This window comes from Mycobacterium sp. IS-2888, from assembly GCF_001954215.1.
GTDB lineage: Bacteria > Actinomycetota > Actinomycetes > Mycobacteriales > Mycobacteriaceae > Mycobacterium.
Map to the genome: position 1 here is coordinate 55,840 of NZ_MBET01000101.1, position 57,671 is coordinate 113,510.

Annotated in this window: 49 protein-coding genes and 1 pseudogene (2 of these 50 only partly in view); 28 read left to right on the forward strand and 22 right to left on the reverse strand. The window is 65.1% G+C overall.

The window, feature by feature from the left end; all coding sequences use genetic code 11:
• The 6 genes from A5745_RS20635 to A5745_RS20660 all read right to left on the reverse strand — a co-directional run.
• Positions 1–1,257, reverse strand: partial view of a hypothetical protein gene (locus A5745_RS20635; RefSeq protein WP_076059036.1) — the 5' portion only. Its footprint begins 90 nt before the window's first position; the window shows 1,257 of its 1,347 coding nt (coding positions 1–1,257); the start codon lies at positions 1,255–1,257; the stop codon falls past the left edge of the window.
• 64 nt (positions 1,258–1,321) lie between these two features.
• A complete protein-coding gene (locus A5745_RS20640) occupies positions 1,322–1,771 on the reverse strand; it encodes a hypothetical protein (RefSeq protein ID WP_076059035.1) in 450 nt (149 codons plus the stop codon).
• Between the two features lie 10 nt (positions 1,772–1,781).
• Positions 1,782–2,447, reverse strand: a complete 666-nt coding sequence (locus A5745_RS20645) for a hypothetical protein (RefSeq protein ID WP_139329714.1) — start codon at positions 2,445–2,447, stop codon at positions 1,782–1,784.
• Positions 2,448–2,798: 351 nt separating this feature from the next.
• Positions 2,799–3,407, reverse strand: coding sequence for a TetR family transcriptional regulator (locus A5745_RS20650; protein WP_076059031.1), 609 nt, complete (start codon positions 3,405–3,407; stop codon positions 2,799–2,801).
• A 63-nt stretch (positions 3,408–3,470) separates the two neighbouring features.
• Positions 3,471–4,217 (reverse strand): alpha/beta fold hydrolase, encoded by a 747-nt coding sequence (locus A5745_RS20655; RefSeq protein ID WP_076118535.1) that lies wholly within the window; start codon positions 4,215–4,217, stop codon positions 3,471–3,473.
• A gap of 11 nt (positions 4,218–4,228) precedes the next feature.
• A complete protein-coding gene (locus A5745_RS20660) occupies positions 4,229–4,861 on the reverse strand; it encodes a TetR/AcrR family transcriptional regulator (protein ID WP_240562970.1) in 633 nt (210 codons plus the stop codon).
• Positions 4,862–4,929: 68 nt separating this feature from the next.
• On the opposite strand from A5745_RS20660, the gene A5745_RS20665 reads away from it, so the two are divergent.
• The 7 genes from A5745_RS20665 (at position 4,930) to A5745_RS20695 (ending at position 11,451) form a co-directional block, all read left to right on the forward strand.
• Positions 4,930–6,357, forward strand: a complete 1,428-nt coding sequence (locus A5745_RS20665; protein WP_076059028.1) for an aldehyde dehydrogenase family protein — start codon at positions 4,930–4,932, stop codon at positions 6,355–6,357.
• Positions 6,358–6,374: 17 nt separating this feature from the next.
• Positions 6,375–6,764, forward strand: a complete 390-nt coding sequence (locus tag A5745_RS20670; RefSeq protein ID WP_076118537.1) for a carboxymuconolactone decarboxylase family protein — start codon at positions 6,375–6,377, stop codon at positions 6,762–6,764.
• Positions 6,761–7,666: an NAD(P)-dependent oxidoreductase gene (locus A5745_RS20675; protein WP_076118539.1), complete on the forward strand. Its 906-nt coding sequence runs from the start codon at positions 6,761–6,763 to the stop codon at positions 7,664–7,666. The genes A5745_RS20670 and A5745_RS20675 overlap by 4 nt, the downstream gene beginning before the upstream one ends.
• A 233-nt stretch (positions 7,667–7,899) precedes the next feature.
• Complete coding sequence (locus A5745_RS20680) at positions 7,900–8,991, forward strand: amidohydrolase family protein (RefSeq protein ID WP_076118541.1); 1,092 nt, start codon at positions 7,900–7,902, stop codon at positions 8,989–8,991.
• 32 nt (positions 8,992–9,023) lie between these two features.
• Positions 9,024–10,169, forward strand: coding sequence for an amidohydrolase family protein (locus A5745_RS20685; RefSeq protein ID WP_076118543.1), 1,146 nt, complete (start codon positions 9,024–9,026; stop codon positions 10,167–10,169).
• 1 nt (position 10,170) lies between these two features.
• Entirely contained in the window at positions 10,171–10,569 is a 399-nt protein-coding gene (locus tag A5745_RS20690) for a Rieske 2Fe-2S domain-containing protein (protein WP_076059019.1), read from the forward strand.
• A 15-nt stretch (positions 10,570–10,584) separates the two neighbouring features.
• Positions 10,585–11,451: an alpha/beta fold hydrolase gene (locus tag A5745_RS20695; protein ID WP_076118545.1), complete on the forward strand. Its 867-nt coding sequence runs from the start codon at positions 10,585–10,587 to the stop codon at positions 11,449–11,451.
• Positions 11,452–11,456: 5 nt separating this feature from the next.
• Here A5745_RS20695 and A5745_RS20700 read toward each other — a convergent pair whose 3' ends face one another.
• Positions 11,457–11,930, reverse strand: a complete 474-nt coding sequence (locus tag A5745_RS20700) for a hypothetical protein (protein ID WP_076118547.1) — start codon at positions 11,928–11,930, stop codon at positions 11,457–11,459.
• A 36-nt stretch (positions 11,931–11,966) separates the two neighbouring features.
• On the opposite strand from A5745_RS20700, the gene A5745_RS20705 reads away from it, so the two are divergent.
• The 9 genes from A5745_RS20705 to A5745_RS20750 all read left to right on the forward strand — a co-directional run bounded on the left by A5745_RS20705 (position 11,967) and on the right by A5745_RS20750 (position 31,789).
• The gene (locus A5745_RS20705; protein WP_076118549.1) at positions 11,967–13,268 is read left to right on the forward strand and encodes an NADH-ubiquinone oxidoreductase-F iron-sulfur binding region domain-containing protein; all 1,302 of its coding nucleotides are present in this window, start codon (positions 11,967–11,969) and stop codon (positions 13,266–13,268) included.
• Positions 13,265–13,564: a ferredoxin gene (locus tag A5745_RS20710; protein WP_076118551.1), complete on the forward strand. Its 300-nt coding sequence runs from the start codon at positions 13,265–13,267 to the stop codon at positions 13,562–13,564. The genes A5745_RS20705 and A5745_RS20710 overlap by 4 nt, the downstream gene beginning before the upstream one ends.
• Before the next feature lie 623 nt (positions 13,565–14,187).
• Positions 14,188–26,553 (forward strand): BTAD domain-containing putative transcriptional regulator, encoded by a 12,366-nt coding sequence (locus tag A5745_RS20720; RefSeq protein WP_254848631.1) that lies wholly within the window; start codon positions 14,188–14,190, stop codon positions 26,551–26,553.
• Positions 26,554–26,609: 56 nt separating this feature from the next.
• Complete coding sequence (locus A5745_RS20725; protein WP_170874431.1) at positions 26,610–28,298, forward strand: OB-fold domain-containing protein; 1,689 nt, start codon at positions 26,610–26,612, stop codon at positions 28,296–28,298.
• Complete coding sequence (locus tag A5745_RS20730; RefSeq protein ID WP_076059006.1) at positions 28,295–29,230, forward strand: alpha/beta hydrolase; 936 nt, start codon at positions 28,295–28,297, stop codon at positions 29,228–29,230. Before A5745_RS20725 ends, A5745_RS20730 begins: the two co-directional genes overlap by 4 nt.
• Positions 29,227–30,042, forward strand: coding sequence for an NAD(P)-dependent oxidoreductase (locus tag A5745_RS20735; RefSeq protein ID WP_076118556.1), 816 nt, complete (start codon positions 29,227–29,229; stop codon positions 30,040–30,042). Before A5745_RS20730 ends, A5745_RS20735 begins: the two co-directional genes overlap by 4 nt.
• A gap of 69 nt (positions 30,043–30,111) precedes the next feature.
• Positions 30,112–30,375 carry a hypothetical protein gene (locus A5745_RS20740; RefSeq protein WP_076059002.1) on the forward strand — a complete coding sequence of 88 codons (264 nt, stop codon included), beginning with the start codon at positions 30,112–30,114 and terminating at the stop codon, positions 30,373–30,375.
• On the forward strand, positions 30,372–31,577 hold the full coding sequence (locus tag A5745_RS20745; protein WP_076118560.1) for a cytochrome P450: 1,206 nt from the start codon (positions 30,372–30,374) through the stop codon (positions 31,575–31,577). Before A5745_RS20740 ends, A5745_RS20745 begins: the two co-directional genes overlap by 4 nt.
• An 11-nt stretch (positions 31,578–31,588) precedes the next feature.
• Positions 31,589–31,789 (forward strand): ferredoxin, encoded by a 201-nt coding sequence (locus A5745_RS20750; RefSeq protein WP_076118562.1) that lies wholly within the window; start codon positions 31,589–31,591, stop codon positions 31,787–31,789.
• On the opposite strand, the gene A5745_RS20755 is transcribed toward A5745_RS20750, so the two are convergent.
• The 9 genes from A5745_RS20755 to A5745_RS20795 form a co-directional block, all read right to left on the reverse strand.
• Positions 31,786–32,082, reverse strand: coding sequence for a DUF1330 domain-containing protein (locus A5745_RS20755; RefSeq protein WP_076058997.1), 297 nt, complete (start codon positions 32,080–32,082; stop codon positions 31,786–31,788). The genes A5745_RS20750 and A5745_RS20755 overlap by 4 nt on opposite strands.
• 25 nt (positions 32,083–32,107) lie before the next feature.
• Positions 32,108–32,296, reverse strand: a complete 189-nt coding sequence (locus A5745_RS20760; protein ID WP_076058995.1) for a ferredoxin — start codon at positions 32,294–32,296, stop codon at positions 32,108–32,110.
• The gene (locus A5745_RS20765; RefSeq protein WP_076059149.1) at positions 32,293–33,546 is read right to left on the reverse strand and encodes a cytochrome P450; all 1,254 of its coding nucleotides are present in this window, start codon (positions 33,544–33,546) and stop codon (positions 32,293–32,295) included. Before A5745_RS20765 ends, A5745_RS20760 begins: the two co-directional genes overlap by 4 nt.
• A 137-nt stretch (positions 33,547–33,683) precedes the next feature.
• Complete coding sequence (locus tag A5745_RS20770; protein WP_076058993.1) at positions 33,684–34,190, reverse strand: hypothetical protein; 507 nt, start codon at positions 34,188–34,190, stop codon at positions 33,684–33,686.
• Positions 34,187–34,792 (reverse strand): TetR/AcrR family transcriptional regulator, encoded by a 606-nt coding sequence (locus tag A5745_RS20775; RefSeq protein WP_076058992.1) that lies wholly within the window; start codon positions 34,790–34,792, stop codon positions 34,187–34,189. The genes A5745_RS20770 and A5745_RS20775 overlap by 4 nt, the downstream gene beginning before the upstream one ends.
• Before the next feature lie 126 nt (positions 34,793–34,918).
• The gene (locus A5745_RS20780; RefSeq protein WP_076118650.1) at positions 34,919–36,073 is read right to left on the reverse strand and encodes a thiolase family protein; all 1,155 of its coding nucleotides are present in this window, start codon (positions 36,071–36,073) and stop codon (positions 34,919–34,921) included.
• Positions 36,066–36,881, reverse strand: a complete 816-nt coding sequence (locus A5745_RS20785) for an enoyl-CoA hydratase/isomerase family protein (protein WP_076118564.1) — start codon at positions 36,879–36,881, stop codon at positions 36,066–36,068. Before A5745_RS20785 ends, A5745_RS20780 begins: the two co-directional genes overlap by 8 nt.
• Before the next feature lie 16 nt (positions 36,882–36,897).
• The gene (locus A5745_RS20790) at positions 36,898–38,064 is read right to left on the reverse strand and encodes an acyl-CoA dehydrogenase family protein (RefSeq protein WP_076118566.1); all 1,167 of its coding nucleotides are present in this window, start codon (positions 38,062–38,064) and stop codon (positions 36,898–36,900) included.
• A gap of 70 nt (positions 38,065–38,134) precedes the next feature.
• Complete coding sequence (locus A5745_RS20795; RefSeq protein ID WP_076118568.1) at positions 38,135–39,433, reverse strand: amidohydrolase family protein; 1,299 nt, start codon at positions 39,431–39,433, stop codon at positions 38,135–38,137.
• Between the two features lie 424 nt (positions 39,434–39,857).
• Here A5745_RS20795 and A5745_RS20800 point away from each other — a divergent pair, with 424 nt between their 5' ends.
• From A5745_RS20800 to A5745_RS20835, 8 genes are all read left to right on the forward strand, one after another.
• Positions 39,858–40,391, forward strand: a complete 534-nt coding sequence (locus A5745_RS20800) for a carboxymuconolactone decarboxylase family protein (protein WP_076058985.1) — start codon at positions 39,858–39,860, stop codon at positions 40,389–40,391.
• Between the two features lie 4 nt (positions 40,392–40,395).
• Positions 40,396–41,673, forward strand: a complete 1,278-nt coding sequence (locus A5745_RS20805) for an aromatic ring-hydroxylating dioxygenase subunit alpha (protein ID WP_076058983.1) — start codon at positions 40,396–40,398, stop codon at positions 41,671–41,673.
• Positions 41,657–41,980 (forward strand): hypothetical protein, encoded by a 324-nt coding sequence (locus tag A5745_RS20810; protein WP_076058982.1) that lies wholly within the window; start codon positions 41,657–41,659, stop codon positions 41,978–41,980. Before A5745_RS20805 ends, A5745_RS20810 begins: the two co-directional genes overlap by 17 nt.
• A gap of 3 nt (positions 41,981–41,983) precedes the next feature.
• On the forward strand, positions 41,984–43,210 hold the full coding sequence (locus A5745_RS20815) for an amidohydrolase family protein (RefSeq protein ID WP_076118570.1): 1,227 nt from the start codon (positions 41,984–41,986) through the stop codon (positions 43,208–43,210).
• The gene (locus A5745_RS20820) at positions 43,182–43,613 is read left to right on the forward strand and encodes a nuclear transport factor 2 family protein (protein WP_076118572.1); all 432 of its coding nucleotides are present in this window, start codon (positions 43,182–43,184) and stop codon (positions 43,611–43,613) included. The genes A5745_RS20815 and A5745_RS20820 overlap by 29 nt, the downstream gene beginning before the upstream one ends.
• Positions 43,610–44,713, forward strand: coding sequence for an acyl-CoA dehydrogenase family protein (locus A5745_RS20825; RefSeq protein ID WP_076118574.1), 1,104 nt, complete (start codon positions 43,610–43,612; stop codon positions 44,711–44,713). The genes A5745_RS20820 and A5745_RS20825 overlap by 4 nt, the downstream gene beginning before the upstream one ends.
• A gap of 25 nt (positions 44,714–44,738) precedes the next feature.
• Entirely contained in the window at positions 44,739–45,518 is a 780-nt protein-coding gene (locus A5745_RS20830; protein ID WP_076118652.1) for an acyl-CoA dehydrogenase family protein, read from the forward strand.
• A 103-nt stretch (positions 45,519–45,621) separates the two neighbouring features.
• Positions 45,622–45,891: a DUF4190 domain-containing protein gene (locus tag A5745_RS20835; RefSeq protein ID WP_076118576.1), complete on the forward strand. Its 270-nt coding sequence runs from the start codon at positions 45,622–45,624 to the stop codon at positions 45,889–45,891.
• 9 nt (positions 45,892–45,900) lie between these two features.
• On the opposite strand, the gene A5745_RS20840 is transcribed toward A5745_RS20835, so the two are convergent.
• Positions 45,901–47,076: an acyl-CoA dehydrogenase family protein gene (locus A5745_RS20840; RefSeq protein ID WP_076058974.1), complete on the reverse strand. Its 1,176-nt coding sequence runs from the start codon at positions 47,074–47,076 to the stop codon at positions 45,901–45,903.
• Positions 47,077–47,295: 219 nt separating this feature from the next.
• Between A5745_RS20840 and A5745_RS20845 the strand changes: the two genes are divergently transcribed.
• The 4 genes from A5745_RS20845 to A5745_RS20860 all read left to right on the forward strand — a co-directional run bounded on the left by A5745_RS20845 (position 47,296) and on the right by A5745_RS20860 (position 51,081).
• Positions 47,296–47,946 carry a TetR/AcrR family transcriptional regulator gene (locus A5745_RS20845; RefSeq protein ID WP_076058972.1) on the forward strand — a complete coding sequence of 217 codons (651 nt, stop codon included), beginning with the start codon at positions 47,296–47,298 and terminating at the stop codon, positions 47,944–47,946.
• Positions 47,947–48,167: 221 nt separating this feature from the next.
• A complete protein-coding gene (locus A5745_RS20850) occupies positions 48,168–49,370 on the forward strand; it encodes a cytochrome P450 (RefSeq protein WP_076118578.1) in 1,203 nt (400 codons plus the stop codon).
• Positions 49,371–49,393: 23 nt separating this feature from the next.
• Positions 49,394–50,233, forward strand: coding sequence for a mycofactocin-coupled SDR family oxidoreductase (locus A5745_RS20855; protein WP_076058969.1), 840 nt, complete (start codon positions 49,394–49,396; stop codon positions 50,231–50,233).
• Positions 50,234–50,244: 11 nt separating this feature from the next.
• Positions 50,245–51,081, forward strand: a complete 837-nt coding sequence (locus tag A5745_RS20860) for an SDR family NAD(P)-dependent oxidoreductase (RefSeq protein WP_076118581.1) — start codon at positions 50,245–50,247, stop codon at positions 51,079–51,081.
• Here the strand turns inward: A5745_RS20860 and A5745_RS20865 are convergent.
• From A5745_RS20865 to A5745_RS20885, 5 genes and pseudogenes are all read right to left on the reverse strand, one after another.
• A pseudogene (locus tag A5745_RS20865) lies at positions 51,078–53,500 on the reverse strand (CaiB/BaiF CoA transferase family protein). The gene A5745_RS20860 and the pseudogene A5745_RS20865 sit on opposite strands and share 4 nt — an antisense overlap.
• A complete protein-coding gene (locus A5745_RS20870; protein WP_076118583.1) occupies positions 53,501–54,619 on the reverse strand; it encodes a Xaa-Pro peptidase family protein in 1,119 nt (372 codons plus the stop codon).
• The gene (locus tag A5745_RS20875) at positions 54,609–55,778 is read right to left on the reverse strand and encodes a Xaa-Pro peptidase family protein (protein ID WP_083663010.1); all 1,170 of its coding nucleotides are present in this window, start codon (positions 55,776–55,778) and stop codon (positions 54,609–54,611) included. The genes A5745_RS20870 and A5745_RS20875 overlap by 11 nt, the downstream gene beginning before the upstream one ends.
• 38 nt (positions 55,779–55,816) lie before the next feature.
• Entirely contained in the window at positions 55,817–56,878 is a 1,062-nt protein-coding gene (locus tag A5745_RS20880) for an amidohydrolase family protein (RefSeq protein ID WP_170874432.1), read from the reverse strand.
• A gap of 141 nt (positions 56,879–57,019) precedes the next feature.
• On the reverse strand, positions 57,020–57,671 hold the 3' portion of the coding sequence (locus tag A5745_RS20885) for a cytochrome P450 (protein ID WP_076058962.1). Its footprint extends 593 nt past the window's final position; the window shows 652 of its 1,245 coding nt (coding positions 594–1,245); its start codon lies off the right edge, out of view; the stop codon is at positions 57,020–57,022.

Consider the following 57,671-nt stretch of genomic DNA (forward strand, 5'->3'; position numbering starts at 1 on the left):
GCCCACGGTCGGGCCCTGGTGACCGCACGGGCATCTCGCGAGGCTGACGCTGACCCGGTCCCCGCTGATCACTCCGCCCCAGCGGCCGTCGATCGACGCATCGAAAAAGGCTGCCCGGGCCTCGATCTCACCGTTACCTGGATCCAGCAATTTCTCTCCGGTGGTGTCCAACGGCAGCAGCATCACCCAGGGCGATATGTGGTATCGCTCGGCATGGCAGAGTGGGAACGTCGCGTTGATCTCTCGCATGCTGTACGCGTGGTACAGCCGCTCCTCGGCGACGTTGAATGTCCCCAGCACGTATTCGCGGTAATTCTCGGGTAGCGCAGCGCCTTTGAGACCCCCGGCGACCATCATCGCGTTGTTGGGATGGAAATCGTCGCCTCCGTGGCCGTTGGCGCGGATGCCCTCCGCGATCTGATACAGGGTGGCGAACATACCCGTCGCCAACAGGGGCAGGTCGCGGGCCTCGATCACCGCATCGATGGCCTTTTTCGCTGAGGTATCCATATCGCTCGCCCGCTGCGCGGCGATGCGTTCGAACTCGGCGATCTCGTTGGGGCGGGCGGTGCCATCGGCCAGCTTGCGCCGCAAGGTGATCATGTCCACCATCGACCCGACGGTGATCGGCTCGCCGTCCCCGAACTGGTAGGGCGGGTATCGCGACGAGAAGCAGTCGACCATGGCCTGCCGGATCGCGTCCTCGCGGGGGGCGGCGAATTGCGGCCCCAAGCCGAGGAATTTGCGATCCTCGCCGCGGGTGAGGCCGGTTGCCCACAACAGCGCCTCGGTGTTGATCCGCGCCGAGAGTTCGATGTCGCCCTCGGTGCAGGACAGCATGGCCGGCTTCCCGGTGGTGCCGCTGGAACACGATAGATAGTGGCCGACGGTCTCCAGCCGCTTGATCCAGTCGTCGAGCGTCTGCGCCCCGTCGGTGTCGAGGCCCTCCACGCCACGCGCCGACACCGTGGCCAGCCACTTGCCCATCCGGTCCCAGCGCCGCTCGTTGAGCCATCCTTCCGCGTAGGTCTTGTAGGTGGTGTGGGCGAAGAGCAGGGGCACCAGGTCGGCGGGCTCTTTGATTTCTTTCACCCCGCCCGATTCCGCGCGGTTGGCCAAGAGCGGAATGCTCGCGGCCTGACTCTGCAGCCGCTCGTCGGCCGCTGCCAGCTGCAGAGGCAACAAATCGGCGGGAGGGATGTCGAAGCAATCGTTGGACCCGACCAACTCCACCAGCCGTTCAGTTGCAGACGCCATCCGTGACTCCTCGTCGAACCGGGATTAAGTACACACAATTGTATATTATTGTCCGACGTTCGGGTCAGGGATGTGGGGCCGCAGCGCTGCGCTCTGCTTGCTGCCGGGCAATGCGCTGGTCGTGGATTCTGACCAGCTCACGGAACCCGAGCCGTGGGTATTGCGGTACGGGTTGGATTCCCCATGTGTCCTTCGCCGTGGTGATGCCTGCGCCCTCCGGCGCGCCATGGAGCGGTGGGCCGGGGAACGGGTAGGGGTACTGGCATTCCAGCGACTCGTTGTTGTACCGCACCTTCATCAGCTCACTGCAGATGTCGCGGAAGCTCAGGGTCGGATAGCCGTACCAGACGGCCAAAAATGGCAGGGTGAAGGCGCCCTCGATGACGAGCCCGACCAGACAAACCATGATGCCGCGCCTCAGCCACTTGTGCAGGCGCGCATACTCTTTGGTGGTGCCCATGGGCAAGTCCTCGGTCGCGGCGACATCCGGCGACTCGCTCTCCGGTGTGATCATTGGATTCTCCTTAGTCCGAAAAGATTTCGCGATTGACGGTGTGCAGATACGGAATCGCGAGGAACGGGGTGATGTACATGATGTCGTAGATCCACCAGCCCAAGACCGGGAAAACCACTCCGGCATAACGAACATCGGCATACACGGTCATGTTCATCACGTAGCCGATCCAGATCACCACCCCGAACCAACACGTCACCAGCAGCCACTGGTGGCCCCATCGCTTCATCTGCAGGAAAGCGATGGCCGCCGCGATGCGCATTGGAAACACGGTCAGGATGAGGGCGACTTCCCAACCCTTCTCCCCCGGCGCGCTGGCCCCACCGATCCAAAGCTGGTTGTAGTGCCAGAAGTACCCGGCGTCAAAAGCGTTGCCCCATCCCGTATATAGGACCCGGTAGACGAGCGTGTGGTTGGCGACCATATCGAGGATCCAGCCCTGCAGGTTGAGGCCCGCATCCAGGATGACCAGGTAGCCGATCAACGTGACCATGATCGGGCGCACCGACAGGCCCGATTTCAGCGCCCGCCGAAGCAACGCCAACCCGTACAGGAACAAGGGCAGGCCGAAGATGCCCGGCACGTTGGCTCCCATCAGCAACGTCCCGGCTATCAGCCACTTGTCGGCGCGGCGTTGCGCCGAGCGACTCTGCTCCAGGTGGTCATCCAGTGACATCGATGGGACGGCTGCAGTGACCGTGTCTTGGCTTCTGCCGGAAAGGCGGTTGGCCAGTGGTGAATTCACGTTTCCTCCTACCAGTTCCGGGTCGCCCACATCGACAGTTGGATGCCGAACATGAGCAACAGATAGCCGTAGATGAAGATCTGAAAGACGATCAGTGCCCGCTTTCGCTGCCGTTCCCTCTCGTTCACAGGTGGTCACCCTTTCCCTAGAAGGTGCCGATGCCGCGCATCACGTAGTACCAAAAACCAACCAGCGCAGCGGCTGCGCCCCATCCGAAGGCGAGGCATACCAATTCCTGCCACACGGTCGAACCTCCAATCGTTGGATTGACGCCCGGTCGGGTTACCTGGCCTCGAGACCGCGTCGCGTGCTGGCGACGAACTCGTCGAGAACACGACCACGGGCGGGCTTGGAGTCGTGGTTGGTAACGAGTAGCGCGTAGCACCCCAGCAAGAAGAAGAGCGCGCTGTTTTCGGGGTCGGCGTCCGGATGGGCCGCACCGTGCTGCTGCGCCCGCCTGATCTCTTGAGCGACGAGTGCGACCAGTGGATGGTCCGTCGGTTTGCCGAATCCGGGCGGGCGAGTCTGGGAAAAATGCAGAGCCAGAACATCTCTGAATAGGCGTGTGCCCAGTCGGGATTCCGCCGCCACCACCAGGCGTACCACCTCCGACAGGGTCGACCACAGGTCGGGCTCGGCCGCGACGAAGCGGCCCAGGTCGCCGGCGAGCCGCGTGACGAGGTTGCGCTCGACCTCCTCGAGCACGTGCTCTTTGGTCGGGAAATGGAAGTAGAACGTCCCGCGGGCGATGCCCGCCGCGGAGATGATCGCGCCGATATCGGCGTCCGCTACGCCCGCCCGTTTGAACTCGGCCAGCGCGGCGTCGTAGACGCGCTGGCGCGTCTCGAGTCGCTGCGCTTGCCGTCCGCGTGGCTTCGCATCGGTAGTCATTGCTTGCAATCGTGAACTCATCACTGACAAATGTCAATGACAAATTTCAGCGAAAGCCCTGTCCTAGTTGTCGGCGTGCGCTCGGCAGCGTCGCGCCAAGATGGTGGCCAAGCGCGCGGGGTCGGAGAACATCACGTCGTGGCAGCTGTCGAGGCAAATCATGGTGTCGACGCCGCCGAGCGATTTGATCGCGTACAGCTGCTGACGTACCGACAGCGCTCGATCATCCAGCGTCATGATCCACGTCCGCGGAACGTCGGCGGGCAGGTCGCTGCGATCGGCTGGCTCGAAAATCACGTTCGGCGATTCCATGCACAGTCGCGACAGCGTTAGCCTCCGCTGCTCACGCGTCATGCCATTGCAGAATGCGTAACGCGCCAGAGCGGGAGGCATTGGGAACGACCTTCTTTCGATCCAGCGGGCCGAGCGCGCCACCGGAGCAAGTGGCCCGCGCAGAGTGTCCACGATCGACTTGCCCTGCGGTGGGACGAACGCCGCCAGCAGGACCATCTCGCGCACCCGCGCTGCCCCGAGCTTGGCGACGATGCCCGGGACGGTGAGCCCCGCCATCGAATGCCCAACGACCACAACCTCGCCCAACCCGGCGTCCTCGATGTCGGCTACGGCGGAGTTCACCCAGTCGCTGACGGTGACGGTCGCCAAATTCGCCGGCTTGCCGGCGCGGCCGGGCAGATCAACCGCGAGGACCCGCAATTCGGGTGCCTGCCTGGCCAATTCGGCAACGGTCAGATCCCAGCAGTCGGCGGCGTGCGCGCCACCGTGCACCAGCACAAGACCGGGCCACGCCATTGCGGGAGACCTCAGTCGCGGGGCTGGACGCCGCGCAGGAACAAATCGACCGCGTGCTGCAAGTGCCGCTCCTCCTCGTCGGCGCTGCGGTAGATACCGCAGTCCGCCAGTCGCGCGGGTAGATGCTCGATCATCGCAATGAAGTGGCCCGCGGTTAGCTCCAGGTCGTCAACCGTGATGCTTCCGTTCTCCTGGTGGCGTCGCAGCAGATCCATGACCTGCCGGTGGCGTGGCGACCAGGTCATCGAGTGCGCACTGACCGCGAACTCGGGAAACCGCGCCGACTCGCTCATGGCAATGCGTGTCAGACGCACGATGTCCGGGTCGATGGCGCGGGCGAGTCCGGCCCGGCCGAGTGCGATCAGGGAGGCGCGCAGGTCGCGTTCGTCGATGTCGTTGTCCGCTTCGCGCTCGGTCCTGCGCGTCAGCGCCCAGGGAATGACGTCGACGAAGACCGCGCGTTTGTCGGGATAGCGAGCATAGAGAGTGCGCCGCGTGATGCCGGCCGCTCTGGCGATCGCTTCCATGGTGGCCCCGTCGTAGCCATACTTGACGAACGTCGCCACGGCGGCCTTGCGCAACTTCTGGTGTAGCTTCTTGGCCTCGGCCTGAGTCGGCCGTCCGCGCCGAGTCGTTGTCACCACGACGCAAAGTATATATACAGTGTCGTATAAATAATCGTTGGCGCGACGCACGACAGTCAGGGGTCACCGTGACCATCACACAGTCGTTCATCGATGGCGAATCGGTGGCCTCGGCGGACCTGTACGACAACATCGACCCGGCTACCGGCCGATCGCTGGGACCGGTGGCGCGCGGCGGCACAGACGAAGTCGATCGCGCGGTGACAGCGGCGCGTCCGGCCCTGCAGTCTTGGCGGGGCGTTTCACCGGCGGAACGCGCGACCCTGCTGACGCGGGTCGCCGATCTCATCGACCATGATCACGAGCGGTTGGCCCGGATCGAAAGCGAGGACACCGGAAAGCCGTTGAGCCAGGCGCGCGCGGACGCGACGGTCGCCGCTCGGTACTTCCGTTTCTACGGGCACGCGATCGACAGCTACTACGGCCAAACCATCCCGCTGTCAATGGATCTGCACGCGTATACCCGACGCGAACCTTTCGGAGTCACCGGTCACATCGTCGCCTGGAACTACCCGATGCAACTGCTGGCCCGCGCCGTGGCTCCGGCGATTGCGGTGGGCAATTGCGCGGTGGTCAAACCGGCGGATGAAACACCGCGCACCGCAGTGGAATTGGCCCGGCTCGCGGTTCAGGCCGGCCTACCGCATGGCGTCTTCAACGTGGTGACGGGAATCGGCGCCGAAGCCGGCGCCGCCCTGACCGCACACCCCGAGGTCGACCATCTGGGCTTTGTCGGATCGACCCAGATCGGCTCGGTGGTCGCCCATGCGGCCGCCGACCGGGTGGTGCCGACGACCCTGGAACTGGGCGGGAAATCGCCGCAAATAGTTTTCCCCGACGCGCATCTGGACCGCGCCGCCGAGTCGATCGTCAAGGCGATCCTGCAGAACGCCGGTCAAACCTGCTCGGCCGGCTCGCGGCTACTGGCCCATGATTCGATTCACGACAACTTGGTGGACACGGTCTGCCGGCTCATGGAGTCGGCGACGATTGGCCCCGGCATCGACGACCGCGATCTCGGACCGCTGATCTCGCACAAGCAGCAGCAACGGGTGCAATCGATGGTCGGCGGCGACATCAAGGGCGAAATCCGTTGCGGCGGAGGCCCGCCGGAGGACGCACGGCTTGCCGATGGTGCATATTTCGCTCCGACCGTGATCGCCGACGTCGATCCCGCCTCGCCGATCGCGCAGGAGGAGATCTTTGGTCCGGTGCTCACCGTCAACAGATTCTTCGACGAGGACGAGGCAATCAGCCTGGCCAACGGCACGCAATATGGGTTGATCGCCGCGGTGTGGACCACCGACCTGTCCCGCGCCCACCGGCTCGCCGCCGAGATCCAGGCGGGACAGGTCTACGTCAACACCTACGGCGCCGGCGGCGGCGTGGAGCTGCCGTTCGGGGGCTTCAAGAAGTCAGGGTACGGCCGCGAGAAGGGTTACCAAGCGCTCGACACCTTTACGACCACCAAGACGGTCGTCGTGCGGCTGGAATGAGGTAAAGGAGAACACCATTGGATCCCGACACCTACCGGCGCGGGCTGCAGATTCGCTCCGCAGTACTGGGCGAGGAGTATGTCAATCAGGCATTGGCCAACGCCGATGACTTCACCAAACCCCTGCAGGATCTCATCACCGAATACTGCTGGGGTGCGGTGTGGGGCCGTGAACAGCTGCCCCGCAAGACCCGCAGCATGCTCAACTTGGCGATGATCTCGGTGCTCAACCGGCCCAACGAATTGCGAACCCACGTCGAGGCGGCGCTCACCAACGGCGTCAGTCGGGAAGAGATCCGCGAGATCTTTCTGCAGGTCGCGATCTATGCCGGCATGCCGGCCGCCGTCGACAGCTTTCGTATCGCCCGCGAAGCATTCGCCGAAATCGACAAGACCTCGGACCGATGACGCAGCTCGGGTTCATCGGGCTGGGCAACATGGGTTTTCCCATGGCTCGTCGGCTGCTCCAGGAGCATCACGACGTCGTCGCCTTCGACACTCGCGGCGACGCGCTCGAGCGCGTTGTCGCGCTCGGGGCCCACGCCGCGTCGTCGGTCAAAGAGGTCGCCGACCGGACCGAGACCGTGATGGCCAGCCTTCCCACGCCCGCCGCGTCACTCGAAGTCGCGACGGGCGCGCAAGGAGTGATTGAGGGCGCGCGGGTCAGGCGCTATGTCGACCTGTCAACCGTCGGGAGCCAGACGGCCGTGCGAATCCATGATCGTCTGGCCGCACGGAACATCGTTGCGATCGACAGCCCCGTCAGCGGCGGGGTCGGCGGAGCCGCAAAGGGAGCGCTCGCCGTCATGGTGTCCGGCCCACGCAACGAATTCGACGTCATACGAACGGCACTCGAGGCCATCGGCCGGCCGTTCTACATCGGCGACAAACCGGGCTCGGCGCAGACGATGAAGCTCGTCAACAACATCCTGGCCGCCAACGTCTTGGCCGCGACGTCCGAAGTCGTGGTGATGGGCGTCAAGGCCGGTCTCGACCCCAGCGTGATGATCGAGGTGCTCAACGCGGGTTCGGGTGCGACCAGCGCAAGTCGCGACAAGTTCCCCCGCGCCATCCTGCCGCGAACATTCGATTACGGCTTCGCCACCGGGCTGATGCTCAAGGATGTGCGCCTGTATCTCGACGAAGCCAAGGCGCTTGGGGTGCCCGCCGACGTTGCCGAAACGATCGGCCGGCTCTGGGAAACGACCGCGCGAGATCAGGGTCCCGATTCCGATTTCACGACGGTGATCAAACCGCTGGAGAAGGCCGCGGACGTCACCGTCGGCCGGGCCGACGCGGCGCCGGACTAAGCCGTCCCGGCAACTTCGGCGGCGCGCGCGGCGCTCGACGACGGCTGGGAGAATGGTATTATCCTGGCTGAAGAACGATACTTGCCCACCTGGTGGAAAAACAGCCCACTACCAGCGGCGATGTTTAACCGAAACGCTTACCGGAAATGCATTGATCGACGGCCGATCAGAATGTTAGGTTATCTATCATATGACTGATCTCCACTCGCTTTGGCTACCGGAGGGCGGCTTCCGTGATCGAGCACGCTGACGGAACCCGCATGCCGGTGATCGACGCCAGCGTGCACATCTTCTTTGCGTCGAACAAGGACCTGCGCTCGTTCCTGCGTGAGCCGTTCAAGAGCCGTGGTTTTCCCGACTACGAGATGGACTGGTACGGGTCACCGGGCGGCGAGTACGCACCGAACACCGAGGGGCCGGATCGGCAGTACCCAGGGTCGGACCCGGAATTCGTTGCCCACGAACTGTTTTCGAAGCGCGGCGTCGACGTGGCCGTCCTCCATCCGATGGGTCGCGGCATCATGCCCGACCGGCATTTGGGGAGTGCACTGCATGCCGCCCACAACGAGATGATGGTCTCGCGCTGGCTCGAGCACAGCGGGTTCGGTGACCGCTTCCGCGGCACCATCCGCGTCAACCCCGACGACATAGCCGGCGCGGTGCGTGAGATCGAGAAATGGCGCGAGCACCCGCGCGTGGTCCAGATCGGCGTCCCGCTGCAGTCCCGCGAGCTCTACGGCAAGCCCCAGTTCTGGCCCCTGTGGGAGGCGGCCGCCGACGCGAACCTTCCGGTCGCGGTGCATATCGAATCGGGGGAGGGCATCGGGTTTCCGCCGACGCCGTCCGGACACACGCTGACCTATGAGCAGTACGTCAGTTTCATGGCGCTCAACTACGTGTATCACCTGATGAACATGATCGCCGAGGGCGTGTTCGAGCGCTTTACAAGCCTCAAGTTCGTCTGGGCCGACGGCGCCGCGGACTTCCTGACACCCTTCATCTGGCGCATGGACACCTTCGGCCGGCCACACCTGGAACAGACGCCGTGGGCGCCGCGGATTCCCAGCGACTACCTCCCGGGCCACGTGTACTTCGTCCAGGGCGCCCTCGACGGTCCCGGCGACGCCGAGTTCGCCGGTGAATGGTTCGGCTTCACCGGCAAGGAAGACATGGTGATGTTCGGATCCAGTTATCCGCACTGGCAGTGCGGTGACGTCACGAAGCTGCCCAAAGCACTGTCCGCCGAACAGCGCGAGAAGGTGTGTTGGCGCAACGCGGCCAACCTGTACGGGATCGACGTTTCCGTCGACTTAGCAGCGGGCTAGTCGCAGAATAGAGAAAGACCGAGGAGTTCGAAATGACGTTGACCCATACGCAGGAACGTGTTCCCGCCGCCGAGCGCATAGCCGTCCGGTGCGTCGACTCGGACGTCCACCCGGTGCCCAAACGGGGCGAGATCACCCAGTACATACCCGAGCCCTGGCGCAGCAAGGTTTTCCTGGACCATCGGGTGGGCGAGCTGATCTACTACGACGCTCCCGACTACGCGCACAGCTTCGCGATGCGCACCGACACCTTTCCGCCCGATGGCGAGTTCCCCGGCAGCGATCCGGACATGGCCTTCCGCCAGCTGATTATGGAAGCGGGTTCGGACATCGCGATCCTCGAGCCCGGCGGCCGCACGCCGCGGCTTGCCGAGGCGCATCAGGCGTATTCGACCGCACTCAATCACTGGCAAGCGAATCACTGGCTGGACAGCCACAACAACTGGCATGAGCGCTGGCGCGGTTCGATCTGCGCGGCGATCGAGGATCCCGAGGGCGCGGCACGCGAGATCGAGACGTGGGCCGGGCACCCGTACATGGCGCAGATCCTGATCAAGGCCGAGCCGCGGCCGTCATGGGGTCACCCGAAGTACAACCCGATCTGGGAGGCCGCCACCAAGCACGACATCACCGTGAGTTGTCACCTGTCGCGCAGCAACTACGAGATGCTGCCGACCCCGCCGGTGGGTTTCCCCAGCTACAACCACGACTTCATGGTGACCTACTCGCTCTTGGCCGCGAACCAGGTGATGAGCCTGGTCTTCGACGGCGTCTTCGATCGGTTCCCGACGCTGCGGATCGTGTTCGTCGAGCACGCGTTCACCTGGATCCTGCCGCTGATGTGGCGCATGGACGCCATCTACGAAGCCCGCAAGTCGCGCGTCGACATCAAGCGCAAGCCGTCCGAGTACGTCAAAGAGCACATCAAATTCACCACCCAGCCGCTGGACTACCCGGAAGACAAGACCGAGTTGACCCGCGCGATGGAGTGGATGGAGTGCGACAAGATCCTGCTGTACTCCTCGGACTACCCGCACTGGACGTTCGACGACCCCCGCTGGCTGGTCAAGCACCTTCCCAAGGCAGCGCGGGATGCGGTGATGTATAAGAACGGCATCGCGACCTATCACTTGCCGGAGACGGTGCCGGTCCTCGAGGGCCAAGTCCGGGTGCTCTGAGTTGGCGGAAGAAACCAAGCGGCCCGAGCCCCGCCTCGCCCAGGGCCGCGAGCATGTTGTCGCGACAGTAGACGAGATCCCGCCGGGTACCCACAAGCTGGTGCCGATCGGGCGCCACGGCGTGGGCGTCTACAACGTCAACGGAACGTTCTATGCGATCGCGAACTACTGCCCACACCAGGGCGGACCGCTGTGCTCGGGGCGTCCGCGTGGTCGCACCATCGTCGACGAGACCGCTCCCGGTGACGCGGTCATGGTGCGAGACCTGGAATACATCTATTGCCCTTGGCACCAATGGGGTTTCGAGCTGGCGACCGGCACGACGGCGGTCAAGCCGGAGTGGAGCATCCGCACCTACCCGGTGCGTGTCGTCGGCAACGACGTTCTGGTGATGGCGTAACTACAGGAGAGTCGCGTGGCATCTATCGAGGTGAACGGTGGGAACGTCGTCTACGAAATCCTCGGTGACTCAGGCGATCTCATCGCCCTGACGCCGGGCGGGCGGTTCAGCAAGGAAATCCCGGGTCTGCGTCCGCTGGCCGAAGCGCTGGTCGCGGGTGGCTACCGCGTATTGCTGTGGGACCGGCCCAATTGCGGAGCCTCCGACGTGCAGTTCTACGGGCAAAGCGAGTCGCACATGCGCGCCGAAACCCTGCGCGGCCTGCTGGGTCAGCTCGGTGTCGAACGATGCATCATCGCCGGCGGCTCCGGTGGGGCAAGGGATTCCATGCTTACGACGATGCTCTACCCGGAGATGGTGGAGAAGCTGGTGGTGTGGAACATCGTCGGCGGTATCTACGGCACATTCGTGCTGGGGTCCTTCTACATCATCCCCAGCATTCTGGCCGCGCGGGGAACCGGAATGGACGGTGTGATCAAGGTTTCCGAGTGGCGGGACCGCATCGAAGAGAACCCGGCAAACAAGCAGCGATTTCTCGATTTCGACAAGGACGAGTTCCTCAAGGTGATGCTGCGCTGGCTCAACGCGTTCGTGTCCAAGCCGGGCCAGACCATCCCGGGCGTCGAGGACGAGATGTTCGAACGAATCCAGGTGCCCACCTTGATTATTCGCGGCGGCGAGAACGACTGGGATCATCCCAAACGGACGTCGCTGGAAGTCAGCTGCCTGATCAAGGGCTCCAAACTGATCGATCCGCCCTGGCCGGAGGATGCCTGGGAGCGTGCCTCCGAAGAACGCGCGGCCGGCAAGGTTTCGCACTTCAACATGTTCGACACCTGGGTGCAGGCCGCGCCCGCAATCCTCGAATTCCTGGGCAGCTGATGCGTTTACTCCGTGCGAATGTGGACCTCACAGTTGAGCGACGCCTCGAGCGCCGTGTGGATCCGGCTCTCCGGGATGCGCTCGAGGTCGGCCTCGCGCAGCGTCACATAGACGATGTCGAAGCCGTCATCGCCTGGGACGCGCGCGATTTCGCCGGTGAGTCCGAACCCAGCCAGCACACCGCGGGCATCGTCGTCGGTTCCCCTGCTGACGAAGGTGACCACGCCGAGCGTCGGAGCGGTGCTGAACGCCTTGGCGCACAGGCCCATTGCGGCCTGCTGTGCCGCGTCGACGTCGTCGGCCGCAATGAGCAGCTCGACCTCACGGCGGTTGGCCGGCATAGCCGCGAGATTGTTTTCGACCACCCCGGCGCCGATCTCGTCACCGAGCCCGAGGAGGTCGTTCATGCCGTCTTCTAATTGCGCAGGCGTGAGCACACTTCCCGGGTCGACGTTCACGCGCACCACCGCAGTCCGCATGTGCGCAAGCCTAACTAAGACGACGGCGGGCCTGCAGTGAACACCGCCCAATCCACCAACATCACCACCGCCAGCGCACCTGGATGCCAACCCCGGTTACTGGGCGAACAACCCCGTCGCGAAGACCTCGCGTCGTATCAACGCCTCGGCGGTTACCACCCGCTTGCCGACGCGGAGCAATTGCTGGCCGAGGTCGAGTCCAGTGGGCTGGTGGGCCGCGGCGGCGCGGCTTTCCCGCTGGCGGTGAAGTTGCGCACCGTGCGCGACAACGGGCGCCTGGCCGGTGGCACGGTCGTCGTCGCCAATGGCGAAGAGGGAGAACCGGCTTCGGTCAAGGACCGATGGCTGCTGCGCAACCGCCCGCACCTGGCTCTGGACGGATTGCGACTGGCCGCGGCGATCGTCGCCGCGGACCGCACATATATGTACGTATCCGACCCGGAGTCGGCGCACAGTGTCCAAGCTGCGCTGGGCGAGGTCGAGCCGAACGCGTTCGGCGGCGTCACCGTCGACTTGATCACGGTGCAGCCCGGCTACGTGGCCGGCGAGGAGACCGCGGCGGTTCGGATGATCAACGGCGGCCCGGCCAAGCCGACGGACAAGCCTCCGCGACCATTCGAAGCGGGTGTGGGCGGGCGGCCCACGCTGGTGAGCAATGTCGAGACCCTGGCCAATCTGCCTTACCTGCAGCGCCACGGCTCGGCGGCGTTCCGTTCGCAGGGCACGCCGCTGTCCTCGGGTACCTTCCTGGCCACCATCACCGGCGCCGGCCGACCCCCTGCCCTCTACGAACTGCCCCACGGCATACCGTTCACCGAACTGCTTGCGCTGCACGGTGTTTCGCCCGACCAGGTGCGGGGGGCGCTGTTGGGCGGCTATTTTTCGGGTTTCCTCAACCGCGACGTGCTGGAGACGACGCTCGATCACGAGACGATGCGACGCTTCGGCAGCGGCTTGGGCTGCGGCGCGATCACGGTGATCACTGACGACTGTCCGGTTGCTGTTGCGGCGTCGGTCCTGGCCTACTTCGACCGCGAAAACGCCGACCAATGCGGGTCGTGCTTCAACGGGACGGCCGCGATGGCCGCCGCGGCCGGGGCGTTGCGCGACGGCGCCGCGACGGCCGAAGACGTCGATCGATTGCGCCGCTGGTCGGTGGTGCTGCGCGGACGCGGCGCCTGCGCCACGTTGGACGCCGCCACCAACGTTGCCGCCACGCTGCTCAAGCAGTTCCCGGACGACGTTGCACGCCATCTCGACGGGAGCTGCACGGACTGCCGCGACCACCCGTTCCGCTTCGACCGGCCGTATGAGGCGGAAGCTGCGAGGCAGGCATGAAAATTCGTTTGGACCGCACCGTCTGCGACGGCTTCGGCATCTGCGCCAAGCACGCGCCGGGCTACTTCTCGTTGGACGACTGGGGCTACGCGTCGCTCATCGGCGATGGCACCGTGGCCGAGTCGGACCGCGACGCCGTCAAGCGCGCACTGTTGGACTGCCCGGTGCACGCCATCACCGAGATCGGCGACCGCACGCCCACCGTCCCCCATCCATTTCACAGCGAGTCGGACGAGGATCCCGCCCCGCACGTCAAAACCGAATCGAACGAAGCCCAATGGGGTTTCACGCGGTGATCTTGCCGGCGTGTAGTCGGGGCTGAACAACTTTCGCCACACACATAACGGGCCGTCGGGGAACCATAGGTTTGCCCGCCTCTCAGCGACAACCCCGCGGCTACGCCTATCCCTTCCGCGAAGGGGAAGTGACGGGCGCCCAGCCGAGGCATAGGCTGAAGCGAGCCAAGGTCGGGGATGTTGCCCTGGGAGGCCCACCATGAAGTGGTTCGGTCGTCTGGCCGCCGTTGTCGCGGTCGTGTTCGTATCAATGGCGGGGTCGGTCGCGCGGCCGGGGGTCAGCTCGGCGGAATGCGGCCCCAACATGTCGTGGAATCCCACGACAAACGAATGCAAGGCGCCACCGCCCGTGCCCGACTGGTACAGACCTCCGCCGCCCTACGCGCCAGCGTATGCGCCGCCGGACGTACCGCCGCCTCCGCCAACGCCGGCATGGGCGAAAACGGACCCGGTTTGGAGTAACGGCTTCCACCGTTGGGGCATTGTCGTAGGCGGAGTCTGGGTGCCGCTCTAGGCCGCTTTGCCACAGTTAGCTAGCCAGCGGCGCGCGGCGTCTTTACTCGATCTTGACCATGCATTGAATCGCCCCACCGACCATGGGCAATGTGAGTACGCTTCCATGGGTGGAACTGGGGGTTTTGGGACCTCTCCAGGTCCGGCACGACGGAGCGCCCGTCGTTATCCCGGGCGCCAAACCTCGTGCCATCCTCACGATGCTCGGGTTGCACAGCGCTTCCGTTGTCTCGGCCGACACCCTCGTCGAGCTGCTCTGGGGCGAGGATCCGCCTCGCACCGCGGCCAAGGCCCTACAGACGCACATCTCCTCGCTCCGTCGCACCCTGGGCGACGGCTTCATCTTGACCCAGGGCGCGGGGTGGATCCTCGCCGAGAGCGAGGTTGACGTCTCGCGCTACAAAGCGGCCGCCCGACTAGGGCGCGATGCCGCTGCCGCCGGCGACATCAGCCAAGCGGCGGCCCACTTCGAGGAGGCGCTCGCTCTCTGGCGCGGCATCCCCGAACTGCCCGATGGCAGGCGCGGAACGTCCGAGAAGACGCGGTGGATCGAGGGCCACGCGGCGCTCGTGGAGGATCGAGCCGACGCGCTGCTCGCGACGGGGCGCGCCGCGGAGATCGTCGGCGAACTCGAGGCCGCGGTTGCCGATGCGCCCCTGCGCGAGAGGCGTTGGGGCCAACTGATGCTCGCCCTGTACCGGGCAGGTAGGCAAGGCGAAGCCCTGGGCGCCTATCAGCGGGCTCGGGCCCTGCTCGCCGACGAACTGGGGGTCGATCCGGGGCCGGACTTGCGCCGACTCGAAGCCGCGATCGTCGCGCAGGACACTTCGCTGGAAATCCCCGCGGCACAACAACCTTCGGTGATAACGCGCGCCGTGACGTTCCTGCTGACCGACATCGAGGGGTCGACGGCGGCCTGGGAGGCGGAGGCCGACGCGATGGCCGTCGCGCTGGCAAGGCACGACGAACTCGTCGAACAGGTGGTCACGTCGCGCGGAGGCCGGCTGATCAAGACGCGCGGCGAGGGCGATGCGACCTTCTCCGTCTTCGAGCGGCCGTCAGCCGCAGCCTCGGCCGCAATCGAGCTGCAAGAAGCGATCGTGCAGGAGCCGTGGGTTTTGCGGGAGCCGATGCGAATCCGCGTGGCGTTGCACACCGGGGAGGCCGAGCTTCGCGACGGCGACTACTTCGGTAGGGCAGTCAACCGCGCGGCGCGGCTGCGTTCGCTGGCCGTGGGTGGCCAGATCCTGTGCTCGGGTGCGACCGCCGAACTCGTCATCGACTCACTGGCCGATGACGTTGTGCTCGCCGATCTCGGGATGCGCGAGCTACGCAACCTCGCTCGTCCGGAGCACGTCTTCGAGCTTCGGCTGGAAACCGCTGAGAATCAACGTTCGTCGGTCCCCACCAATGTGCCCGTCAAGCGCCCAAGCCTGCCCGCAGTGCTCGCCGGCCCGGGGCCGTTCGTCGGACGCGGACGCGAATTGGAGCGACTTTTTACCGCCTGGCAGGCCGCGCTTGCCGGTGGCACGAACGCGGTACTGATCGCCGGCGAACCCGGCGTCGGTAAGACGCGTCTGGCCGGCGAATGGTCGCGCCAGGCCTATGACCAAGGCGCCCTGGTGATTTACGGCCGGTGCGACGAGGACCTGGGTGCGCCGTACCAGCCGTTCGCCGAGGCGCTGCGTTCCCTGGTGCCATGCCTCGGCAGCGGTGGACTTCGGGGGCTGCGCGGGGTGGAGGCATTGCTCGCACTGGTTCCCGGTCTGTCCGATGTCCTGCCCGACCTGGCCATGCCCACCCGCGCGGATCCGGACACCGAGCGCTACGCACTTTTCGACGCCGTGGTGGGCCTGCTGGGAATTGCGTCGGCCGGCGCGCCGATCATCCTGATCCTCGATGACCTTCATTGGGCAGCCAAGCCCACCTTGCTCCTGCTACGCCATCTCCTGCGTTTCGGCGAGCACGCCCGCGTGCAGATCGTCGGCACGTATCGCAGCACCGACCTCGACCGTTCCCATCCCCTGGCGGCGATGCTCGCCGACCTGCACCGCGACGGTACCGCGGACCGGCTTCAGCTCGGCGGCCTCGACGAGGACGACGTGAGCGCGTACGTCGCCGAGGCCGGCTACGACGACGAAGAGCTGGCCCGGGCATTGGCTTCGGTCACGGGCGGCAACCCCTTCTTCCTCATCGAGGCATTGCGTCACGTCGACGAGAGTGGTGGCCGGTGGGACCAGAGCACCCTGCCGCAAGGGGTGCGCGAGGCCGTGAGTCGCCGGCTGTCGCGGCTTGCACCGGAGACGAACAAGGCCCTTGCCGCAGCCGCGGTCGTCGGCAGTCGGTTCGCGTTGGACTTGGTCGAAAGCGTGGTCGGCGACGACCTCGTCGACGCGTTGGACGAGGCGTGCAAGGCCGGCATCGTCATCGAAGAGCACGGCGGCCGCTACCGGTTCAACCACGCCATCGTTCGACAATCGCTGCTCGCCGAATTGCCGTCGGTGCGACGCATGCGGCTGCACCAACGCATCGCTACGACGCTCGAGAGTCAGCCCGGCGCCGACGAGGAGCGGCTGGCCGAACTGGCTCACCACTACTTCGAATGTGCCTGGGCGGGCAACGCGGCCAAGGCCGTCGAGTACTGCCGGCGTGCAGCGGATCAGGCGATGACTCGGCTCGCCTACGAAGGAGCGGCCGAACTTTACGATCGGGCCCTGCACGCGCTGGAGGAGATCGACGACGAGCTGCCCGACCGCGACGACCAGACCGCCGAGCTACTGATCGCGCGCTGCGAGGCCCTGCTGGCGGCCGGCGATGTGGCTTCGGCGGCCGGTGCGGTCTCTCAATTGCAAGGAGCGACAGTCGATTCGGCCCGGCTGGCGGCATGGGCGACATGCTTTGACGGCCAGCTGTCGATGCTGACCCATCCCGAACGACTGGACGAGGTCGAAGCCGCGTTGGGCGACGCCGCCACCAAGCTAGCCGAATTGGACGATGCCGCAGGGGAAGCCACGGCACACACGGTTCGGGCGGGGTGTCTCGCCCGCCTCGGGCGAATCGGCGACTGCGAAGTAGCGCTGGACGACGCTCTGACCGCGGCGCGACGAGCGCAGGAGCATCGCCGGGTGAACAACGTGTTGGCGAACGCGCCGCTCGCGGCGCTGTGGGGCCCCAACCCGGTACCGCGCGCGGGCGGCCGGTGCCTTGACGTGGTGCGACTACTGCGGATCACGACGGACTCGCCGGCGGTCGAGGCGACGTCGACGCGGTGTCAGGCAGTGTTGGAAGCCTTCCGCGGCCGCGCCGCGGCGGCCCGGCGGATGATCGACTCGGCCCGGCGCACCGTCACCGAGCTCGGCCTGCGCCATGCCCTCCTCGAGGTCGAACACTTCGCCGGCATCGTCGAGTTGGTCGTGGACGATCCCGGCGCGGCGGAGTTCCATCTGCGTAAGGCCTACAACGGCTTTCGTCGCATGGGCATCGACGTCTGCACAGCCGAGACCGCGGCGTTGTTGGGTCGCGCTTGTCTCGCGCTCGACCGAGACGATGAGGCCGACGAATTGTGCACGGAGAGTGAGCGTCTCGCAGGCAGCGCGCTCAAGGCGTCGATCGCCTGGCGCACGCTTCGGGCGCTTCTGCTTTCGCGCTCTGGTGATCACGATGCGGCGCGGCGGGTTGCCGAGGCTGCCGTCAGCCTGGCCGAGCGCACCGACGCCTTGGTCGATCACGGCGACGCGTGCCTGACGCTGGCAACGGTTTTGGCCGCCGCCAGCGACTCCGCCGGGGCGCGAGGGGCGGCCGAGCGGTCGGTCGACCTGTACGAACGGAAAGGCGCTGCGGCACTTGCCGAGAAGGCGCGCCAGGTTCTCGGCGAGCGGGTCCCGCACCCTGCAGCGACACCGCCTGAAACGCCGGCGGTCGAGCTCGATACCGCGGCCGTCCGAGTGGGCGAACATGTGATGGCCGCGATTCATCGCGAAGCATGGGACGAGGTCGAGCGGCTATTCGCACCAGACCTCGTCGTCGAGAGTCGTCGGAAGATCGTCGGTCTAACTCTGCTATCAGACGCGGTGCGAGGGGGGTTGAGGCGGGAACTTGAGGCGGGCACCGTACGGATCAACCATGTCATGGTCGCCGCGCGAGGCGAGCGGCTGGCTCTCTCTCGATTAATTACGAGCAGTCCCGACGCGAGTCCCGGAGCGCCGCAGGACGAACTTCTTCAGCTCTACGCCATCAACGAAGACGGTCAAGTCGCGTTGCAGGTGTGGTTCGACGTCGAAGACATCGACGCGGCGATGGCCGAACTCGACGCCTTGCACGCCCGACTCGAAGAGCTACATCCTCGAGCGCCGCTCGAGAATGCCGCGACGCGGGCGTATGAGCGCCTGCATGCGTATTTCGCGGCCCGCGACTGGGACGCGATAACCGAGCTCCTCACCGACGACTACTACGGCGACGATCGCCGTTCGGTCGTAGGCTCCGGGATCCGACGCGGCCCCGATGCGGCGATCGAAGACTTCCGGTCGGCCGCCGACATCGAGGTGACGGACGCGAGCTCCGACACCGTTGCGACCCGTGGAGCGCGCCTCGCCCTCACTCGTGCCCGCTACTCGCGAACCGGCCAGGAGTCAGAGGGGTTCCACGTCGATTTCCTACAAATAGTCGAAATCGACACCGACGAGCGGATCGCGGCCATGCCCGCGTTTGACCTCGACGACTTCGACGCCGCCATCGCCGAGCTCGACGCGCGGTACCTCGTCGGCGAGGCGGCCGCCCATTCCCACACATGGTCAGTCATCGCGCACGCCTACGACGCCGCCAGGCAGCACAAGCTGCCCGCGATGACGCCTGACTGCGTCACTATCGACCACCGCCGGGCGAAGGCGTTCGCGCCCGGCGAGATGACCGAGTACATCCGTGCCGGGTGGGACCTCGATCAGACCATCCGAACCTATGTCGAGGTTGTACACCGGTTGAGCGATCTCGGAGCGGTTTGCACCTATGCGGCGCATGGCCTTTCGCACGAGGGCTTCCACGCTGAGTGGCGGGAGATCGCCATTTCGACGGTCGAAGGTGACATGGTCAACCGCTGCGAGCTGTTCGATGACGACGAACTCGATGCCGCGCTTGCGCGGTTCGAAGAGCTCAACCGGCCCGCATCAAAACTAGAGAACGACGCAAGCCGGGTATTCGAGCGCCTTTATTCATACGTTGCGGCCGGCGACTGGCACGCCGTGGCTCAAATAACGGCGGAAAACGTCTCGGTCGACGATCGCCGACGAGTGGTGAACGCCGGGATCATCCATGGTCGAGATGCCAACATCAAAGATGCGCAGGCGACCGCCGATGTCGGCTTCACGATGACCATGGTGGGCGTCCTGGCAACCCGCGGCAGCCGCCTCGCACTCACACGTGTTCGCGTCTCGGGCCGCGACCCCGAGGCAATTGAAAACGATTCCTTCTCCATCATCGAGATCGATGTCGAAGAGCGAATCGCCGCAGTTGTCGTGTTCGATCTTGACAACTTCGAGACCGCAATCGCCGAACTCGACGCCCGCTACATTGCCGGCGAAGCGGCTGCCCACTCGCGCACATGGTCTGTGATCATGCAAGCCTACGAAGCGCTTAACCGGCGCGAGATGCCGCCAACAACACCCGGTTGGGTGAACATCGACCACCGCCGCGGAACATCGTTTGCGTCCGGTGAAATGCCAGCACTTCTCGATGCCGTGTGGAACCTCACTACTGATCTCAGCCACTCCATCGAGGCTGTGCAGCGGCTGAATGATTTCGGAGCGGTCATCACCAACGCGTCGCATGAGACCTCACGAGAGGGCTTCGACGCCGAGTGGCGCGTGATCACCGTTGTAACGGTGGAAGGCGACATGCTCAGCCGCTGCGAAGTATTCGACCAGGACGACCTCGACGCCGCGATCGCCAGGTTTGATGAACTGCGCCCGCAGACGCGTCGGCTGGAAAATACGGCCGCGCGGGTGTACGAGCGCATCCTGGCGCACTTCGCAGCGCGCGACTGGGACGCAATAACACAAATACTGGCCGAAGACGTTTCCACGGAGGATCGTCGTCGGGTGGTCAATGCCGGCCGCCGACACGGCCAGGACGCCGTCGTCGCAGAAATTGCAGCGATCGCCGAGGTCGGGACTGTACACCTTGCATCAGAGATCCTTGCGACTCGTGGAGAACGCCTCGTCTTGACTCGCGGCCGGGCCTCGGCGGGATCCCGCGGTCCCGATGCGTTCCGAAGCGATCTCCTCGACGTGGTCGAAATCGACTCCGACGAACGGGTCGTGGGACGCGTCATATTCGACCCCGACGACTTCGACGCCGCAATCGCCGAACTCGACGCACGGTACATCGCCGGCGAGGCGGCACCGCATGCGCAGACATGGTCGGTGATCGCATCGAGCTACGCAGCAATCAATCGACACGAGCAGCCACCAACGACGCCGGACTGGGTCAACGTCGACCACCGCCGGGAGATCGCGATGGGTCCCGACGGTCTAGTCGCATATATAAAGGCCGGGTTGGACTCTGACCAAGACATCACGTGCTATGTCGAGACTGTGCATCGTCTAAACGGCGACGGAGCCGTCGTCAGCTACGCCGCGCACGAAACTTCGCGAGAGGGCTTCAATGCCGAGTGGCGCGGTGTCGTAGTCCTATTGGTCGACGGTGAAATGGTCAGCCGCAGCGAGCTATTCGACGAGATGGACCTCGATGCCGCGGTCTCCAGGTTCGAACAGCTAAGCCGGTCGGCGCAGCGGCTGGAAAACGCTGCGAGCCAAGTGACCGAGCGATTATTGACGGCCCTGACGGCAGGCGAGTCGGACGCCATGGCGGAAATACTGGCCGAGGACTTTTGCGCTGACGATCGGCGTCGGGTGGTGGGCGCGGGAGTCCGACACGGTCGATTCGCCGCGATCGCTGACGCGCAGGCAATCGCAAGCCTCGGAATCGCGAACGCGGCCTCGACAGTCATGGCGACCCGCGGCGAGCGCCTCGTCCTCTTCTGTGGCCGGTACTCGCTCCGCGATCAGGGACCCGAGGCGTTCCTCGGGGAGGTGCTCAGCATCGTCGAGATCGACACCGACAGCCGGATAGTCGGCTACGTCACGTTCGACCTCGACGACTTCGACGCCGCCATGGCTGAGCTCGACGCTCGGTACCTCGCCGGCGAAGCCGCACCCCACGCGCACACATGGTCAGTCATCACAGGTAGCTACGCCGCGCTCAACCGGCACGAGATGCCCGCGGCGACACCCGACGGGGTCACCATGGACCACCGGCGAGGGGGAGCGTTCGCGCCCGGTGAGTTGACCGCGTACATCCGTGCAGCATGGGACACCGCGCCGGAAGCCACGATTCACGTCGAGGTTGTGCACCGGCTGAGCAGCTTAGGAGCGGTGGTCACAGAGGTGGCGCAAGGCGTAACGGTGGACGGCTTCGACGCGGAGTGGCGGGACATAGCCATCTTGACGGTCGATGGCGGCCTCCTCAGCCGCGGCGAGTTGTTCGACGAGGCGGACCTCGACGCCGCGATCGCGAAGTTCGAACAGCTCAGTCGGCGCACACCTCGGCTCGAAAACGCGGCCAGCGAAGCGTACGGGCGGTTTCGGAAGTACTTCGCCGCGCGCGATTGGGCCGCCATGGCGGAGCTACTGACCGCCGATACGTCTGTCGACGACCACCGACGAGTCGTGAACGCCGAGATCAGGCGCGGTCGTGATGTCGAAATCGCAAACATGCAGGCGTTCGCCGAGATTGGGGCCACGCGCAGTACGGCGACGGTCATCGCGACTCGAGGCGAACGCCTTGTCCTCTGCCGCACCTGTATCTCCGGCGAAGAGCAGCAACCGGGCGCATTCAACATCGAATTTCTCAACCTTGTAGAGATCACCGCCGATAAGCGCATCGCAGCGCGCAGTGCGTTCGACCTCGACGACATCGATGCTGCGTTCAAGGAATTGGACACGCGGTACCTCGCCGGAGAAGCCGCCCCCCACGCGCATACGTGGTCGGTCATCGCGGGGGCTTTTGCCGCGATCAACAGACACGAACTACCCGAGCTGGCGCCGGACTGGATCGACATCGACCACCGGCGCGGAGCAGCATTCGCGAGCGGCGAGATGATCGCCTACATCCGCGACTTGTTCGACAACGAGCCGGATTTCAATTCCTACATCACGGTCGTGCATCGCCTGGGTGAGCTCGGAGCAGTCGTCGCCATGGCATCGCACGGCACCTCGCAACAGGGCTTCCAGGCCGAATGGCGAGAGATCGGGATTTTTACGTTCGATGGGGATCTCCTTAACCGTTGCGAGTTGTTCGACGAGGCAGACCTCGACGCCGCGCTCGCCCGATTCGAGGAACTACGACCGCAGGCTTCACGGCTGGAAACCGTGGCGAGCCGAATGCTCGAGCGATACCAAGCGTGTTTCTCGGCCCCAGACTGGGCTGCCATGGCAGAGCTACTGGCCGACGACATAGTCGTGGAGGATCGCCGTCGTGTGGTGAACGCAGGAGTTCGTCGTGGTCGAGATGTGCACATCGCGGACCTGCGATCCGCAGTGGAGGTCGGTGCAAGGACCATATCGTTGAGCACGTTCGCGACCCGCGGAGAGCGCCTAGCCCTCGCCCACGCGCGTGCCTTCAACCGCGACATGCCCGGTGAAGTAGGCGCCGAGTGGCTCGGCGTCGTCGAGGTCGACGCCGACCAACGCATCGTGGCGATAGTCACGTTCGACCTCGAGGACATCGATTCTGCCTTCGAGGAACTGGACGCGCGGTACCTCGCGGGCGAAGCGGCACCGTACGCGAGCGTTTGGAAGCGCGCCTTGGACACCCTCGACGAGGTCAACCGCCACGAGCCGGGACCGATGATCGAACGTCTTGCATTTACCGACCATCGACGAGTCCCGTTCGCAGACGGAGACTTCCGACGGGCGATTGAGGAGTTGTGGCCTCTCGTATCTGATGCCCGCTATCGCGCGACGGCAGTACATGCCCTCGGTGCCCATGGCGTTGTCGCCAGCCTCGTCATCGAAGGTACCGACGCGCAAGGGAACGAATTGCAATGGGCGCGAGCTCTATTACTCGATCCCGACGAGCCGCGGTTGGAGATCTACGAAGAGAGCGATCTCGACAGGGCGCTCGCGCGGTTTGAGGAGCTGCGTCCGGAGGCGCGCCATCTGAAAAACGCTGCAACCCGCACGTACGCGCGATTGTGGAAGCACTTCATGGCCCGCGACTGGGCCGCCGTGGCGGAAACAATCGCCCACGACATCGTCGACGAGGACGGCCGTCGTCTCGTGGGCCATGGGACCCGCCACGGCCGCGATGCCGAGATGGAAAATCTGCGGGTGACAGCGGAACTCGGGATCACGAATGTCACGCCGACTGTCACCGCTACCCGCGGGGAGCGCCTCGCGCTACATCGTGTCCGGTTCTCGGGCCTCGACCAGCAGCAGCCTGGAGCGTTCTTCAACCCGGTACTCCGCGTCGTTGGAACCGACGCCGACGAGCGCATCGCGATTGTGGTGCTGTTCGACCCCGATGACATTGATTCCGCCTTCAAAGAACTCGACGCGCGTTACCTCGCGGGCGAAGCCACCGTGCACGGGCACACGTGGTCGGTCATCATGCACGCGTGTGCCGCTCTGAATAGACGCGAAATCTTCGCGACGACAGCGAACTTTGTCGACATCGACCATCGGTCTCTTGCCGCGATCGGATCCGGTGACCTGAAGACATACATGCATGCGGCATTAAACGATGGCGCGTACAACGTCTACGTCGAGGCCGTGCATCGGCTGACCGACCTCGGAGCGGTCGTCACCCTTGTGTCGAACGGGACTTCACAAGAGGGTTTTGAGGGCGAGTGGCGCATGGCGGACATCTTCACGGTCGAAGGTGACTTGATCAACCGCTGCGAAATCTTCGACGAGGCAGACCTCGACGCCGCGCTCGCACGCTTCGACGAACTGCACCCGCAGACGCGACACCTCGAAAACGCGGCAAGCCTGGCAGATGACCGCTTCTTTGCCCACACCCGAACCCGCAACTGGGCTGCGGCGAGCCAGATATTGGCCGACAGCAGTTTTGTCGACGACCGCCGTCGCGTGGTGAACATCGGCGTCTGGGACGGTCGCGACACCGTGATAGCGAATATTCGAGCTCTTGCTGATGCCTTAACAGACGTAACTTCGATGGTCATTGCGATCCGCGGGGAGCGCCTGGGCCTGACCCGTATCTCTGCGCCGAACCGCAAATTCGCGCATGGAGATTTCCGCGTCGAAATGCTCTGTGTCGTCGAGCTCGACACCGACGATCGGATCGCGGCGCACGTCATGTTCGACACCGAAGACATCGGCGCCGCCTTTGATGAACTCGAGGCTCGGTACCTCGCCGGCGAAGCGGGTCCCTACGCGCACACATGGTCCGTTGTCACGCGTTCGTACGCCATGCTTAATCGGCGTGAGCTCCCGCCGAGGCCGGACTTCATCGACCAGCGCCGAGGGGTATCGGTCGCGCCCGGTGACCTCACTGCATTCATTGGCGCCGCATGGGAGCTAGAGCGAGACATCTGCAACCGCATCGAAAACGTGCACCGGTTGAACAAGTTCGGAGCGGTCGTCACGCGGGTATCGAACGGGACCTCCCAAGAGGGACTCGAGGCCGAGTGGCGATCCATCGACGTCCTGATCGTTGACGGCGACCTGGTCAACCGCTTAGAAGTCTTCGACGAGGCAGACCTCGACGCCGCGCTCGCACGGTTTGACGAACTGCATCCGCGAGTGCGGGGACTGGAGAACGCGGCAAGCCAAGCGGTAGAACGCTTGTGGAGCTGCTTCGCAGCTCGAGACTGGGCCGAAATGGCCGAGACGATGGCGGACGACATCGTCACTCATGATCACCGTCGGGTTGTGAGCGCCGATGTACTGTGCGGGCGCGATGACCATGTCACAAACATGCAAGCAGTCGCCGAGGTCGGGTTCGAGGGCATTACGTCGACCGTCGTCGCTACTCGCGGCAGGCGCCTGGCACTCATTCGTATCCAGTCCTCGGTCCACGGCTTCGAACCCGGGGAGACGAGCGCCGAAATGCTAAGCGTAGTTGAGGTCGGTGGCGACAACCGGCTCACCGCCAGCGCGATATTCGACGGCGATGACATCGACGCTGCCTTCGAGGAACTCGACGCTCGCTACCTCGCCGGCGAGGCCGCGGCCCACTCGCACGCCTGGTCGGTACTCGCAGACGAATGCGCCGCGTTCAACCGGCACGAAATCACCGCGGCGGACTACATCACCGTCGACCACAGGCCGCTCCCCCTAATCGAGGCCGATTCACAAGCAGCCCTGCAGGTTTGGGAGGTCACGCCAGACTTCAGCATCCACATCGAGGCGGTGCATCGCCTCAGCCGTTTCGGAGCGGTCGCCACCTATACGGCGTATGGGACCTCGCCAGAAGGCTTCGACGCCGAGTGGCGGCCGATCTTACTTCTGATTGTCGACGGCGACCGGATCAACCGCTGCGAGGTATTCGACGAGGCAGACCTCGACTCTGCCCTCATGAGGTTCGACGAGCTCAACCGGCCGCCGCTGCTTGACAACGCCGCCACCCGGATCTGGGAAGGCATGGCTGACGCGTTCAAGCGCCGCGACATAAATGGTTTCCTTGCCCTCTGCACCGCGGACATTCAATACCAGGACCGGCGGAAGGGCCTGCGCGATGAATTCGAAGGTAAAGCACAGCAGAGGATAGCCGTGCAAGCCATGTTCGAGACGGCACCCAGCGGCTTTCGGCTGGAAGTGGAGCCCATCGCCACGAGGGGTTCTCGCCTGTCGCTCATCCGCGTGTGTTATCGCGATACCGATCACGCGGATCGACCGGTCGCCGTCGAGCTCTTACAAATCACGGAAGTCACCGAGGCCGGCCTACTGCACTACAGCGTGACGTTCGACCTCGATGACATCAACGCTGCGGTTGCAGAACTCGATGCCCGGTATGTCGCCGGCGAAGCGGCAGCCCACTCGCGCGTATGGTCGGCCATCACACAAGTGATTGTCACGCTCAACCGCGGTGAAATCCCAGCCATAGCACCGGATTTCAAGGACATCGACCGCCGCGGTGGGCCGACGATGACGCCCGGTGACCTAATCGAATACCTCCGTGCATCCTTTGCCGATTCGGTCGACATCACCATCTACGTTGAGGCTGTTCATCGGCTGACTAGCCTCGGCGCGGTAGTAACCCACGTGGCGAAGGGGACGACACAAGCGGGCTTCTACGCCGAGTGGCGCATGACGGACGTCTTCACAGTCGAAGACGACTTACTCAACCGATGCGAATTCTTCGATGACGCACACCTTGACGACGCCCTCGCACGATTCGATGAGCTCAGCGCGCCGGCACCCTCCCTAGTTGAGGCCGACCCGGACGTCGGCACGCGGCCCTAGATCGTCCCTGCTCTTCAGTGATAACGTAATTCTCCAATTCGTATAACGGGCCTACCATGCCCGCAGATCGACTTCCCGGAGGTGACGTGTCAGCAGCACCGGGACGCCCGCTGCCCCTGGTCACCGAAGAAAATGAGTTCTTCTGGACTTCGGGCTCTGACGGCACCCTGCGGCTACAGGAATGCCGGGCCTGCCAGGCGCTGATCCATCCGCCGGCTCCGGTATGCCGCTACTGCCGATCGCAAGACGTCGGCGTGCGGGCGCTCTCCGGCAAGGCGACACTGGCCGGATTCACGATCAACCAACGGTTCAGCCTGCCCGGGCTGCCAGCGCCGTATGTCATCGCGCAGGTGGCGATCGCCGAAGACCCGCGGGTCCGTCTGACCACCAACATCGTGGACTGCGACCCGGATCGGCTGGAACTCGGTCAACAGGTCGAGGTTGTCTTCGAGCAAGTCGAGGACGTCTGGTTCCCGCTGTTCCGGCCGGCCGCTCAAGACGCCAAACCCGCTCCCCTGCCGGTCGACGAGATAGCGCCGGAACGATTCGGTGAATACGTCCGGCCCATGCTGACGACGGAGAAATTCGAGGACAAGGTCGCGCTTACCGGCATCGGCATGTCACCGATCGGCCGACGGCTGATGGTTCCGCCACTGTCGCTGACGGTCCAGGCCTGCGAGGCGGCGATCGCCGATGCCGGGCTGACGTTCAACGACATCGACGGCCTATCAACGTATCCCGGCGTGATAAATGTCGGCGGCATCGGGGAAGGCGGGGTCACCGCCTTGGAGGCCGCATTGGGAATTCGGCCGACGTGGCACAACGGCGCCATGGAAACGTTCGGGCCGGGCGGTTCGGTGATCGCCGCAATGCTAGCTGTCGCAGGCGGTTTGGCTCGGCACGTGCTCTGCTTCCGGACACTGTGGGAAGCCACCCACGGTGAGCTGATGAAGCAGGGCAAGATCGCCCCGTCCATGGGGCGCATGGCGGGCTGGCAGATGCCGTTCGGCGCAACGTCGGCGGCCCACACATTGGCGATGAACGCCCAGCGGCACTTTCACCGTTACGGCACAACGAAAGAGACGCTGGGCTGGATCGCGTTGAACCAGCGAGCCAACGCCGAGCTCAATCCGTCGGCGATCTATCGCACCCCGATGACGATGGACGACTACCTGCACGCGCGGCCCATCACCACGCCGTTCGGCCTGTACGACTGCGACGTGCCCTGCGACGCTTCGATCGCCGTGATCGTCTCCGCCATCGACCCGGCGCGCGACCTGCCCAAGCCGCCCGTCCTGGTGGAGGCGGTGGGCACCCAGATCATCGAGCGAATCGACTGGGACCAAAGCACTTTGACGCACGAGCCGCAGGTGCTGGGCCAGGCGGCACACGTGTGGACTCGCACATCGCTGCGACCCACCGACGTCGACGTCGCCGAACTGTACGACGGGTTCACCATGAACTGTTTGTCCTGGATCGAGGCGCTGGGCTTCTGCGGGATCGGTGAGGCCAAGGATTTCCTGGATGGCGGCAAGAACATCGCCCGCGACGGCCTGCTGCCGCTCAACACCCATGGGGGGCAACTGTCGCATGGCCGCACCCACGGCATGGGCCTGATGCATGAGGCCGTCACACAATTGCGCGGCGAGGCCGGCGACCGACAGGTGCCCGACGCCCGCGTCGGCGTGGTCAGCAGCGGCGGCCTGACTCCCAGCGGCGTACTCCTGTTGCGGGCGGACAGATGAGCGCGCCGCGGCCCCGGGTGGTGATCGTCGATGGCGTACCGATGTCTGCGTTGGTCGCCGAACCCACCGCGGGGCCCAAGGCCGTTATCGTGGCCATTCACGGTGGCGGCACCACCGCCCTGTATTTCGACTGCCCGGGCCACCCGTCGTTTTCGTTGCTGCGAACGGGCACGGCGGCCGGATTCACTGTGGTGGCTCTCGATCGGCCCGGTTACGGTAGCTCCGCTCCCTATCCCGAGGCGGTGGCCCAACCGGAGCAGCGGGTCAACCTGGCCTACGGCGCGGTGGATCGCATCCTCGGGCAAAGCGCACACGGCGCCGGCCTTTTCGTCATGGGACATTCGGGCGGGTGCGAACTCACGATGCGTATGGCCGCCGACGAACGCGGCGCCAATCTGCTCGGCATCGAATTGGCGGGCACCGGCCGGCACTGGCACCCCGCGGCCCGAGAGCTGCTCAAGACGGCGACCCGGCAAAGCCGCCCGGCGGGCATGCGCGAGCTGCTGTGGAGCCCGGAGCGGCTGTATCCGCCCGAGGTGCTGTCGGGGGCCACGGTTTATCCCGGTGCCCCGCCCTATGAAGACTTGATGGTGTCCAACTGGGCCCGCCAAGACTTCCCGGCCCTCGCTCCCGCAGTGCGGGTCCCGGTGCACTTCAGCATCGCCGAATACGAAAGGGTTTGGCAGACCGACGATTCGGCGTTGACCGAGATCACCGCGATGTTCTCCGGCGCACCACGGTTCGTCGTGCACCGTCAACCCGACGCGGGACACAACATGAGCCTCGGCTACACCGCGCCGGACTACCACGCGGCGGTCCTCTCCTTCGCGGAGGAGTGTGTGGCGGCTGCTCCCTCGAGCGTGACGCCACAGTCACTCTCGGGCTCGAACGTGACTGTGGCGTCACGCTCGGCGGAAGAGGAGGCCGGATGAGAGTCGGATTCATCGGGCTGGGCAGTCAGGGCGGCCCGATGGCACGACGGATCGTCGAGGCCGGCTACGAGACGACGCTATGGGCGCGCAGGTCCGCGGCGCTCGAGCCGTTTGCCGATACCGCAGCGAAGGTCGCCGAATCGCCGGAAGAACTCGCGTCCGCCAGCGACCTGGTCTGCCTGTGCGTGGTCGGCGACTCCGACATCGAGGAACTCACCACCGGCCAACACGGGCTGCTCCATGCGATGAAACCCGGCGGCGTCATCGCGGTGCACAGCACCGTGCACCCCGACACCTGCCGCAAACTCGCCAAAAATGCTGCTACCCAGGGCGTTTCGGTCATCGATGCACCGGTGAGCGGCGGCGGTGGAGCGGCGTCCGAAGGCCGCCTACTCGTGATGGTCGGGGGCCACGCCGACGTTGTCGAGCGCTGCCGTCCGGTCTTCGAGACCTACGCCGATTCCGTGGTTCACCTCGGCGAGCTGGGCTCCGGGCAAACCACCAAGCTGCTGAACAACCTGCTCTTCACCGCGAACCTCGCAACGGCGGCCACCGCCCTTTCGCTGGGCCAGGCACTCGGCGTTGCCCCGGACCGTTTCACCGAAGTCGTCTCGCGCAGCAGCGGGAACAGCTTCGCGCTCAACGCCCTTGGTGGGATCGGCGGCCTGGAAAGGCTTGCCCCTTTGGCGGGGACGCTGCTGCAAAAGGATGTCCGCCTCGTCGTCGATCTTGCCCACCAGGCCGCGGCCGACGGTGGTGCCGTGCTCGACGCCGCCGACGCCGCGCTGACCTTGATGGGGCACCCGCGGTGAAAATCGGGTTCGTCGGTGCGGGCCGGATGGGCCGGCCCCATGGTGCGGCTCGGTGCCAATGGGGCAAAAGTGAAGCTCGTCAACAATGCGCTGTTCGTGGGCCGCACCGGGTTACTCGCCGAGGCGATCCGGCTGGGCGGCCGGCTCGCCACCAGCCGGGTCCTGAACATCGTCTTGGCCTCGAGGCATTGGTCGAGGCCACCGGCGAAGATCCGAAATGACCGCATGTTGGCCTTTTCGATGCGCCACGAAAGCGCTACCGTTGACGTTACAGTCAGGCGTTCCACTGTAACGATTCCAGCCCCTACCCTCGCCGCTGAGGAGATGCAGTGACAAAACCGAAAGTCGTCTTCGACCCGTTCTGCGAAGAGTTCTTCAACAATCCGTACGAAATCTATCGGCGGATGCGCGAAGACGCGCCGCTCTACTACGACGAGAAGGAGGACTTCTACGCGCTGACCCGCCATGAGGACGTGGCGGCCGGGTTCAAGGACTTCGAGACCTACTCCTCGGCGCGCGGTTGCGACCTCGGGATGGTGCGCAAAGGTATCTCTCCCGAGCAGAAGTCGATCATCTTCATGGACCCGCCGGAGCACCGGCACATGCGCAGCCTGCTCAACAAGGCGTTCACGCCGCGAGCCATCCAATCGCAACGCGAGACGATCATCGAAGTGATCGAGAAATACCTGGGCGAAGTCGATCCCGACAACTTCGACGTCGTGCAGGACTTCTCCGGCCCGTTCCCGGTGGAAGTCATCACCCGGATGGCCGGCGTGCCGGAGGAATACCGCCAGCAGGTGCGCCACTGGATCGACACGAGCCTGCATCACGAGCCGGGACAGATCGAGATCAGCGAAGCCGGAATGCAGGCGAACATCGACACCGCGATGTACTACTTCGGCCTCATCCAGGAGCGGCGCGCGGACCCGCAGGACGACATGATCAGCCGGCTGATCGCGGCCGAGATCCCCGGCGAAGACGGCCAGCCCCGCAAGCTCGACGATATTGAAATCACGGGCTTCGCCACACTTTTGGGCGGAGCCGGCGCCGAGACCGTCACCAAGTTGCTCGGCAATGCGGCGGTGATCTTCGCCCGACACCCCGACCAGTGGCAGAAGCTGCAGGACGACCGAGACAAGATCCCGGGCGCGGTCGAAGAGCTGTTGCGCTACGAAGGGCCGGTCCAATACAACGTCCGCTACACCCTCAAGGAGGCACACGTCAGTGGTGGCGTGATTCCCGCGGGCAAACCGGTATTCCTGTGCGGCGCCGCGGCGAACCGCGATCCGGAGGCCTTCACCGACGCCGAGACGTTCGACATCGAGCGCGATCAGACCGAAGCGCAGCACCTCGGTCTCGGGTACGGCATTCACAGTTGTCTTGGTGCGGCATTGGCCCGTCTGGAAAGCAGAATCGCGCTGGAGAAACTTCTCGATTTCATGCCCCGCTACGAAGTGAACTGGGACGGCCTGCAGCGCGTCCACATGCAGAATGTCGCGGGGTGGCAGAACGTGCCCGTCAGGGTGCTGCGGTAAGGAGGACCGCAATGACGAAGAAGATCGAAGTCGACTGGGGGCTTTGTGAAAGCAACGGCGTCTGCATGGGCATCAATCCCGAGGTCTTTCACCTCGGCGACGACGACATGCTGACCGTGTTGCAGGAAGAAGTCACCCCGGAGATCGAGTCGGACGTGCGCGAGGCAGTCCGTCAGTGCCCCAGGCAGGCGATCTCGATCGTGGAGGACTAGCCGAACCCAGCAAGGATGACCGCGTTGCAGTCGGCCGCCGCCTGGCGCAGTTTCGCCGCGTTTTGGTAGGCCTCGGACTCGTACCAGGCGCGGGCCGCATCGACCGATTCGAACTCCAGCACGACGGTCTGGTCACCATGCCAGGAGCCCTCGATGACCTTGGGCGCGGTGTCCACCGCGAGGATGTTGACGCCGCCCATCGCCGCCCCAGCCGCTTTGCCGTAGGCCTTCATGCCTTCCGGGTCCTTGATGGCCTCGGTGAGGATGACATAACCCTTGGGCCCCTTGGCCATTGAATCTCCTTATCCGCGTGCGTGACTAAATCTTGCTGATCGCCTGTTCCGGGCAGCACTCGATCGCCTCTTCCGTGGCCGCCTCGAATTCCGTTGGGACCTCGGCTGCTATCGCCTCCGCGTAACCATCGTCGGTCAGGGAGAACACTTCCGGACACAGCGTCGTGCAGACACCATGACCACGGCAGCGCTGGTCGTCCACTGTGACTTTCATGCCGGCGAGAACTCCAGGTGTAGCTCGGTCAGGCCGCGCAGGATGTACGTCGGAACATATTGATAGCGACGGTCATTCGCCGGACCATGATGGCGCTCGTCGATCCTGATGTCGGACGTGCGGTCGAGCAGCCGCTCGATCGCCACCCGGGTTTCGGCTCGCGCCAGCGGTGCGCCGGGGCAGCTGTGGATCCCCCGTCCGAAGGCGATGTGCTGGCGAGCATTCTTGCGGCCGGGATCGAATGTCGTAGGGTCTTCGAACCGGCGCGGGTCTCGGTTGGCGGCCGCCTGCACCACCATCACCGTGGTGCCCGCGGGCAGGTCGACCCCACCGACATTGACGGGCACCCGGTTCATCCGGAAGTCCCCCTTGACCGGGCTCTCGATGCGCAGCGCCTCTTCGATGAAGTTGGGAATCAGGCTGCGGTCCTTGCGCAACTGCGCCTGGATGTCGGGACGCTCCCCGAGTGTCTGCACCGCGGCACCGAGCAGGCGCACGGTGGTCTCCTGGCCGGCCGAGAAAACATTGCTGGCAACGCGGGCCACGTCCTCGATCTCGGGTATCGAGCCGTCGGGGTAGGTGGCGGTCGCCAGGCCGGTCAGCACGTCGTCGCGGGGCTCGCGGCGCCGGTCCCGGACGTAGTCGGAGAAAAGGCCGTAAAGGAATTCCAGCGGACTGTGTGACAGCGACTCCTTGCCCGTACCTCCAATGCCGCCTCCCGCGTGCTCCGCGATGCCCTTGACGAACTTGTCACGGTCTTCCAGGGGCACGCCCAGCAGGTCGGCGATGACGAGGAGCGTAAAGGGGCCCGCGAAGCCCTTGATCCATTCGCCGCGGCCGGGTGCCAGGAAATCGTCGAGAGCATGGTCGGCGAGCGCCCACATCGCGTCCTCGTTCTCCTTGAGGCGCTTCGGGGTGATCAGCCGCATCAGCAAGGAGCGGTGGTTGGTGTGGGTCGGCGGATCCAGCGTGGGCAGCTGGTCGCTGAACGGCAGCTCGTCGCGGTGCTGCTCGATCAACTCGGTCACGTCGTCACCCTCGAGCGGCACGGGGAAGCCGGGAAACGGGCCGGTCACCGAGATGCAGGAGGACCAGGTCTCGGCGTCGTTCAGCACGGCGCAGGCTTCTTCCCAGCCGGTCACCATGGTGACGCCGTGGTGCTCTTCCCGGGTGACCGGGCATTGCTGCCGGAGAGCCTCGTAGTAGGGATACGGGTCCGCGATGAGCTCCCTGCCGCGGAAGAAGTCCATCTTGGTGAAGTCGTCGTTCACCGTGTCGCTCCGTTCGAATCTCAACAGTGAGAATGAGCCTCTCAGAGATGAGTATTACATTTCCACACCGCTTGGCCGTCGTCAAACGACGGAGGCTCCCGGAATACGGACCCGAGCTAGCCGGCGGGCACGAGATCGGCGGCGACCGAGGGGCAGGCCAGCAGACCGCTGCGGAAGGTTTCGACGTGATCGATCGCGTCGTGCGGCATCGCGGCGGCGGCCAACGCCCGCGCCTTGAATATCTGCGCGGCCGTGCTCAACCGGTGTTGCACCAGGCCGACGCTGCCATCGACCTCGGCCGGCCACGTCTCTCCCCACAGCGTGACCTCCGTGACGCCGTGATCGAGGGCCTGCAGCACGCCTTGGCGGACCCGCGAGTCGCATCCGAAGAGGTCCGCCCCGGCCGCCAATGCCTGGGGCCGTGGTCGGGTTTCCATCGAGGCCAGCGCATCTTCGAGATCAAGTATCTGCACACCGAGGATCTGCAGCGGCCGGTCGTCGGGCCGGTCGGCGATCAGCACGGTGACGTCCCATCCCGCCATCGCCCGGTCGAAGAGCCACCCACCAGCGAATCGCACGACGTCGACGACGTCGGCGGCGACTACGTCGAGCCGGTACCTCAAGTCCTCGTCGACGGCGCGAAGTCCCGCGCCAGCGACTCCGCGTATTCCTTGAACACCTCGGTCAGCGGTATCGAAGGGTTGAGCAACCATAGTGTTTCCATTCCGTGGACGAAGGCGAGAATTTCCACTGCCTTGATGGCGGGGTCTATATCGGCGCGATACCGGCCGTCGGCCTGACCAATCCGGATCAGCTCGGCGACGATGTCGGTCGCTTCCCGCTGCCTGGCCAGCATGCGGTCGTGCAGCGGGGCGTCGGGAAGGATGTTTTCGACCAGCAGCACGGTGAAGGTGCCCAGCATTTCGGGCGCCCGGTTGAAGCGATCGGCGACGCGGGCGATCTCGACGAGGAGATCGCCGGCCCGGTCGGCGTGGGTGTCGTCGTCCAGGTCACGCGCGTCGAGCACGGCGTGGAGCAGCTGCTCCTTGGATTCGAAGTGGTGCAGCAACCCCGCCGGCGTGACCCCGGCCTCGCCGGCGATCTGGGCAAGTGTGGTGTTGCGCCAGCCATTGCGCGTGAGCAGGCGCTGCGCGACGTCGAGAATTCGCTGCTTGCGGTCCTCGCCTTTGGCGAGAAGCGTGTCGTATCGCCGTGCGACGGGCACCGGACTCCTTGCATCGATCAGTCGCCAACCTACTGAACACACAGTAGGTTGGTTTGCCCGCTGTGACAAGGGTCTCAACCCACAAACAGGAACCGGCCAGCGCCGTCGTACGGGGCGAGGCCGCCGCTAGCGCACGAGTTCGACCAAGGTGGCGTTGGCCGTGCCACCGCCCTCGCACATGGTCTGGAGCCCGAAACGAATGCCGTTATCGCGCATGTGGTGAGCCATGCGAGTCATCAGTACCGCGCCGGACGCGCCCAGCGGGTGGCCCAGCGCGATGGCGCCGCCCAGCGGATTGACCGCGCGCGGGTCGGCACCGGTCTCGGCGATCCACGCCAGCGGCACCGGCGCGAAGGCCTCGTTCACCTCGAACGCGCCCACTTCGGACAGCGCGACGCCGGCCTTTTTCAGCACCTTCTCGGTCGCCGGAATCGGGCCGGTGAGCATCAGCACCGGATCGGCTCCGGTGACCGCGCCGGCGCGGTAGCGGACGAGCGGCGTCAGCCCCAGCGAAACCGCCATCTCCGCCGTCGTCACCAACAGTGCGGCCGCGCCGTCGGAGATCTGCGACGAATTGCCCGCGTGGATAACGCCGTCGTCGACGAACGCGGGCTTGAGCGCGGCGAGTTTCTCCGCGGTGGTCCCCCGCCGCACCCCCTCGTCGGCGACGACGACCGTGCCCTCCTCGCCCTCGGTGAAGACCGGGACGATCTGCTCGGTGAAGGCCCCGCCGTCCTGGGCAGCGGCGGCGCGTTCGTGGGATTGCACGGAGTACTCGTCGAGCTGGTTGCGGGAGAAGCCCCACTTCTTGGCGATCATCTCCGCCGACAGACCCTGATTGAAGGAGAAATCGTCATAGCGGGCAAGGACTTTCGGGCCGTATGGCATCCCGGTTGCCCTCGCCGCGCCGAGCGGGACGCGGCTCATCACCTCGACGCCGCCGGCCACCACGACGTCCTGCTGGCCCGACATGACGGCCTGCACCGCGAAGTCGAGGGCCTGCTGGCTGGAACCACACGCGCGGTTGACCGTCGTCCCGGGGATGCTCTCGGGCCAGCCGGCCGCCAGCACCGCGTAGCGCCCGATGTTGCTGGACTGATCGCCCACCTGCGAAACACAGCCCCAGATCACGTCATCGACGATCTCCGGGCCGACGCCGGCGCGGTCCAGCAGTTCGTTCAGGACGACCGCGGACAGGTCGGCGGCATGCATGCCGGACAACCCGCCGTTGCGCTTCCCGACTGCAGTGCGTACCGCCTCGACGATCACCGTCTCACGCATGTTCACTCCGTTGTTCATCGTCAGATTTTGACAGCGCCCACCGACCAGTAAACGACGGCTCTCGGCGCTCAGCGAAAGCGGCATAGGCGGCCGCGGCATCCGTCGTCGCGAAATTGACTGCCTGCGCGCGAGCCTCGTTGGCCAGCGCGTCACGCAGGGTGCGGTCCGCACCCTCGTTCAGCAGCGCCTTCGTCTGCGCGAGCGCGACCGGCGGGCCGGCGGCTAGTCGGCCGGCGAGATCGGCGACGAAGGCGTCGATCTCGCCGGCGGGCACCACCCAGGTCAGCAGACCCAAAGCGTGAGCTTCTGCTGCGTCGATGGTTTCGGCGAGCAGCGCGAGCCGCTTAGCCTGTTGCAGGCCAACCAATTTCGGTAACAGCCAGGAGCCGCCGAGGTCGATCGACAGGCCCCGCTTGGAAAAGATCTGGCAGAACTTCGATTCCGGCGTCGCGACCACGAGATCGCAACCCAGTGCCAGGTTCCATCCGGCACCGACCGCTACCCCGTCGACCTTGGCGACCGTCGGGATCGGGAGCTCATGCAACGCGAGCGCCACGTCGGTCAGGCGCTGCAGTTTGTCTCTCGGATGGACGTCGTCGCGGACCGAAATGTCGGCGCCGGAGCAAAAGCTGCCGCCGGCGCCGGTGATGACCAGGGCGCGCACGCTGCGGTCACCACCGGCGCCATCGAGGGCGTCTCGCAACGCGATCCACAGCTGCGGGGTGATGGCGTTTTTGCGGTGCGGGCGGTTGAGGGTCAGGGTGCGTACCCCGTCGCGGTCATCGGACAGCAGCACGGGGTCGGTCATCGGCGGCGGACGGTCATCAGTAGCTGCGCGGCAGTTTCAGCGTGTGGGCTCCCAGGAAGTTCAGAATCATCTCCTGGCTGATCGGCGCGATCTTCATCAGCCGGGCCTCACGGAAGTAACGCGCCACGTGGTATTCCTCCGAATACCCCATGCCGCCGTGCGTTTGCAACGCCCGGTCCGCCGCGGCGAAGCCGGCATCGGCGCACAGGTACTTGGCGGTATTCGCTTCGCGCCCACAGGGTTTGCCGTTGTCGTACAGCCAGGTGGCCTTGCGCAGCATCAGCTCCGCGGCATCCAGCCGGGCCAGGGAGTCGGCCAGCGGGAACTGGATGCCCTGGTTCATACCGATCAGGCGGCCGAAGACCTCGCGCTCGTTGGCGTACTTCACCGCCTTTTCGAGCGCGACCCTGCCGATGCCGAGCGCCTCGGCGGCGATCAGCATTCGTTCGGGATTCAGGCCGTCGAGGATGTACTGAAATCCCTTGCCCTCCTCGCCGACTCGATCCTCGACCGGCACTTCGAGATTGTCGATGAACAGCTCGTTGGAGCTGACCGCGTTGCGGCCCATCTTTCGGATCGGGCGGACGTCGACCTTGCTGCGATCGAGGTCGGTGAGAAAGAGCGTCATCCCGTCGGTCTTCTTGGCGACCTCGTCGTAGCTTTGGGTCCGCGTCAACAGCAGGATCTTGTCGGACTCCATGGCTTTGGAGATCCAGACCTTGCGGCCGTTGACGATATAGCGATCCCCGTCGCGCTTGGCGAACGTGGTGATGCGCGACGTGTCCAGTCCGGCACCGGGTTCGGTCACCCCGAAGCAGACGTGTACTTCGCCGGTCGCGACGGGCGGCAATGTCCGCGCTTTGAGTTCCTCGGAACCATGCACGACCACGGGTTGCATTCCGAAGATCGACAGGTGGATCGAGCTGGCCGCGTTCATGCCGCCGCCGGATTTGGCGACTTCCTCGAGCAGCAGGGTGGCCTCAGTGATGCCGAGGCCATGGCCGCCGTAATCGGTCGGAATCGTCATACCCAGCCAGCCGCCCTGAGCGATGGCGTCATAGAACTCGGTCGGAAACTCGTGCGCCTGGTCTTTTTCCATCCAGTACTGGTCGTCGAACTTCCGCGCCAACTCGGCGACCGACCGGCGGATCAGCTCCTGGTCATCGGTCAGCTCGAAATTCATTCCATCGCCGGGCACGGCCAAATCTCCTCTGATCGAAATGCACCGGCGCACTCAGCATTCCGGCGGCGCATCAGTCCGTGTTGCCGGAAAGGGCTTTCGCGTTGGCCGTGAAATCCGCGAAGGACGAGCCGCCGCGGCCGTCCTTTTCGTGACCCTTCGCCTTTATCGACACGTCGTGCCCCTCGGCGGCCTTGCGCAGCGCTCCGACGGTCGCCTGCTCCGGCGTGATGTGGGTGAACGGGTCGAACGAGTACCACCGCATGGCATTCTCATGGGTCATCTTCTTGATCTCGTCGTCCGGCACGTTGTTGATGGACAGCACGTCCCACAGCTCTTCCGGCGCACCCGGCCACATCGAGTCGCTGTGCGGGTAGTCAGCCTCCCAGCAGATGTTGTCGATGCCGATCATGTTGCGCAGTGCCACGCCGACCTTGTCGCTGATGAAGCAGGTCAGGAAGTGGTCGCGGAACACGTCCGACGGCAGCTTGTCACCGAAGTTCTGGTGCGTCCAGGCGGAGTGCATCTCGTAGGTCCGGTCGGCACGCTCCAGGAAGTAGGGAATCCAGCCGGTGCCGCCCTCGGACAGCGCGATCTTGAGGTCCGGGTACTCCTTGATCGGCCGCGACCACAGCAGGTCCGCGGCGGCTTGCACGATGTTCATCGGCTGCAGGGTGATCATCACGTCCATCGGGGCATCGGGCGCGGTGATGGCGAGCCGGCCCGAGGACCCGATGTGGATGTTCATCACGGTGTTGGTGTCGCACAACGCTTTCCACAGCGGGTTCCAGTACTCGTCGTGGAAGCTGGGGTAGCCCATCGCGGCCGGGTTCTCGGTGAACGTCAGCGCGTGGACACCCTTCTTTGCGACTCGGCGAACCTCGGCGGCGCACGCCTCGGCATCCCAGATCACCGGGATCGCCATCGGGATGAACCGCGCCGGGTACGCCCCGCACCATTCGTCGATGTGCCAGTCGTTGTAGGCCTGCACCAGCGCGGTCGAGAATTCCGGGTCCTCGGTGACGAACAGGCGCCCGGCGAAGCCCGGGAAGGACGGGAAGCAGATCGAGGCCAGGATGCCGCCGGCGTTCATGTCCTTGACGCGCTCGTCGACGTTGTAGCAACCCGGCCGGATCTCATCCAGACCCGTCGGCTCGATGCCGTACTCCTCCTTGGGCCGGCCGGCGACCGCGTTGAGTGCGACGTTCGGGATGACCGTGTCGCGGAACTTCCACATGTCCGAGCCGTCGGGGTTGTGCACCAGGCGCGGCGCGTCGTCGGCGTACTTCTTCGCCAGATGGTTCTTGAACATGTCCGGCGGCTCGACGGTGTGGTCGTCCACGCTGATCAGGATCATGTCTTCTTTGTTCATGTCCGCTCCTTCTCGATCGAATCCGTCGGACGCGCTGTGCCCACACAGTTACGGCGAACCGCCGCTTGGCGCCAAGATCACTATTTTGAAAACTATCTTCTCGTGAAGCGAGAATCAACATCCAGCACCGCGCGCAGCGACTGACGCAGCCTTGACCAGGCCCTAAGACGAATAGTCTCATTGCCCGCCTTCGAGCGACAGCGCCGCGAGGTAAATGCCGGGGCCACCTAGCGAAAACCTGACGTTTCGCCGGCAAGCGAGGACGCAGAGCAGGGGCCGCCCAGGCAACGCCTCCACCGCGGTCCCCCGGGCGGCTGGCCAGTGCGGATTGCCACCCGCTGGCATTGACCAGCCGACCGAATCGTGCAAGTCTGTTGGTTGGAAATGAGAATATGATTCTCTTTCACCGAGAGGAGCTTGCCTAATGCGTCTGCGGCCGCTGCCCGCCGACCAGTGGGACGAGGCTGTCGAGCAGTCACTGTCCGGCATGCTGCCCCAGGAAAGGCGCAACCCCCGGGACGCCGGCACCCTCATGTCGACGCTGGTCCGCCACCCGAAACTGGCCCGCGCATTCCTGCGGTTCAGCGGGTACCTGCTGTTCGGCTCCACGCTCCCGGCGCGCATCCGCGAACAAGCGATCCTGCGTGTCGCCCATCGACGCGGCTGCGACTACGAGTGGTCCCACCACGTGAGCATCGCGAAGAAGGAGGGACTGTCCGACGCCGAGATCGCCGCCGCCCAGACCGGCGAGACGAGCGACGAGTTCGATCGCGCCGTGTTCACGGCCGTCGACGAGCTCGACGAGAAATCCAACCTCTCGGATCAGACGTGGACGGCTCTGTGCGAACGGCTTGACGAACATCAGCGTATGGACTTGATCTTCACCATCGGTGGCTACATCGCACTCGCCATGGCCATCAACACTTTTGGTGTACAGCTCGAGAACGAGAAAGGTTAGAGCCTTGCCCCACTTCACGAAACCGGCCGCAGGCAGCTGGACAGAAAACTATCCCGAACTGGGCACCGCCCCCGTCGATTACACCGATTCGATCGATCCGGCATTCTTCGAAGCCGAACGCGAAGCGATTTTCAAGAAGACGTGGCTCAACGTCGGCCGCGTCCAGCGCCTCCCGCGCACCGGCAGCTACTTCACCAAGGAACTGCCCTCGGCCGGCAAGGGCATGTCGGTGATCATCGTCAAGACCAAGGACGGCACGGTCAAGGCGTTCCACAACGTCTGCCGGCACCGTGGAAACAAGCTGGTATGGAACGACTTTCCGCACGAGGAGACCTCCGGCACCTGCCGGCAGTTCACCTGCAAGTACCACGCGTGGCGCTACAGCCTGGACGGCGACCTGACCTTCGTCCAGCAGGAAGATGAGTTCTTCGACGTGGACAAGAGCCAGTACGGCCTGGCGCCCGTCCGCTGCGAGGTGTGGGAAGGCTTCATCTTCATCAATTTCGACAACAACGCGGCGCCGCTCACCGACTACCTGGGGCCGTTGGCCAAGAGCATCGAGGGCTACCCGTTCGGCGAGATGACGGAGACCTACTCCTACCGGGCCGAGGTCGGCAGTAACTGGAAGCTGTTCATCGACGCGTTCGTCGAGTTCTACCACGCGCCGATCCTGCACCAGGGGCAGTACACCAAGGAAGAAGCCGCCAAGATCCAGAAGTACGGCTACGAGGCGCTGCATTACGAGCTCGCCGGCCCGCACAACCTGCAGTCGACCTGGGGTGGTCAGGCGCCGCCCCCGGACATGTCCATGGTCAAGCCGATGGATCAGGTGTTGCGCAGCGGACTGTTCGGCCCCTGGGACAAGCCGGAGATCATCGAGAAGCTGGAGCTGCCACCGGGTGTCAACGTGAAGAGGGCGCCGCAGTGGGGCATCGACTCCTGGCTCTTCTACCCGAACTTCATGCTGCTGATCTGGGAGCCCGGCTGGTTCTTGACCTACCACTACTGGCCGACCGCCGTCGACAAGCACATCTTCGAGTGCACGCTGTACTTCGTTCCGCCGCGCAACGCACGGGAACGCCTCGCCCAGGAGCTGGCGGCGGTGACGTTCAAGGAGTACGCGCTGCAGGACGCCAACACGCTGGAGGCGACCCAGACCATGATCGGCACCCGGGCCGTCAAGGAGTTCCTGCTGTGCGATCAGGAGATCCTGATCCGCCATCTGCACAAGACGACCGCCGACTACGTTAAGGAGTACCAAAACAATGGCGTTACCGTCTGAATTCGCTGACCTGGAGCCCTATTTGGATTGGGACCTAGCCACCGAACCCGAGCGCTACGCCAAGCGACTGGCCTCGACCATGCCCGAGATGCAGGCGTTCTACGACGTCGCGTTCCCCAGGCTGAACGACGCCATCGAGTACTGCGACAAGTTCCCGCTGGACGATCTGCCCGAGGACGCCCGTACGTTGATGCACATCATGCAGTCGCTGGTCATGGTGTCGTTCCCGATAGAGGCGTGGAAGCAGCCGCGCGTGCCCGACAGCGGCGCCGCATGGGTGGAACTGATCCGGGAGCCGGTGATCTGAGAGGTGTTGACGCTCAAGGCCGCCGGGCTGCTCGACGTTGACAGCGGCGAGATCCTGCGGCCCGGTATCCTGCGTATCGACGGCGATCGCATCGCCGGTGTCGGCGGTGACACCGAGGGCGAGCTGATCGACCTCGGCGACCAAATCCTGCTGCCCGGATTGATGGACATGGAGGTCAACCTCCTGATGGGCGGCCGCGGGGAAAAGCCCGGGCTGTCGCAGGTCCAGGACGATCCCCCGACCCGGGTGCTACGCGCGATCGGCAATGCCCGCCGCACGCTGCGCGCGGGGTTCACCACCGTGCGCAATCTCGGTCTCTTCGTCAAGACCGGCGGCTACCTGCTGGATGTCGCGCTGGGCAAGGCAATTGACGCGGGCTGGATCGACGGGCCGCGGGTGGTCCCGGCAGGTCATGCCATCACGCCGACGGGCGGGCATCTGGATCCGACGATGTTCGCGGCGTTCGCACCGCACGTGCTGGACTTGACGATCGAGGAGGGCATCGCCAACGGAATCGACGAGATCCGTAAGGCGGTGCGTTACCAGATCAAGCACGGCGCCGAGCTCATCAAGGTCTGCTGCTCGGGCGGCGTGATGTCGCTGACGGGACCACCTGGGGCGCAGCACTATTCGGATGAGGAACTGCGCGCGATCGTCGACGAGGCGCACCGGCGCGGGCTGCGGGTGGCCGCGCACACGCACGGCGCCGACGCCGTCAAACACGCGGTGGCAGCCGGCATTGACTGCATTGAGCACGGCTTCCTGGTCGACGACGAGGCCATCGCGATGATGGTCGAGCACGGCACGTTCCTGGTATCCACCCGGCGCCTGGCCGAGGGCATGGACGTCTCGCACGCCCCGCCCGAACTGCAGGCGAAGGCCGCCGAGATGTTCCCGAAGTCGCGCACCTCGATAGTGGCCGCGCACGAAGCGGGCGTGAAGATCGCGGTCGGGACCGACGCCCCGGCGATTCCACACGGCCGCAACGCCGACGAGCTTGTCACGCTCGTCGACTGGGGTCTGCCCCCGTTAGCGGTGCTGCGGGCGGCGACCGTGACTTCGGCCGAGCTCATCAACTCGACCGACCGCGGGCGGCTCGCGCCGGACCAGCTCGCCGATATCATCGCGGTACCGGGAAACCCGTTGGAAGACATAACCGTTACCCAGCACGTCAGCTTTGTCATGAAAGGCGGCAAGGTCTATGTCGACAAATCAGCCGACCAGAACTGAGGATCTGGTCGAGATCCAGCAACTCCTCGCCCGCTACGCGGTCACCATCACCCAGGAAGACATCGACGGGCTCATCGGCGTCTTCACACCCGACGGAACCTACAGCGCGTTCGGCGATACGTACGGCTTGGACAAGTTCCCGGAACTGGTGGCCGCGGCACCAAAGGGCTTGTTTCTCACCGGAACTGCGCTGGTCGACATCGACGGCGATGCGGCCACCGGGACGCAACCGCTGTGCTTCATCGACCACGCAACCCATGACATGCGCATCGGCTACTACCGCGACACCTACTCCCGCACTGACGACGGATGGCGGCTGAAGACCCGGGCCATGACGTTCATCCGCCGCAGCGGAGTGCACGATTCCGGACGCCCGCACGCCGTCGGCCGCCCTACCCCGTGAATGTCGAGGAGTTCCGGGCGGGGCTGTGCGCGTGGCTCGACGACAATGACCTGACCCCGGGGCCAGACCACTCGCTGCAGGGACACATGCAGCAATTCGCCCGCGTCAGCCGGGCGCTCTACGACGCCGACTGGATGCGCTACGGCTGGCCGGTCGAAGTCGGCGGATTGGGTGGGCCCGCGGTGCTTCGCGCGATCGTCGGCGAAGAAGTGGTCGGCCGCCGGCTCGCCGAGCCCGGCCCGTACTCGATGCTCGAGGTCCTCGCGCCGACGATGATCGACTACGCCCCTGCAGAACTCGCTGCCGAGATGGTGCCGCGCCTGCTCAGCGGCGCCGAGCACTGGTGTCAGGGATTTTCGGAGCCCGGCTCCGGTAGCGACCTGGCGTCGCTGACCACCCGGGCGGTCCAGGACGGCGACAACTGGATCGTCAACGGACAGAAGGTCTGGACGAGCTTCGCCCAGTTCTCGACGCGGTGTGTCCTGCTCGCCCGCGCCGCGCCCGGCCACGACGGAATCACCGCGTTCTTCGTCGACCTGGACACCCCCGGCATCACCATTCGGCCGCTGCGCACGATGCACGGCGTGGACGAGTTCTGCGAGGTGTACTACGACGATGTGGTGATCCCGTCGAGCCGGATGCTCGGCCAACCCGGAGACGGCTGGCGGCTGGCGATGGACCTGCTGCCCTACGAACGCTCCGCCTGCTTCTGGCAGCGGATCGCCTACCTCTACTCCCGCTTCGACGAGCTCATCGCGCAGACAGCCGCCGACGAACCCGACGGCCATGACGAATTCGAGCTTGGCGCAGCCTATCTCGCCCTGCACACGCTGCGCTGCCGATCCCGCGACACCCAGCACCGGTTACGCGACGGGGCACGTCTGGGTCCGGACACCTCCATCGACAAGGTGCTGCTGGCCAGCGCCGAACAACGGCTCTACGACACCGTCCGCGACCTACTCCCGGGAACCCTGGAGCTCGACGACACGCAATGGCGCTCGGAATACCTGTATTCCCGCGCCGCGACCATCTACGGCGGCACCGCAGAGATTCAGCGCAATATCATCGCCCGCCGGCTGCTCGACCTCGGAAAGGAGTAAAGCCGTGGACCCCGAGGCGCTGCGCATGCTGGCCGACTCCCTACGCACCGCGATGACCGCGGCGGCGGGAGCCAAGCTTGACGCGGCGTTATCCGAGCTCGGCTGGATCGACATGCTCGACGAGATGCCGGATACCGCAGTCCCTTTGGTGTTCGAGTTGCTCGGCGAGACCGGCGCGCACGCCTCTGTGCTCAACGACATCGTACTGAGGGCGACCAGAAGCGCGCCGGAGGGCAGCGTGCCGCTGCCGTGTGCCGGTGACCGCTGGGTGGTGTGGGAACGCGGCGATGGCTCCAGCTCGGCACTCGACGACGAACTGCCGATACGTTCCGTGCCGCGGGGAGAGTCGCTGCCGCCGACCGCGTTAGCCGCCGGGCGACGGGCCGTGGGCTGGTGGCTGGTCGGCGCCAGCCGCGCGATGTTGTCGCTGGCGCGCCAGCATGCCCTGGACCGCGTTCAATTCGGCCGACACATCAGCTCGTTTCAGGCGATCCGGCACCGGTTGGCCGAGACGCTGGTCGCCATCGAGGGCGCGGAAGCGACGCTGGGTGCTGCCGCTGAGGACGCCGACGGCCTGGCTTCCCTGCTGGCGAAGGCCGCGGCCGGCCAGGCGGCGCTCTCCGCCTCGCGCCACTGCCAGCAGGTCCTCGGTGGCATCGGCTTCACCGCCGAACATCCCCTGCATCGCCATATCAAACGGGCCCTGGTCCTGGACAGCCTGCTGGGCAGCGCGAGAGAACTGACCCACGAGGCGGGGAAGTCGTTGCGATCCAAAGGATATGCGCCGCGGCTGGCGCAGCTGTAGAAGCTCGATGTCCCACCTGCCACAAAGCGGGAGGGCTACCCAATGTGCCCGCCTCACAGCGACAATCCCTGGCACACGGCCGCGGCGCCTAGACTTGGCACGCATGGGCCGCCCCGTCGCACCGCGCAACCAGGTGGGTGTCGCCTCCGTCATCTTGGGCGTGGTCGCACTCGGCACCTGCTGGCTCCTGATCGGAGTGCCCCTCGGCATCGCGGCGGTGCTGACCGGTGATGTCGCCCGACGGCGCGTCCAGCGCCGCGAAGCCAACAACCCCCGCGCCGCGGTTGCCGGCATCGTGTTGGGGGCGGCGGCGATCGTCGCCGGGCTCGTCGCCATCGCCTACTACGCCTGGGTGGACGCTCGAAAGCCTTGATCCCGCATGCTAATTGCGCGGGAGGCCGAGGATGCGTTCGGCGATGATGTTCCGTTGGATCTCGGAAGTCCCGCCGGCGATGGTCGCGGCGAACGTGCGCACGTAGCGATCGAACCAGCTGCCGTAGTGGCTGTCCAGGTTCAGCGGCGCGACGGGCGAGGTGACCGCGTGAAGCACGAGCCCGTCCGGCCCCTCGGCATTCAACGCGTCCTCGCAGGCTCGTTGCATCGCCTCCGACCCGAGAAGCTTCAGCACCGACTGGGCGGGCACGTCCTCTTCCCCGCGTGCGGCCTTGGCCAAAGTCGCCGACCCGATCAGCCGCAGCGCGTAGCAATCCATAACCAGGGTTGCGTAGTGATCGCGCTGCAGCGGTCCCGATGCGCCGAAATCGACGGTCAGCGCGTGCAACATCCCGGCGTAGTCCATCCACAACATGGCTCGCTCGTGACCGAGCGAACCGGTTGCCACCCGCCAGCCCTGGTTGATCTCCCCCACCAAGTTCTCGGCCGGGACGCGCACGTCGGTGAAGAACACCTCGTTGAAGTCGACGTCTTCGCTGTCCGCCACCGACGCGAAGGGCCGGCGGACCACGCCGGGGGTGTCGGTCGGGATGAGTAAAGCACTGATGCCCTTGTGTTTTGGCGCCTCGGAGTCCGTGCGCACGAAGGTCAAAAGCACGTCGGCGTCGTGGGCGCCCGATGTCCACACCTTCTGCCCGTTGACCACGAAGTGGTCATCGTCTAGCACCGCGCGGGTTTTCAATGACGCCAGATCCGAGCCCGCACCGGGTTCGCTCATGCCCAGCGACGCGGTGATCTCGGCCCGCAGAATCGGCACGGCCCATCGCTGCTTTTGCTCATGCGTGCCGAACGTCAACAGGGACGCCGCGATGATGCCCACGCCCTGCGGATTGAAACTCTGGTAGATCCGGCGTCGCGACAACTCTTCGAGGTACACGTATTGCTGCAACAAGGTGGCGTTTCGTCCACCGAACTCCGGCGGGTTGCCGGGCAGCAGCCACCCACTGTCGAACAGCAACCGTTGCCAGCGGCGCGCCCAATCCGGAATGTGTGAACTCGAGCGGGGCCGGTCGAATGCCTCGGCTTCCGAGGGCAGATTGGCATCGAGGAAAGCGACGAACTCGGAGCGAAACGCCTCGACATCGGCATCGAAACTCAGCTGCACGGCACTCCTAGAAGGGGTAGATCAGGGTTTCCGCTGACGGCGCAGTTCGCTCTTGCGATTTCACTTCCATACACGCGTGTAAGAGAATAGTATTCTCGTGGTAAGAAAGTTACAATCTCAGACACGTCGTCCGTGAGGGGGTCGAGCGCACAGATGCCACGGCGTTCTCCGGTAGAGTCCAATCATGTTCTCCCCTCGCGGCAATCCCCTGAGCCGCTCGTGACCAGCCCAAGCGAGGAGCCCGCCTGGAAGCAGCGCGCCGTCGAGCGGTCGATCAAGACCGCGAAACTGCGGGCCGCCCAGCGCGTCCAGCGTTTCCTCGATGCGGCGCAGGCCATCATCATCGAAAAGGGCAGCACGGACTTCACCGTCCAGGAGGTTGTCGACCGTTCCCGCCAGTCGTTGCGGAGCTTCTACCTGCAGTTCGACGGCAAGCACGAACTGCTGCTCGCGCTGTTCGAAGACGCGCTGAGCCGCTCCGCCGACCAGATTCGCGCCGCCACGGAAAGTCACACAGATCCGCTCGAGCGGCTCAAGGTTGCCGTTGAGCTGTTGTACGAGTCCTCGCGCCCGGATCCCACGGCGAAACGGCCGTTGTTCACCGACTTTGCGCCGCGATTGCTGGTTACACACCCGGCCGAGGTCAAGGTCGCGCACGCGCCCCTGCTGGCATTGCTGACCGAACTGATGGAAGCGGCCAGCGACGCGGGCGAGTTGCGCGCCGAGATCAATCCCAAGCGAGTGGCCGCCATGACGATGCAGACGGTGATGTTCATCGCTCAGTCCAGCGGGGGCCCGGACGACGCGACGATCCATCCCATCACCGCCGACGAGGTCTGGGACTTCTGCTCACGCGGATTCGTCGGCTAGCGATCACGCGATAACCAGCGGCACGGCAACACCAAATGAGCAACTATCGCACGCCACTTGCCTCGTGAGAATCAGATTCTCTAATATCTAGAATTGCAAATAGCCAAAACGGATTCGTCGTTGACACTGACTTGTGGCGATGACAGGGTTCTCAGGCGACACGACGGCGATTCCCCGGGGGGCGGGGCGACGCGGTTCCGGCGAGAGGCGATTGATTTCCCGTGACAGTCAGCGCGGCCAGCGAGGTGTACTTCGATCCGTACGACGTGGAGCTGAACGCCGACCCGTACCCGATGTTTCGGCGGCTCCGCGAGGACGTTCCGCTGTACTACAACGAACAGCATGACTTCTATGCGCTGAGTCGCTTCGCCGACGTCAATGACGCGCTGGTCGATTTCCAGACCTTCAGTTCGGCCAAGGGCGCGATACTCGAGCTGATCAAGGCGAACATCGAGATCCCTTGGGGCGTAGTGCTGTTCGAGGACCCGCCGATCCACGACATCCACCGCAAGCTGCTATCCCGGATGTTCACGCCGCGCAAAATCAACGAGCTGGAATCCAAGATCCGCGAATTCTGTGCTCAGAGTTTGGATCCACTCATCGGCACGGACCGGTTCGACTTCGTCGCCGACCTGGGCGCGCAGATGCCGATGCGTGTGATCGGGATGCTGCTCGGTGTGCCCGAGGAGTTCCAAGAAGCGGCACGCGATCGCGCCAACGCCAACTTGCGCACCGAAGCCGGCAAACCCATGGACACCACCGCCGAAAACATGATGAACGGCGAGTTTTTCGGCCAATTCATCGACTGGCGTGCCGAACATCCTTCCGACGACATCATGACCGAACTGCTCAACGTGGAGTTCGAAGACGAGACCGGGACCGTCCGCCGACTCCGCCGCGACGAATTGCTCATCTATATCAGCGTGGTGTCCGGCGCCGGCAACGAAACCACCACCCGGCTCATCGGGTGGACGGGAAAGGTGTTGGCCGAACACCCCGACCAGCGGCGCGATCTGGTCGCCGACCCGTCGTTGATTCCAGGGGCCATCGAGGAGTTGCTGCGCTACGAACCGCCGGCGCCCCACGTGGCCAGGTACGTGACCCGTGATGTCGAGTACTACGGGCGCCGCATCCCGGAGGGCAGCGTCATGATGATGCTCGTCGGCGCGGCGAACCGCGATCACCGCCAATTCCCGCCGGACGGAGATGTTTTCGACATCCGACGCGAGCCGCGCCAGCACCTGACGTTCAGTGTGGGCACCCACTACTGCCTTGGCTCGGCGCTGGCCCGCCTGGAAGGTCGGATCGCGCTCGAGGAAATCTTGAAGCGGTTTCCGGAGTGGGATGTCGACCTTGCCGAGTGCAAGCTCTCCCCGACCTCGACTGTGCGGGGTTGGGACACCATGCCAGCCGTAATCGGTTGAGCCATCAAGGAAATGAGGTAACCATGACTGGACGTGTTGAGGGCAAGGTCGCTTTCATCACCGGGGCGGCGCGAGGTCAGGGCCGCGCCCACGCGGTGCGGCTGGCGCAAGAGGGCGCCGACATCATCGCAGTCGACATCTGTAAATCCTTCGTGCAGAACACCACCATTCCCGGCTCGACGCCAGAGGATCTCGCCGAGACCGCCGACCTGGTCAAGGGACTCAACCGCAGAATCGTCACCGCCGAGGTCGACGTGCGCGACTACGACGCAGTGAAAGCGGCGGTCGATGGCGGCGTGGAGCAACTGGGCCGGCTGGACATCATCGTGGCCAACGCAGGCATCGGCAATGGCGGCGACACCCTGGACAAGACCAGCGAGTATGACTGGCAGGAAATGATCGACATGAACCTGTCGAGCGTCTGGAAGTCGGTGAAAGCCGGTGTCCCACATCTGATTGCAGGCGGCAGGGGCGGCTCGATCATTCTGACCAGCTCGGTCGGCGGATTAAAGGCTTACCCGCACTGCGGCAGCTATGTCACCGCCAAGCACGGCGTGGTGGGCATCATGCGGTCCTTCGCGGTGGAGTTGGGGCACCACAGTATTCGTGTCAACTCCGTGCATCCGACCCACGTGCGGACGCCCATCCTGCACAACGAAGGGGCCTACAAGCTGTTCCGCCCGGATCTCGAAAACCCGGGCCCCGACGACATGGCCCCGATCTGCCAGATGTTCCACACACTGCCCGTTCCCTGGGTGGAGCCGGAGGACATTGCCAACGCGGTGCTGTTCCTCGCTTCGGACGAATCGCGCTACGTCACCGGCGTCACCCTGCCCGTCGACGCGGGTAGCTGCCTGAAATAGGGTTCCGTCCTATGGACGGATTCGAGGGACGCGGTGCGGTCGTCACCGGCGGCGCGAGTGGCATCGGGTTTGCAACCGCCACCGAGTTCGCTCGCCGCGGCGCGCGCGTGGTGCTTGCCGATGTCGACAAGCCCGGGCTGGAACAGGCCGTGTCACAGCTGCTGGACGAGGGGTTCGACGCGCATGGCGTGACCTGCGATGTCCGGCATCTCGAGGAGATGGTTCACCTCGCGGATGAGGCCTTCCGCCTGCTCGGCCAGGTCGACGTGGTCTTCAGCAATGCCGGCATCGTCGTTGCCGGTCCGATCGCGCAGATGACGCACGAGGACTGGCGCTGGGTGATCGACATCGATCTGTGGGGCTCCATTCACGCCGTCGAGGCGTTCGTGCCGAGGCTGCTCGAGCAGGGCACGGGCGGCCACGTCGCGTTCACCGCGTCGTTCGCCGGCCTGGTACCCAACGCCGGCCTCGGGGCCTACTGCGTCGCCAAGTACGGCGTGGTCGCCCTCGCCGAGACACTGGCCCGCGAGGTCAAGGACAGCGGCATCGGGGTGTCGGTGTTGTGCCCGATGGTCGTCGAAACCAAGCTTGTCTCCAACTCCGAACGAATTCGCGGCGCGGATTATGGATTGGCGTCGACCCCCGACGTGACGGGGTCGCTCGGGCCGTTGCCGGCGCAGGACGACTCCCTGGGCGTCGACGACGTCGCCCGCCTGACTGCCGACGGGATTTTGGCCAATCGGCTGTACATCCTTCCGCATGAGGCCGCCCGCGCTTCCGTGCACCGCAGGTTCGAGCGTATCGACCGCACCTTCGACGATCAGGCGGCCGAGGGCTGGCGCCACTAAGCCGGGGCCTGGCCGATGATTCCGTCGACCTCCAGCTCGGCGATCTCCGCGGGCGTCAAACCCAGTTCGGCTAGCAACTCGTGGTTGTGCTGCCCCAGCAGCGGCGCGGCCTTCGTGTGGAATCGCGCCGGACCGCCGGAGAACCGCATCGGCACGGTGCTGAGCCTGGCCCGCCCATTGACCGGGTGGTCGACTTCTTCGAAGAAGCCTCGAAAAGCCAGCTGCTGCAGTTCCGTTTGGCGATGGGGCTGCATGACCTTGGCCACCGGCACTCCGGCATCCCAGAGCTTAGCGACGATGTCGTCGCGGGTGCGCTGTTCACACCACGCGGCCAGGTGCTCGTCGATCGAATCCTGGTGTGCGCGCCGCCCGCCTTCCGTCGACAGCGCGGGATCGGTCGCCCAAGAAGGTGATCCGAGCGCGCCGCACAGGCTTTGCCACTCTTGGTCGCTAGTCACGGCTATCGCGACCCAGCTGTCGATTCGACCGAACTCGTCGATATCGGCGGCGCGGTAGAGATTCTGCGGTGCCGCGGCGGGCCCGCGATTGCCCGCGCGTTCCAGCAGCGCGCCGTACGCGGTGTACTCGATGATCTGTTCGGCCGAGATGCTGAGTGCGGCATCGACCATCGCGGCCTCGACGAGCACGCCCTCACCGGTGCGGCGGCGGTGTTCCAGCGCCAGCAGCAGGCCGTTGAGCGCATGCACACCCGCGTTGGGGTCGCCGATCGAATACGGCTCGTAGGGAGGGCGGTCGGGATATCCGGTCAGCCAGCTCAGGCCGGAAGCAGACTCGATGGCATAGGCGAACGCGGGATTGTCGCGCCACGGCCCGTCGAGCCCGAATCCGGGCATCCGCAGCATGACGGCGTCGGGCCGAATAGCCTGTACGGCAGCAAAATCCAGCCCGATCTGGTCCAGCACCCGAGGTGTGAAGTTCTCCACGATGACGTCGCAAGTCGCGATGAGCCGGAGCAACACCTCGCGCCCGCGCCGGCTCTGCAGGTTAAGCGTCAGGCCCTTCTTGTTTGTGTTCAGCGCCGCGTAGATCGGCGACTTCTCCCACCACTGGTCTTCGGTGATCGGCACGCCGGCGATGAGCCGGGTACCGTCGGGCCGGCGCGCGGATTCCACGTGCACGACATCGGCGCCGAGCATGGCCAGAAAGTGGGTGCAGCAAGGACCGGCCCAGAACGTCGTCATGTCCAATACCCGGATCCCGCTGAACGGCAACAGATTCGGGGCGACGAACCCGTCGGTATCGGACGCGGCCGCGAATTGGCGGCCCGGTAACGCGCGGTGTGTTCACCAAGTCGCGGCGCCGGACCGGGCGGCCGAAGCCGGGCGGGCCGCATCCGGTAGGGAGGGCCCGGCTGCTGGAAACCGCCACGCGGGTTGCGCACGAAGGAACCGCGTTCGACAAAGTGTTCCAGCGACGCGATGTTGGCGCCGTTGGCGACGGGAGCGTTGGGAATGCGGAATGCCGTTGCGAGTTCGCGGATCTCGTCGACCTGATTGGTCTCCACCCACGCGTAGATATCCTCGGCGTGGATGTTGGCCTGCTCGGTGATGGTCAGCGGTGATTCTTCATCGATCCATTCCGGGTGGCCAACCATCGCGCACAGGTCGAACCACTGCTGCGCGGTGCCGCATCCCAGGTCGACCAGACCGTCTTTCGCCTGGGCCACCCCAGGCACCGTGAGTCGGCGCGCATCCCGCCATGGGCGGCCCAGCATTTCATAGTAGGTGACCGGATAGTAGGTCAGACAAAGGATTTGGGTCTCGAGCATCGACAGGTCGATGAGTTCTCCCGGCTCCCCCGAGTCAACGCGGCCAAACCGTGACGCCAGCATCGCGGCGCTGGCGTAGGCCCCGGCCATGTATTCCCCGACCTGCCCGCCGATGTAGACGGGGGCTCGCTCGGGCAGTCCGCGTCCCAGACCGACGATCCCGCCCGACCACGCCTGCAGGGTGAACTCGGTCGCGGCCCGGTCGTGCCAGGGGCCCTCCAGGCCGAAGGGCGTGATCGACGTAACGGTGGCATGCGAATACGCTCGATGGATCGCAGCGGGTGTGAAGTCTTGGTGTTCAGCCACTTTGGAACCCGTGGACCAGACCACCGCGTCCGCCGCCGCGAGCAACCGGTGAACCATCTCGACGTCATCGTCCACTTCGGGATCGGCGACAACACTGTGTTTCGATCCGGCCAGGAAGCTGAACAACGCGCCGTCGGCGCCGGGTGGGATGGTCGCGCCGGAGGCCGACCAGTGTCGCAGCGGATCACCTTGCGGCGGCTCCACTTTAACGACGGCGGCGCCGCCGTCGGCGAGTAATTTGGTGCAGTACGCGCCCGCGATTCCGGTTGAGAGGTCGACGACCGTATAACCGGCGAGCGGCGCCTGCGGTTCAGGTTCCCCCACTCATGCCTGCCACGACGGACTACGGGTCAGCACTTCGGGACCGTCGGCGGAGATGAGGACCGCCTCGCGGCCAAAGACCGCCCCAACCCCGGCTTCCCAGACGTAGCCGGTCACGGCCAGCACCATGCCCGGCTCCAGTCGTTCGCGGACCGCGCTTTCGGGCAGGTGGTCGGAGACCACGGGCGGGTCGAAGCCCATGCCCAGGCCCCGGGCCACCGGCATTGGCGGTGGCGGCTCACCCGCGGCCTGGTACGCGCCCAGCAACTCGGCGGCTCCCGCTCCCGGCCGGCACGCGGCTAACAGCTTGGCCCACAGGTTGTCCCAGCGTCGATACAGCGCCGCGGCGCCGAAGGGTTCGCCTACGGGCCAAGTGCGTCCCACCTCGCCGATGTAGCCGCCGGCCAGGACGCCAGCGGAAAAGGCGACGAGGTCGCCGTCTTTGATGCGGTCGTCGCCGTTGACCCGGCGCCACGGATGTTCGCGCGAAGTCACCCACGCGACATCCTGATTCGACGGCGTGCTCACCCCGCCTGCCGCCAGTGCCTCCAGCAGGACTCCGGCCAGAATCTGTTCGCTGACCCCCGGCCGCAGTTCGGAGACCGCGGCGGCCAGGCCCGATTCCGCGACCGCGATCGCATCCCGCAGCGAAACCAACTCTTCGGCCGTCTTGATGCGCCGGGCGGCCCGCATGGCCAGTTCCCCGTCGACCAACTCGGCGTTGGGAAATGCGCTTGGCAGTAACTTGGCGAAAGCCGGTGAGAGCGCATCGGTCCCGACGCGGCGCGCCGTGGCCGCGCCGTCGATGCGCTGCAGCGCCGCGATGGTGTTCATCGGGTTCCACGAGATGCCGTACAGGTTTTCGTGGGGAATGTCGTCGGGGACACCCTCATCCCACGTGCTGAGCAGATGAACGGCACCGGTCTCGCGAACCAGCACGCAGGTGGGTCCGAACGGCCGGGTGCCTGCGACCCACAGCTGCGGTGTGCCGGACACGTAACGGACGTTGGCCTGCCGCCCGAGCACCAGGACGTCCAGATCGTGCGCGGCCATCTGCTCCAGCGCCCGGTGCCTGCGGCCGAGACGCAGCGCCCTATCGTCGGGCAGGACTTCAGTTGCCATAGGGGTCATAGGGGTAGTCGGTCAACTTGATCCAGCCGTCGTCGGTAATCACCAAGACCTCTTCACTGCGGTAACCGCCGGTGCCGTCCTCCCAGACCACCGGCTCCAACACCAGCACCATGCCCTGCTGCAGCACGAAATTCTCGTCGAACTCGTCGCCGAGATCCGTTCCTATCATGGGCATTTCGGCGGCGTTGACGCCTATACCGTGGCCGAGGTAGAAGTGCGGCAGCCAAGGTTTCGTGCCGCCGTTGGCCTTGATCGCGGCCCGGCCCAGATCGGCGGCGGTGACTCCGGCGCGGGCCACGTCCAGCACCGCGCTCAAGATCTCGAACCATTTGTCGAACTGCGCCCGCTGCGGCGGCGACGGGTCCCTGCCGACGATCCAGGTGCGCCCGAAGTCCGAGCAGTAGCCGTGGTAGGTGATGCTGACGTCTGTCCAGAGCACGTCGCCTTCGGCCAGCTCGCGCTCGGTGGAAAGCAGGGGCAGCGCGAGATCTCCGTGCGTTGTCCACACGCCCTCGGCCTTGCTCGGCGGCATCACCTGCCAGATGGGTTCCAGCATGCTTGCCTCGGCACCCAATTCGAAGGCGCGTCGCAAGAAGCTTGCGGATAGCTCGATCTGGCGGATGCCGGGTGCCAGCGCCTTGTGGACTTCGACCATCGCCTCGTCGGTGATCCGGACCGCGGTGCGCATGCAGGACAATTCGTCCGGCGTCTTGACTGCCTTGGCGGCGCTGACGACGGCAGCGGCATCGGCGGGAGCGCCGTTGGGGAACAACAACTTCGCCGCGCGCGACATGGCGCCGGTGCATTCGTCGATGGCGATCGCTGCGCCGACAGGAATGAGGTCGGCCAGCTGGCGGGCGAAAATCCTGACACCCTCATCGAATTCGAGATAGACCGGTCCGTGCAGGTGGTCGGCGGGTAGGTCCGCCTCGTGCGCGGCGCCCTCGCGGAACGGCAGGAACAGGTGCGGCCACGGGTCTTCGGCGACTACGACGGCGACGGGTCGCTCGACGTAGGACAGCCCGGCATCGCCCAGGGGCCAGCTGGTCCCGGTCGCATACACCACGGCGTTGTTGCCCAGCAGGATCATTGCGTCGACCCCGCGTTCGGCCATCGCCGAGCGCAGCCGAGCCCCGGTCTCGCGACGCATGCGGGCGAGATCGGGTGTTTCGGGAATCGCGAACGTTGTCACAATCCGAGGAATTTGGTGATGTTGCCGCTGACGATGCGCGCCGCGTCGGCCGGTCCGACGGCGTCGACAACCGCCGCGAGTGACTTCTCCGAATAGCCGTATGTGCTTTCGTTGTGCGGATAGTCGCTGGACCACATCACCTTGTCCACGCCGATCTTGTCGATCAGCTGCAGACCCAGCGGGTCGACCATGAACGAGGCGCTCATATGGGTGTCCCAGTAATAGCGCACGTCGTGTTCCAGCGGCCGGTTGAACATATGCTGATACGAGGCCACCAGGTGCTCCGCGTCTTGCAGCGCCCAGGGGACCCAGGAGATCCCGCCCTCGAACCAGCCGAGGCGCAGAGCTGGGTGCCGATCGAGGATGCCGCCAAAGATGTACTTGGCGAACGTCTCCCGGAAGCCATCGATGTTGATCATCATCCCGACGACGACGCTGTTGAACTCGGTCGGGCTTTTCGGCGGCGTCTCCCCAATGTGATGCGTGATCGGAAGTCCGGCGGCCTCGATCTCGTCCCAGACAGCGTCCATCGACGTGCTTGAGTAGTCGATCGGGTTGCCGTCGTCGTCCTTGCCCGGGTTCAGCGGCATCAGGAACGTCTTGAGCCCCAATGATTTCAGCTCTTCCAACGTTTGCCGCGTGCCGTGCGGGTCCCACCAGTTGATCAGCCCGGCACCGTAGAAATGGCCGTCCGAGCGTTCCTGGAGCTCCGCGATGTATTCGTTGTAGATGCGGAAGGCGAGTTCGCGTAGCTTCTTGTCGGGATAGTGGAACAGCGCCAGCACCGCGTTGGGGAAGGCAAGTTCCTTCTCGACACCGTCCTCGTGCAGCTCCTGAATCCGGGCCTCGATGTTGGTGCTTGCGGCGCCGGGCAGGTCGTCGTATTGCATCAACACCGCGCTGAAATCGCCCGGCAGGAACGACTGCCCCTTGCGCCCCACTTGGTACGCGCCGTCCTCATACCAGATCCGCGGAGCTTTCTCCTTGAGATCGTCGGGAAAGCGTTCGTAAAAGATGTCGGCGGCCAGGGAGATGTGGTTGTCCGCGGAAAAGACCACGGTCCCGTCGGGCAGACCCACATCGGCGCCCCCGGCGTGACCGCGGCGATCCTTCGGTGCGCCAAAGCCTTCCGGCGGGTAGAGCGAAATGGTGCTTGATTGAGTCGTCATCATTGACCCTCCATTCGGATCGGCACTTGGCTACCAGGTCACCGGCAATTCGTAGACGCCGTAGGCGAGACGGTCGTCCTTAAAGGGAATGTCCTCGATCGGGACCGCCAGCGTCAACGTCGGGATTCGGCGGAACAGTGTCCGATAGACGATTTGCAACTCCGCACGGGCGAGCTGCTGGCCCACACACTGATGCCGGCCGTAGCCGAATGCCACGTTGCGATCGGCCCCCGCGCGGTGCAGATACAGCCGGTCCGGTTCGGGGAAAGTGTCTGCATCCCAGTTCGCCGGCGCCAGATCGATGATGATGCCTTCGCCGGCCTTGATTACCTCTCCGGCGATGTGGATGTCTTCGACCGCGACTCGGCGCTGACCATTTTGGATGATGCTGAGGTAGCGAAGCAGTTCCTCGACGGCGCTCGCGATGATCTTCGGGTCTTCGGCGTCGCGGATAACGGCGAGCTGTTCGGGATTCTGCAGCAGGGCAAGCACACCGATACCGATCATGTTCGAGGTGGTTTCGTGTCCGGCGATGAGCAGTCCGGTGCCGAGTTGCGCGGCTTCCTTGACGCTGAGCTCGCCGGCCTTGACACGCTCGGCCAGGTCGGAGACCGCGTCCTCGGCGGGATTTTCCATTTTGGCCTCGACCAGCTGGGCCAGATATTTGTGCAGGCTGATCGCG

Coding starts and splice junctions, on each gene's coding strand:
- A5745_RS20790 (WP_076118566.1), bottom strand. CDS start 38,064: ATGAATTTCGAGCTGACCGATGACCAGGAGCTGATCCGCCGGTCGGTC.
- A5745_RS20810 (WP_076058982.1), top strand. CDS start 41,657: ATGGCGTTACCGTCTGAATTCGCTGACCTGGAGCCCTATTTGGATTGG.
- A5745_RS20800 (WP_076058985.1), top strand. CDS start 39,858: ATGCGTCTGCGGCCGCTGCCCGCCGACCAGTGGGACGAGGCTGTCGAG.
- A5745_RS20860 (WP_076118581.1), top strand. CDS start 50,245: ATGGACGGATTCGAGGGACGCGGTGCGGTCGTCACCGGCGGCGCGAGT.
- A5745_RS20750 (WP_076118562.1), top strand. CDS start 31,589: ATGACGAAGAAGATCGAAGTCGACTGGGGGCTTTGTGAAAGCAACGGC.
- A5745_RS20835 (WP_076118576.1), top strand. CDS start 45,622: ATGGGCCGCCCCGTCGCACCGCGCAACCAGGTGGGTGTCGCCTCCGTC.
- A5745_RS20820 (WP_076118572.1), top strand. CDS start 43,182: ATGTCGACAAATCAGCCGACCAGAACTGAGGATCTGGTCGAGATCCAG.
- A5745_RS20700 (WP_076118547.1), bottom strand. CDS start 11,930: ATGCGGACTGCGGTGGTGCGCGTGAACGTCGACCCGGGAAGTGTGCTC.
- A5745_RS20730 (WP_076059006.1), top strand. CDS start 28,295: ATGAGCGCGCCGCGGCCCCGGGTGGTGATCGTCGATGGCGTACCGATG.
- A5745_RS20875 (WP_083663010.1), bottom strand. CDS start 55,778: ATGCGTCGCGAGACCGGGGCTCGGCTGCGCTCGGCGATGGCCGAACGC.
- A5745_RS20785 (WP_076118564.1), bottom strand. CDS start 36,881: ATGACCGACCCCGTGCTGCTGTCCGATGACCGCGACGGGGTACGCACC.
- A5745_RS20855 (WP_076058969.1), top strand. CDS start 49,394: ATGACTGGACGTGTTGAGGGCAAGGTCGCTTTCATCACCGGGGCGGCG.
- A5745_RS20735 (WP_076118556.1), top strand. CDS start 29,227: ATGAGAGTCGGATTCATCGGGCTGGGCAGTCAGGGCGGCCCGATGGCA.
- A5745_RS20870 (WP_076118583.1), bottom strand. CDS start 54,619: ATGGCAACTGAAGTCCTGCCCGACGATAGGGCGCTGCGTCTCGGCCGC.
- A5745_RS20760 (WP_076058995.1), bottom strand. CDS start 32,296: ATGAAAGTCACAGTGGACGACCAGCGCTGCCGTGGTCATGGTGTCTGC.
- A5745_RS20795 (WP_076118568.1), bottom strand. CDS start 39,433: ATGAACAAAGAAGACATGATCCTGATCAGCGTGGACGACCACACCGTC.
- A5745_RS20640 (WP_076059035.1), bottom strand. CDS start 1,771: ATGATCACACCGGAGAGCGAGTCGCCGGATGTCGCCGCGACCGAGGAC.
- A5745_RS20765 (WP_076059149.1), bottom strand. CDS start 33,546: ATGGACTTCTTCCGCGGCAGGGAGCTCATCGCGGACCCGTATCCCTAC.
- A5745_RS20650 (WP_076059031.1), bottom strand. CDS start 3,407: ATGACTACCGATGCGAAGCCACGCGGACGGCAAGCGCAGCGACTCGAG.
- A5745_RS20780 (WP_076118650.1), bottom strand. CDS start 36,073: ATGCGTGAGACGGTGATCGTCGAGGCGGTACGCACTGCAGTCGGGAAG.
- A5745_RS20645 (WP_139329714.1), bottom strand. CDS start 2,447: ATGTCACTGGATGACCACCTGGAGCAGAGTCGCTCGGCGCAACGCCGC.
- A5745_RS20675 (WP_076118539.1), top strand. CDS start 6,761: ATGACGCAGCTCGGGTTCATCGGGCTGGGCAACATGGGTTTTCCCATG.
- A5745_RS20710 (WP_076118551.1), top strand. CDS start 13,265: ATGAAAATTCGTTTGGACCGCACCGTCTGCGACGGCTTCGGCATCTGC.
- A5745_RS20725 (WP_170874431.1), top strand. CDS start 26,610: ATGCCCGCAGATCGACTTCCCGGAGGTGACGTGTCAGCAGCACCGGGA.
- A5745_RS20685 (WP_076118543.1), top strand. CDS start 9,024: ATGACGTTGACCCATACGCAGGAACGTGTTCCCGCCGCCGAGCGCATA.
- A5745_RS20830 (WP_076118652.1), top strand. CDS start 44,739: ATGCTGGCCGACTCCCTACGCACCGCGATGACCGCGGCGGCGGGAGCC.
- A5745_RS20755 (WP_076058997.1), bottom strand. CDS start 32,082: ATGGCCAAGGGGCCCAAGGGTTATGTCATCCTCACCGAGGCCATCAAG.
- A5745_RS20655 (WP_076118535.1), bottom strand. CDS start 4,217: ATGGCGTGGCCCGGTCTTGTGCTGGTGCACGGTGGCGCGCACGCCGCC.